This window comes from Curtobacterium sp. UCD-KPL2560 (assembly GCF_001705035.1).
Classification (GTDB): Bacteria; Actinomycetota; Actinomycetes; order Actinomycetales; family Microbacteriaceae; genus Curtobacterium.
Genome location: NZ_MCIG01000021.1, coordinates 1 through 42112 on the forward strand (window position 1 = coordinate 1; position 42112 = coordinate 42112).

Annotated in this window: 37 protein-coding genes, 1 tRNA gene, 1 rRNA gene and 1 pseudogene; 12 read left to right on the forward strand and 28 right to left on the reverse strand. The window is 73.1% G+C overall.

The features are described from left to right. The 16 genes from BEP24_RS07215 to infC all read right to left on the reverse strand — a co-directional run. Nucleotides 1-203, reverse strand: a 16S ribosomal RNA gene (locus tag BEP24_RS07215); the annotation flags it as partial. Nucleotides 204-864: 661 nt separating this feature from the next. After that, a complete protein-coding gene (tyrS, locus tag BEP24_RS07220; protein WP_065961853.1) occupies nt 865-2178 on the reverse strand; it encodes a tyrosine--tRNA ligase in 1314 nt (437 codons plus the stop codon). A 123-nt stretch (nt 2179-2301) separates the two neighbouring features. Further along, the gene (locus tag BEP24_RS07225) at nt 2302-3072 is read right to left on the reverse strand and encodes a DNA-3-methyladenine glycosylase (protein ID WP_253181621.1); all 771 of its coding nucleotides are present in this window, start codon (nt 3070-3072) and stop codon (nt 2302-2304) included. Beyond that, entirely contained in the window at nt 3069-4517 is a 1449-nt protein-coding gene (gene argH, locus BEP24_RS07230; RefSeq protein ID WP_065961854.1) for an argininosuccinate lyase, read from the reverse strand. Before argH ends, BEP24_RS07225 begins: the two co-directional genes overlap by 4 nt. A gap of 146 nt (nt 4518-4663) precedes the next feature. Next, entirely contained in the window at nt 4664-5752 is a 1089-nt protein-coding gene (locus BEP24_RS07235; RefSeq protein WP_065961857.1) for an argininosuccinate synthase domain-containing protein, read from the reverse strand. A 41-nt stretch (nt 5753-5793) separates the two neighbouring features. Then, nucleotides 5794-6771, reverse strand: coding sequence for an ornithine carbamoyltransferase (gene argF / locus BEP24_RS07240; RefSeq protein WP_065961858.1), 978 nt, complete (start codon nt 6769-6771; stop codon nt 5794-5796). After that, nucleotides 6768-7988, reverse strand: a complete 1221-nt coding sequence (locus BEP24_RS07245; RefSeq protein ID WP_065961860.1) for an acetylornithine transaminase — start codon at nt 7986-7988, stop codon at nt 6768-6770. The genes argF and BEP24_RS07245 overlap by 4 nt, the downstream gene beginning before the upstream one ends. Next, nucleotides 7985-9058, reverse strand: coding sequence for an acetylglutamate kinase (gene argB / locus BEP24_RS07250; RefSeq protein ID WP_065961862.1), 1074 nt, complete (start codon nt 9056-9058; stop codon nt 7985-7987). The genes BEP24_RS07245 and argB overlap by 4 nt, the downstream gene beginning before the upstream one ends. Next, complete coding sequence (gene argJ, locus BEP24_RS07255) at nt 9058-10209, reverse strand: bifunctional glutamate N-acetyltransferase/amino-acid acetyltransferase ArgJ (protein ID WP_065961914.1); 1152 nt, start codon at nt 10207-10209, stop codon at nt 9058-9060. The genes argB and argJ overlap by 1 nt, the downstream gene beginning before the upstream one ends. A gap of 80 nt (nt 10210-10289) precedes the next feature. Then, nucleotides 10290-11387, reverse strand: a complete 1098-nt coding sequence (locus BEP24_RS07260; RefSeq protein WP_065961864.1) for an NAGSA dehydrogenase family protein — start codon at nt 11385-11387, stop codon at nt 10290-10292. Nucleotides 11388-11459: 72 nt separating this feature from the next. Continuing rightward, the gene (gene pheT / locus BEP24_RS07265; RefSeq protein WP_065961865.1) at nt 11460-13952 is read right to left on the reverse strand and encodes a phenylalanine--tRNA ligase subunit beta; all 2493 of its coding nucleotides are present in this window, start codon (nt 13950-13952) and stop codon (nt 11460-11462) included. Beyond that, complete coding sequence (pheS, locus tag BEP24_RS07270) at nt 13952-14992, reverse strand: phenylalanine--tRNA ligase subunit alpha (protein WP_065961867.1); 1041 nt, start codon at nt 14990-14992, stop codon at nt 13952-13954. The genes pheT and pheS overlap by 1 nt, the downstream gene beginning before the upstream one ends. Nucleotides 14993-15063: 71 nt before the next feature. After that, on the reverse strand, nt 15064-15951 hold the full coding sequence (locus BEP24_RS07275; RefSeq protein WP_065961868.1) for an RNA methyltransferase: 888 nt from the start codon (nt 15949-15951) through the stop codon (nt 15064-15066). A gap of 133 nt (nt 15952-16084) precedes the next feature. Next, on the reverse strand, nt 16085-16468 hold the full coding sequence (gene rplT / locus BEP24_RS07280; protein WP_065961870.1) for a 50S ribosomal protein L20: 384 nt from the start codon (nt 16466-16468) through the stop codon (nt 16085-16087). Between the two features lie 28 nt (nt 16469-16496). Further along, nucleotides 16497-16691 carry a 50S ribosomal protein L35 gene (gene rpmI, locus BEP24_RS07285; RefSeq protein WP_065961871.1) on the reverse strand — a complete coding sequence of 65 codons (195 nt, stop codon included), beginning with the start codon at nt 16689-16691 and terminating at the stop codon, nt 16497-16499. A 79-nt stretch (nt 16692-16770) separates the two neighbouring features. After that, on the reverse strand, nt 16771-17433 hold the full coding sequence (gene infC, locus BEP24_RS07290) for a translation initiation factor IF-3 (RefSeq protein ID WP_065961872.1): 663 nt from the start codon (nt 17431-17433) through the stop codon (nt 16771-16773). Between the two features lie 295 nt (nt 17434-17728). Between infC and BEP24_RS07295 the strand changes: the two genes are divergently transcribed. Continuing rightward, nucleotides 17729-18082, forward strand: coding sequence for a DUF1844 domain-containing protein (locus tag BEP24_RS07295; protein WP_065961874.1), 354 nt, complete (start codon nt 17729-17731; stop codon nt 18080-18082). A 204-nt stretch (nt 18083-18286) separates the two neighbouring features. On the opposite strand, the gene BEP24_RS07300 is transcribed toward BEP24_RS07295, so the two are convergent. Beyond that, the gene (locus BEP24_RS07300) at nt 18287-19546 is read right to left on the reverse strand and encodes a hypothetical protein (protein WP_065961875.1); all 1260 of its coding nucleotides are present in this window, start codon (nt 19544-19546) and stop codon (nt 18287-18289) included. 275 nt (nt 19547-19821) lie between these two features. Here BEP24_RS07300 and BEP24_RS07305 point away from each other — a divergent pair. Then, nucleotides 19822-21135, forward strand: a pseudogene (locus BEP24_RS07305) (glycoside hydrolase family 2 TIM barrel-domain containing protein); the annotation flags it as partial. Nucleotides 21136-21638: 503 nt separating this feature from the next. Here the strand turns inward: BEP24_RS07305 and BEP24_RS16530 are convergent. Further along, entirely contained in the window at nt 21639-22478 is an 840-nt protein-coding gene (locus tag BEP24_RS16530; RefSeq protein ID WP_071285880.1) for an alpha/beta hydrolase, read from the reverse strand. 134 nt (nt 22479-22612) lie between these two features. Here BEP24_RS16530 and BEP24_RS07310 point away from each other — a divergent pair, with 134 nt between their 5' ends. After that, nucleotides 22613-23848 (forward strand): hypothetical protein, encoded by a 1236-nt coding sequence (locus tag BEP24_RS07310; RefSeq protein WP_171898749.1) that lies wholly within the window; start codon nt 22613-22615, stop codon nt 23846-23848. Between the two features lie 200 nt (nt 23849-24048). On the opposite strand, the gene BEP24_RS07315 is transcribed toward BEP24_RS07310, so the two are convergent. Then, nucleotides 24049-25089 (reverse strand): amidase domain-containing protein, encoded by a 1041-nt coding sequence (locus BEP24_RS07315; protein ID WP_141693388.1) that lies wholly within the window; start codon nt 25087-25089, stop codon nt 24049-24051. 75 nt (nt 25090-25164) lie between these two features. Between BEP24_RS07315 and BEP24_RS07320 the strand changes: the two genes are divergently transcribed. Further along, nucleotides 25165-25548 carry a hypothetical protein gene (locus BEP24_RS07320; protein ID WP_065961880.1) on the forward strand — a complete coding sequence of 128 codons (384 nt, stop codon included), beginning with the start codon at nt 25165-25167 and terminating at the stop codon, nt 25546-25548. 80 nt (nt 25549-25628) lie between these two features. Here the strand turns inward: BEP24_RS07320 and BEP24_RS07325 are convergent. The 4 genes from BEP24_RS07325 to galU all read right to left on the reverse strand — a co-directional run bounded on the left by BEP24_RS07325 (nt 25629) and on the right by galU (nt 28720). Further along, nucleotides 25629-25704 (reverse strand) — tRNA-Ala (locus BEP24_RS07325). A gap of 129 nt (nt 25705-25833) precedes the next feature. After that, nucleotides 25834-26937, reverse strand: a complete 1104-nt coding sequence (locus tag BEP24_RS07330; RefSeq protein WP_065961882.1) for a hypothetical protein — start codon at nt 26935-26937, stop codon at nt 25834-25836. A gap of 140 nt (nt 26938-27077) precedes the next feature. Then, on the reverse strand, nt 27078-27740 hold the full coding sequence (locus BEP24_RS07335; protein ID WP_065961883.1) for a GNAT family protein: 663 nt from the start codon (nt 27738-27740) through the stop codon (nt 27078-27080). 89 nt (nt 27741-27829) lie between these two features. Next, on the reverse strand, nt 27830-28720 hold the full coding sequence (galU, locus tag BEP24_RS07340; protein WP_065961884.1) for a UTP--glucose-1-phosphate uridylyltransferase GalU: 891 nt from the start codon (nt 28718-28720) through the stop codon (nt 27830-27832). 114 nt (nt 28721-28834) lie between these two features. Between galU and BEP24_RS07345 the strand changes: the two genes are divergently transcribed. The 3 genes from BEP24_RS07345 (at nt 28835) to mscL (ending at nt 30365) form a co-directional block, all read left to right on the forward strand. Next, nucleotides 28835-29419, forward strand: coding sequence for a 5-formyltetrahydrofolate cyclo-ligase (locus BEP24_RS07345; protein ID WP_065961886.1), 585 nt, complete (start codon nt 28835-28837; stop codon nt 29417-29419). A 1-nt stretch (nt 29420) separates the two neighbouring features. Then, entirely contained in the window at nt 29421-29789 is a 369-nt protein-coding gene (locus tag BEP24_RS07350) for an FmdB family zinc ribbon protein (RefSeq protein ID WP_065961888.1), read from the forward strand. Between the two features lie 75 nt (nt 29790-29864). Then, entirely contained in the window at nt 29865-30365 is a 501-nt protein-coding gene (mscL, locus tag BEP24_RS07355) for a large conductance mechanosensitive channel protein MscL (RefSeq protein ID WP_065961890.1), read from the forward strand. 277 nt (nt 30366-30642) lie between these two features. On the opposite strand, the gene BEP24_RS07360 is transcribed toward mscL, so the two are convergent. From BEP24_RS07360 to BEP24_RS07370, 3 genes are read right to left on the reverse strand one after another with little or no spacing between them, the layout of a single operon-like run. Continuing rightward, nucleotides 30643-31227 (reverse strand): CDP-alcohol phosphatidyltransferase family protein, encoded by a 585-nt coding sequence (locus tag BEP24_RS07360; protein ID WP_065961892.1) that lies wholly within the window; start codon nt 31225-31227, stop codon nt 30643-30645. 20 nt (nt 31228-31247) lie between these two features. Next, nucleotides 31248-31688 (reverse strand): hypothetical protein, encoded by a 441-nt coding sequence (locus BEP24_RS07365; RefSeq protein WP_065961896.1) that lies wholly within the window; start codon nt 31686-31688, stop codon nt 31248-31250. Next, the gene (locus tag BEP24_RS07370) at nt 31685-35542 is read right to left on the reverse strand and encodes an ATP-binding protein (protein WP_083230179.1); all 3858 of its coding nucleotides are present in this window, start codon (nt 35540-35542) and stop codon (nt 31685-31687) included. The genes BEP24_RS07365 and BEP24_RS07370 overlap by 4 nt, the downstream gene beginning before the upstream one ends. Before the next feature lie 158 nt (nt 35543-35700). Here BEP24_RS07370 and BEP24_RS07375 point away from each other — a divergent pair, with 158 nt between their 5' ends. From BEP24_RS07375 to BEP24_RS07385, 3 genes are read left to right on the forward strand one after another with little or no spacing between them, the layout of a single operon-like run. Beyond that, a complete protein-coding gene (locus tag BEP24_RS07375) occupies nt 35701-36573 on the forward strand; it encodes a CoA ester lyase (protein ID WP_065961900.1) in 873 nt (290 codons plus the stop codon). A 9-nt stretch (nt 36574-36582) separates the two neighbouring features. Continuing rightward, on the forward strand, nt 36583-37089 hold the full coding sequence (locus BEP24_RS07380; protein ID WP_065961902.1) for a DUF6264 family protein: 507 nt from the start codon (nt 36583-36585) through the stop codon (nt 37087-37089). A 43-nt stretch (nt 37090-37132) separates the two neighbouring features. Continuing rightward, entirely contained in the window at nt 37133-38377 is a 1245-nt protein-coding gene (locus BEP24_RS07385; protein WP_065961904.1) for an FAD-dependent oxidoreductase, read from the forward strand. 46 nt (nt 38378-38423) lie between these two features. Here BEP24_RS07385 and BEP24_RS07390 read toward each other — a convergent pair whose 3' ends face one another. Then, nucleotides 38424-39281 (reverse strand): hypothetical protein, encoded by an 858-nt coding sequence (locus BEP24_RS07390; protein WP_065961906.1) that lies wholly within the window; start codon nt 39279-39281, stop codon nt 38424-38426. 311 nt (nt 39282-39592) lie between these two features. Here BEP24_RS07390 and BEP24_RS07395 point away from each other — a divergent pair, with 311 nt between their 5' ends. Next, complete coding sequence (locus BEP24_RS07395; protein ID WP_065961907.1) at nt 39593-40468, forward strand: aldo/keto reductase; 876 nt, start codon at nt 39593-39595, stop codon at nt 40466-40468. Between the two features lie 109 nt (nt 40469-40577). Here BEP24_RS07395 and BEP24_RS07400 read toward each other — a convergent pair whose 3' ends face one another. Continuing rightward, a complete protein-coding gene (locus BEP24_RS07400; RefSeq protein WP_065961909.1) occupies nt 40578-40988 on the reverse strand; it encodes a hypothetical protein in 411 nt (136 codons plus the stop codon). A 110-nt stretch (nt 40989-41098) separates the two neighbouring features. Between BEP24_RS07400 and BEP24_RS07405 the strand changes: the two genes are divergently transcribed. After that, nucleotides 41099-42064, forward strand: a complete 966-nt coding sequence (locus BEP24_RS07405; RefSeq protein WP_065961911.1) for an NAD(P)H-quinone oxidoreductase — start codon at nt 41099-41101, stop codon at nt 42062-42064. Nucleotides 42065-42112: the final 48 nt, after the last annotated feature.

Sequence of the window (42112 nt, forward strand, 5' to 3'; positions counted from 1 at the left end):
ACCACCAGACCATGCGGCCAGTAGTCCTATCCAGTATTAGACGTCGTTTCCAACGCTTATCCCAGAGTCAGGGGCAGGTTACTCACGTGTTACTCACCCGTTCGCCACTAATCACAGAAGCAAGCTCCTGATCATCGTTCGACTTGCATGTGTTAAGCACGCCGCCAGCGTTCGTCCTGAGCCAGGATCAAACTCTCCGTAAAAAAATTACAACCAACACCGAAGTGTCAGCGAGTTGAAACTGACTGTCGACTGTCCACTGGACAATCTTCAATCCAAAAGGAATTGTCTCCGACCCAACCAACCAAAAGGCCGGCCAGGCACGGGGTCAATAAATTGGCATTGACAATGTGCACGCTGTTGAGTTCTCAAGAACCAGACGCACCCACCGCTCGACCCGGTCGAACCGGATTCCGCCAGAGGGGCTTGTGTACTTGGTTGCCACCGGCAACGCGTCGGACCGAGGTCCTGTGGCTCATCCCGTAGGAGAGGGCCGGTGGAATAGTCATCCTAGGCGTCGGAGCGAACGAGTGCAAGACCCGATCTGAACTCCAGTGGAGGATGGCCCCCACTTGAGGCCGGCAGGCTCTGGGCTCTCGCTCCAGCCGCTCCGCCGCACCTTTGGGGTGACGAGAGGAAACTATACGCAGCGTTCGGAGGCCTGGCCAACACCGGCCCCATCCCGGGCGTGTCGCACTGTGCAACACCGGGGGCGCCCGGGACCGCGATCCCGAGCGCCCCCGGACGCGACGACGCCCGGCGCCCCTCGTCGGAGAGCCGGGCGTCCGCAGGAACGCAGTACCTCAGGACCTCAGGACCTCGGGACTGCAGGGCCGCAGGGCCGCAGGGCCGCAGGGCCGCAGGTCAGCCGATCGTCACACCGGCGAGGGTCTTCTTGCCACGGCGGAGCACCACGACACCGGCCGGCAGCGCGAGGGCACCGATGGTCGCGGTCGCATCGGTCGCGCGGACGTTGTTCACCGAGACCCCGCCCTGGTCGATCGCTCGCCGGGCCTCCCCCAGCGACTTCACGAGCCCGGTCTCGACCAGGGCGCGCGCGACGTCGACGTCACCGCCCAGCACGACCGAGCCCGGGAGCTCGGCGATGGCCGACCGTAGGGTGCGGTCGTCGAGTGCGCCGAGGTCGCCGTTGCCGAAGAGCGCGGCCGACGCATCGATCGCCGCCTGTGCCGCATCGGCGCCGTGGACGGTCGTCGTCACGTCGAGCGCGAGCGTCCGCTGCGCTTCGCGACGGAACGGTTCGTCCGCGACGGCCTGCTCCAGGCGCGCGATCTCGTCCCTGGTCAGGAAGGTGAACTCCCGCAGTCGCGCGACGACGTCGGCGTCCGACGTGTTGAGCCAGAACTGGTAGAAGGCGTACGGCGAGGTCATCTCCGGGTCGAGCCAGATCGCGTTGCCCTCGCTCTTGCCGAACTTCGTGCCGTCGGAGTTGGTGATGAGCGGGGTCCCGAAGGCGTGTACCGACGCCCCCTCGGACCGCCGGATCAGCTCGGTCCCGCTCGTCAGGTTGCCCCACTGGTCGGACCCGCCGGTCTGCAGGGTGCAGCCGTACTGCCGGTAGAGCTCGCGGAAGTCCAGCCCCTGCAGGATCTGGTAGCTGAACTCGGTGTAGCTGATCCCGGCGTCGGACTGCAGCCGCGCGGCGACGGCGTCCTTCTTGAGCATGCTGTTGACGCGGAAGTACTTGCCGACCTCCCGCAGGAAGTCGATCGCCGAGAGCGGCGCGGTCCAGTCGAGGTTGTTCACCAGACGGACCGCGTTGTCGCCCTCGGGGCTGAGGAACCGGGACACCTGCCCCTGGAGGCGGGTGACCCACTCGGTCACCGTCTCGCGCGTGTTCAGGGTGCGCTCGGCCGTGGGTCGCGGATCGCCGATGAGACCGGTCGAGCCCCCGACGAGGGCGAGCGGCTTGTGGCCAGCCAGCTGGAGTCGCCGCATGGTGAGCAGCTGCAGCAGGTTGCCGCAGTGCAGGGACGGAGCCGTGGGGTCGAAGCCGCAGTAGTACGTGACCGGCTCGCCGTCGAGGGCCTCCTGGAGTGCCGTCTCGTCGGTGGAGACGTGCACCAGACCGCGCCAGCGCAGTTCGTCCCACACCGAGGCGAAGGTGGGGTCGTTCTGCTGGCGTGTCAGGACATCGTGATCGGTAGCGCTGGACACACCACGATCGTAGCGGCGCCTCCGCGCCGACGGCGCCGGTCGGGAGGCCCGCCCCACCCACCCACGGGTGGATCACCTGGTCCGGCGGGGACTCCGTCGTCCGGAGGGGGACGTCGGCTCGCCTCAGTCGACGGCGCCCTTGTGCCGTCGGTACGACGAGACGGTCGGGTCGCCCGTGAGCCACCAGCGCCACGGGAAGGACGCGCCGCCGGCGGTGCCGCCGACGCCGACGCGCGGTCCCCGCGAGATGCGGCGCACGCCCGGCCGCACGTCCTCGGACAGGAGCTCATCGACCACCGCAGCCGGCGGGGCGGCGGCGAGCCGCGCCTCCAGGCCGGGTGCCAGGGTGAGCACGTACGGGCCGGACCCGTCGAGCAGCGACGTCCCGTCGTCGGTGCCGAGCACCGCGCCGAGTGCCTGGCCGAGGTTGCCGGGGCCCCGTGCGAGTGCGGCGCTCGGCACACCGTCCCCGCGCCGTTCCCGGGCGACGGGTCCACCGTCGACGACCTCCGCGGCACGGAGGAGCGAGCCGGACGAGGTGCCCTCGGCCGCGCTCACCACGTTGACGCAGGTGTGGATGCCGTACGAGCGGTAGGCGTACAGGGTGCCCGGGCCTCCGAACAGGTGGCGGTTGCGCTCGGTCATGCCCCGGTGCCCGTGCGAACCGGGGTCGGTCGGGCCCCAGTACGCCTCGACCTCGGTGATGCGCAGGGTCACGCCCTTGCCGGTGATGGTCGCGCCGAGCAGCCCCGGTGCCGAGGTCGGTGCCGGGAGCTCGAGCAGGGAGCGGAGTGCTGCGGTCGCCGCGGTCCCTCCGGCCGTGGTGTCCGCCGCGTCCTCCCGGCCTTCCGCGCCTTCCGCGCTCGTCGCGCTCATCGCGCTCGTCGCGCTCATCGCGCGAACGGTGCTCCGGCGGCGAGCGTGCGGACGCGGGCGGTGAGCGACGCGAGCTGCTCGGCGACGCGGTCCGGCGCGGTACCGCCGACACCGGCGCGCGAGGACACGCTGCCCTCGATCGTGAGCACGCCGCGCACCGCCGGGGTGAGGTGCTCCGACACGGCGCGGTACTCGTCGTCGGTGGGGGCGTCGAGCTCGATGCCGCGCTCCTCGCAGTACCGGACGAGTGCACCGGAGACCTCGTGCGCGTCGCGGAACGGCACGCCCTCGCGGACGAGCCACTCGGCGACGTCCGTCGCGAGCGAGAAGCCCTGGGGGGCGAGCTCCGCCATCCGGTCGGTGTCGAAGGTCAGCGTCGCGACCATGCCGGTGAACGCGGGCAGCAGGACCTCGAGCTGGGCGACCGAGTCGAAGACCGGCTCCTTGTCCTCCTGCAGGTCGCGGTTGTAGGCGAGCGGCAGGCCCTTCAGGGTGGCGAGCAGGCCGGTCAGGTTGCCGATGAGCCGGCCCGACTTGCCGCGCGCGAGCTCCGCGATGTCCGGGTTCTTCTTCTGCGGCATGATGCTCGAGCCGGTCGAGAACGCGTCGTGGAGGCGGACGAAGCCGAACTCCTTCGTGTTCCAGAGGATGACCTCCTCGGCCAGGCGGGACACGTCGATCCCGACCTGCGCGAGCACGAAGGCGAACTCGGCGACCACGTCGCGAGCAGCGGTCGCGTCGATCGAGTTGTCCGCCGGCCGGGCGAAGCCGAGCTCGTGGGCGATCGCCGCGGGGTCGAGTCCGAGCGAGCTCCCCGCGAGGGCACCGGCACCGTACGGGCTCACGCTCGCCCGGTCCGCCCAGTCGCGGAGGCGCTCGAGGTCGCGGACGAGGGGCCAGGCGTGCGCGAGGAGGTGGTGCGCGAGGAGCACCGGCTGCGCGTGCTGCAGGTGCGTGCGGCCCGGCATGATCGCCGTCGGGTGCTCGCTGGCCTGCTGCGAGATCGCGTCGACGAGGTCGATCACCATGTGGCCGATGCGGCGCGCGTGGTCGAGCATGTGCATCCGGCCGAGGGTCGCGATCTGGTCGTTCCGGCTGCGCCCGGCGCGGAGCTTGCCGCCGAGGGCCGGACCGACGTCGGCGATGAGCAGCCGTTCGAGGGCGCCGTGCACGTCCTCGTCGGACGGGTCGGGCTGGAGGGTGCCGTCGGCGTGCGCCTCGGCCAGGCGGTCGAGCCCGGCGAGCATGCGGTCGAGCTCGTCGACGGTGAGGTACCCCGCACGCTGCAGGGCCCGCGCGTGGGCACGCGACCCGGCGATGTCGTACGGCGCGAGCTGCCAGTCGAAGTGCGTGGACCGCGAGAGTGCCGCGAGCTCGGCGCTCGGGCCGTCGGCGAAGCGGCCGCCCCAGAGGGCGCCGGTGTTGGTGGCGTCGGTCTTGGTGTGCTGGTCAGCGTCGCTCATGTCGTCCTGCGTCGTTCGTGGGTGGCGGATCGTGCGTGGTGCGGTCGGTCGTTCGTGGTGCTGCGGGACGTGCGGGTGGTCGTGCGTCCTGCTGTTGGTCGTGCGGGTGGTCGTGCGTCCTGCTTGTTGTTGGCGGGGGGCGTCGCTCAGTTCGCGCGGTCGCGGCGGGCGGCGGTCCGGCCCGGTCGGGACCAGGCCTCAGCCAGCGTGGGCGGGCCACCGTCTGTCGGACCCGCGAGCTCGTAGTCGTACAGGCTCTGGTCGGACCGGCGCCCGGTGACGGCCGCGGTCCCGCCGTGCAGGCGGAGTCGGACCTCCCCGGAGACGTGCTGCTGGGTGTGCTCGACGAACGCGTCGGCCGCGCGGCGCAGACCCGAGGCCCACCGTCCGTCACCGACGCACGCGGCCCACTCGCGGTCCAGGACCTGCTTGGTCCGCAGCAGGTCGCGCTCGAGGGTCAGGCGTTCGAGGTCGGCGTGGGCCGTCACGAGCGCGGTCGCCCCCGGGGTCTCGGTGACCCGGCGGACCTTCCGGCCGTCGACGAGGTCGGCCACGACGTCGTGCCGGCCGATGCCGTGCCGTCCGGCGAGGGCGTCGAGCTCCTGCAGCAGGCGCACCACGGGGAACCGCTGCCCGTCGAGCGCGACCGGGACGCCGTGCTCGAAGGTGACGAGGACCTCGTCCGGTTCCGCGCCGGGCTCCGGGTCCTGGGTGCGGGCCCAGTCGCCGCCGGCCGGTCCGGCCCACGGGTCGTCGAGGTCCCGCGCGGACACGACGCGACCCCAGAGGTCCTGCTCGCCGGGTGCCACCGGGGCGGCGCCGAGGGACTCGACGCGGAGGTCCGGGTCGAGTGCGCCGACCGTCGCGACCAGGGCCACGTCGTCCGGTGTCGAGGTGGCGTGCGCGACCGACGACGCACCGAGCCGCCGTGCCGTGGACACGAGGTGCGACGCCACGAGCGGCCGACGCAGCCCGGGCACGAGCGCGTGCTGCGCGCAGCTGGCGTTCGCGCGGACCGCCGGGACGACGTACTGCTCGGCGAACTCGGCCTTGGCGTCGACGACGAGGGCGTCGACCGCGCCGGCCGCCCGTGCCCGCTCGCGGACAGCCGCGACCTCGCGCCCGCGGCCACCGACGTCGACCACGAGCGCGACGACCTCGTACCGGGCGAACTGCGCCACGGCGGCGGTCGGGTCGACGCCGGCGGACGCCGCCACGACGATGCGGTCTGCCACGGTGCTCCCTCGGGTGCGGTGTCGGTGCGGTCGGGTGCGGGTCAGACGGCGGGGGCGGTCGCGGTCGCGCCGGTGGCGCTCGCCGGGGCGCCGGTCGCGCTCGCTGCGAGCAGCCAGGCGAGCAGGGCCTTCTGCGCGTGCAGACGGTTCTCCGCCTCGTCCCAGATGATGCTGCGGGGCCCGTCGATGACCTCGGCGGTGACCTCGTACCCGCGGTCGGCCGGCAGGCAGTGCATGAAGACCGCGTCGTCGACGGCGTGCGCCATCATCGCGTCGTCGACGCGGTACCCGGCGAAGGTCTCGAGGCGCGACTGCTTCTCGTCCTCCTTGCCCATCGACACCCACGTGTCGGTGACGACCACGTCGGCGCCGGCCACGGCGGCGACCGGGTCGGTCACGACGAGCACCGAACCGCCCGTCTCGGCGGCACGACGTTCGGCGTCCGCGACCACCTGGGGGGACGGGCTGAACGCCGCCGGGGCCGCCACGCGGACGTGCATGCCCGCGGTCGCCCCGGCGAGCAGGTACGACTGCGCCATGTTGCTCGCGCCGTCACCGACGAACGCCACGGTCTGCCCGGCCAGCTCGCCGCGGTGCTCGCGGATCGTCAGCAGGTCGGCCAGGAGCTGGCACGGGTGGAAGTCGTCGGACAGGGCGTTGACGACGGGCACGCGGGTGTCGGCGGCCATCTCCTCGAGGCCGGACTGGGCGTACGTGCGCCACACGATCGCGGAGACCATGCGCTCGAGCACCCGGGCCGTGTCGGACGGGGTCTCCTTGCCGCCGAGCTGGCTGTTCGCCGTCGTGATGACGAGCGGACTGCCGCCGAGGTCCGAGATGCCGACGTGGAAGGACACCCGGGTGCGGGTGGAGGACTTGTCGAAGATCACGGCGACGGACTGCGGGCCGGCGAGGGGCTTCTCACCCCAGCGGTCGCGCTTCATCTGCTCGGCGAGGTCGAGGATCGCGGACTGCTCGGCCTGCGTGAGGTCGTCGTCGCGGAGGAGGTGGCGGGTCATGCGGTCTGCTCCTGGGCGGCGACTGCCGCGAGGCTCTGGCCGAGGATCGTCACGAACTCGTCGATCTCGGCATCGGACACGATGAGCGGCGGCGCGATGCGCAGGCTCGACTCGTTGGGGGCGTTGATGATGAGGCCCCGCTCGAGCGCCGCGGCGTTCACCGCGGGGCCGACCGGAGCGGAGAGACCGACGCCGATGAGCAGGCCCGTACCGCGGACCTCCTCGACGAGGGGCGATCCGAGGCTCGCGATGCCCGCGCGGATCCGCTCGCCCTTCGTGACCGCGCCGGCCACGAGGTCGGCGCGCTCGATCTCGGCGAGGACGGCGTTCGCCACGCGGGTCCCGAGCGGGTTGCCGCCGAAGGTCGACCCGTGCTGGCCGGCCGAGAACAGCTCCGAGGCCCAGCCGAAGGTCACGAGCGCGCCGATCGGGAAGCCGCCGGCGATGCCCTTGGCGATGGTCACCGCGTCGGGCGTGAAGCCGTGGCCCTGGAACGTGAACCAGTTGCCCGTACGTCCGACGCCGGTCTGGATCTCGTCGAGGACGAACAGCGCGCCGTGCTCCTCGGTCAGCCGACGCGCGGCGAGCAGGAAGCCCTCGGGCAGGTCGACGACGCCGGCCTCGCCCTTGATCGGTTCGACGATGAGGGCGGCCACGGTGTCGTCGATCGCGGCCTCGAGCGCCTCGACGGTCGAGTCGATGTGCTCGACCCCGGGGACCATGGGCAGGAAGTCCTGCTGCAGCGCGGGCTTGCCGGTGAGGGCGAGCGCTCCCATCGTGCGGCCGTGGAAGCCCTGCTTCAGCGCGAGGATGCGGGTCTTGCGGCCGTCCGCCCCGCGGTTGAGCCGCGCGAGCTTGAACGCGGCCTCGTTCGCCTCGGCGCCGGAGTTGCCGAAGTACACGCGGCCGGCCTCACCCGCGCCGGTGATGCGCTTCAGCCGCTCGGCGAGTTCGAGCTGCGGGGGCGTCGCGAAGTAGTTCGAGACGTGCACGAGCTTCGCGGCCTGGTCGGCGACGGCCTCGACGAGTGCGGGGTGGGCGTGCCCGAGGGAGTTCACGGCGATCCCGGCGAGGAAGTCGAGGTACTCGTTGCCCTCGACGTCCCAGACACGGCAGCCCTGGCCACGCTCGAGCATGATCTTCGGCGGGGTCAGGGATCGCATGAGCGACGCCCCGAACCGGTCGTTCCAGGTCTCGGTCTGCGTCTCGGTGCTCACTGCTCGTGCCCTTCCTGTGCGGTGTCCGTGGTGGTCGCGCTCGTGCCGGCTGCCGGGGTGCCGGTGGCGGTGCGTGCTGCGTGTCGCCCCGGGTCCGCGGCGGACTCGGGAACGCGTCGGCCGACCTCGGCGTGGGTGTTCTGGTTCTCGGTCCGACGGCTCGGGTCCGGGATGACCTCGGTGCCGGCACCGCGCAGCGTGAAGACCTCGAGGAGGATCGAGTGCGGGATCCGACCGTCGATGATCGTCGCGCCGCCGACCCCGCCCACCACGGCGTCGAGGCACGCGGTCATCTTCGGGATCATGCCGGACTCGAGGCTCGGCAGGAGTTCCCGGAGTTCGTCGACCGCGATGAGGTCGATGATCGAGTCGCGGTCCGGCCAGTTGCGGTACAGCCCCGGCACGTCGGTCAGCATCATGAGCTTCGCGGCGCCGAGGGCGATCGCGAGCGCACCGGCCGCGGCGTCGGCGTTGACGTTCAGCGCCTGGTCGGGGTGGGCGTCGTCGATCGCGATGCTCGAGACGACGGGGATGCGCCCGGCCTCGATCGCGGCGAGCACGCCCGACGGGTCGACGTGCGTGATGTCACCGACGTGGCCGAGGTCGAAGTGCTCGCCGTCGACGACGACGCCCTTCTTCTCGCCGGTGAAGAGCGAGCCGCCGTCACCGAAGACCCCGACGGCCAGGCCGTCGCCGTGTTCGTTCACGAGGTCGACGATCTCGCGGTTGACCTCGCCGGCGAGCACGTCGCGGACGACCGTGATCGCCTCGGTCGTCGTGACGCGGTACCCGCCGCGGAACTCGGACTCGATGCCCTGTTCCTTGAGCGCCGCGGAGATCTGCGGACCGCCGCCGTGCACGACGACCGGGTGCAGCCCGGCGTACCGCAGGTAGACCATGTCCTCGGCGAACGCGCGCTTGAGGTCGTCGTTCACCATGGCGTTGCCGCCGAACTTCACGACGACGGTCTTGCCCGAGAACCGCTTCAGCCACGGCAGGGACTCGATGAGCGTCGCGGCCTTGACGGCGGCGAGCTCGTGGGCTTCTTCCTTGGTCTGTCCGGTGGTCATCAGCTGGAGTACGCGCTGTTCTCGTGGACGTAGTCGTGCGTCAGGTCGTTCGTCAGGATCGTCGCGGCGTGCGGGCCGACGCCGAGCTCGATGAGCACGTGGCAGTCCCGCGGCGTCAGGTCGACCTCGTCGACGGGCCGGTCCGGCGCGCCGGCGTGGCAGACCCGGACGCCGTTCATCGAGACGTCGACCGCGTACGGGTCGAACGCGGCGTCGGTCGTGCCGATCGCGGCGAGCACGCGGCCCCAGTTCGGGTCGTTGCCGAACACGGCGGCCTTGAAGAGGTTGTTCCGGGCGACGCTGCGCCCGACCGTCACGGCGTCGTCCTCGGACTCGGCGCCCGTGACCTCGATCGTGATGTCGTGGCTCGCACCCTCGGCGTCCTGCTGCAGCTGCCGCGCCAGGTCGGCGCAGACGGCGGTCAGGGCTTCCTGGAAGTCGCCGACCTCGGGCGTCACGCCCGAGGCGCCGGAGGACATCAGGACGACGGTGTCGTTCGTCGACATGCAGCCGTCCGAGTCGACGCGGTCGAAGGTCACGCGGGTCGCCGCGCGGAGCGCCTGGTCGAGCTCGTCGGCGCTCTGCACCGCGTCCGTGGTGATGACGACGAGCATGGTGGCGAGCCCGGGCGCGAGCATGCCGGCGCCCTTCGCCATCCCGCCGACGGTCCAGCCGTCCTCGGTCACCGCGGACTGCTTGGCCCGCGTGTCCGTCGTCATGATCGCCGCGGCCGCGTCGGGACCGCCGTCCGTCGAGAGCGCTGCGGCGGTCAGGTCCACGCCACGCAGCACGCCGTCGCGGAAGGTCTGGTCGCCGCGACCGATCAGCCCGGTCGAGCAGACGACCACGTCGCCCGCACCGACGTCGAGAGCGTCGGCGACGGCCTCGGCGGTCAGGTGCGTGGTCTGGAAGCCGAAGGGGCCGGTGAAGCAGTTCGCGCCGCCCGAGTTGAGGAACACGGCGCGCGCGACGCCGTCGCCGACGACCTGGCGCGACCAGATCACCGGGTGTGCCTGTGCGCGGTTGCTCGTGAACACGGCGGCCACCGCCGACTGCGGCCCGTCGTTCACCACGAGGGCGACGTCGGGGGTGCCGCTCGCCTTGAGGCCGGCGGTCGCACCTGCGGCCCGGAAGCCCGCGGCGGCGGTCACGCCCTGTCCACCAGCGGCTCCTCCGGAGCCCGCACCGGTCTGGAGGCCCGACCCGGCCTGGTCCGATCCGCTCACGTCGGTCACGGTGCGACTCCGTCCACGCTCAGGCCCGTCGTCTCGGGGAGACCGAGGGCGATGTTGGCCGACTGCACGGCGGCGCCGGCGGTCCCCTTGGCCAGGTTGTCGAGCGCGGTGATCGCGACGACGCGGCCGGCGGCCTCGTCCACCGCGATGCCCACGAGCGCCGTGTTCGCGCCGATGGTGTCGGCCACCCTGGGGAACTCGCCCGCGGGCAGGAGGTGCACGAACGGCTCGTCGGCGTAGGCGAGCTCCCACGCGACGCGGACGTCACGGGCGCTGACTCCGGGTGAGAGCTTCGCGGTGGTGGTCGCGAGGATGCCGCGGGACATCGGCACGAGCACGGGGGTGAACGAGATCGTGACGTCCCCGGCGCCGGCGGCGACGAGGTTCTGCTGGATCTCGGGGACGTGCCGGTGGGAGCCGCCGACCGCGTAGGCGCTGGCCGACCCCATGATCTCGGCGGCCAGGTAGGTGGTGGCGAGCTTCTTGCCCGCGCCGCTCGGGCCGACGCTGAGCACCGCGACGATGTCGTCGGTCTCGACGAGGCCTGCCTGGACCCCCGGTTGGATCCCGAGGGTGACCGCGGTCACGTTGCAGCCCGGCACGGCGATGCGCTTGGTCGCGGCCAGCTCGGTGCGCTGCCGCCCGGTGACCTGGATGTCGTCGACGTCGTGCCAGGCCTCGGCAGACCCCGGGGCCGGAGCCGCGTGGAGCAGTTCGGGCAGACCGTACGTCCATGCCCCGTGGTACTCGCCGCCGTAGAACGCGTCCCACGCCGCCGGGTCGGTCAGGCGGTGGTCGGCGCCGCAGTCGACGACGAGCGTGTCGGCGTCGAGCTCGGCGGTTATCGCCCCGGACTGCCCGTGCGGCAGCGCCAGGAACACGACGTCGTGGCCGCGGAGGTTCTCGGCCGTCGTCTCGACGAGCGTCAGGTGCGCGAGCGACCGCAGGTGCGGCTGCGTCGCGATCAGGGGCTGTCCGGCGTTCGAGTGCGCGGTCACCGTCCTGACCTCGAACTCGGGGTGGGCGGAGAGCACACGGAGGAGCTCACCACCCGCGTAGCCGGAGGCTCCCGCCACGGCGACGGATACGGACATCGGTTCCACCTTTGATCGGACTGCTCGTCGAGGATTCGGAGGCGGCGGCCCCGGGCGGTGCTGATCGGTGGATCAGTCGCGCAGGGTCGCCCCGAATCGCTCGCCGGCACGTCGGACGGCGCCGTCACGGGCCTCGGAGGCCTCGGCAGCGGTCAGCGTGCGGTCCGTGGCACGGAAACGCAGGGCGAACGTCAGGGACTTCTGTCCCTCGTCCACGCCCGTGCCCCGGTAGTCGTCCACGAGCCGAGCATACTCCAGCAGCTCTCCGGCGCCAGAGCGCACCGTCTCGAGGACGTCACCGGCCGGGACGTCGACGTCGACCACGAGCGACAGGTCCTGCGTCGCCGCCGGGTAGGACACGATGGCCCCGACCGACGCGAGCTCGGGCGCCGCCGAGACGAGTGCGTCGAGGTCGAGTTCGACGACCGCGACGACGCGCGGCAGCACCGCGGCCTCGGTCAGCGCGGGCAGGAGTTCGCCGGCGACACCGACGACCGTGTCCCCGACGAGCAGGGACGCGGCACGACCCGGGTGGAGCGACGGGTGCGCGGTCTGCGTGACCGTGAGCTCGACCCCGACCGCCCACGCGACCGTGCGGGCGACGTCGAGCGCGTCCGCGATGCCGTACGGCTCGGCCGTGACCCCGGGCTGCTTCACGACGCGGTTGCCCGTGAGCAGGGCCGCGACGTGGAACGGCTGCGGCGGCAGGGAGGCGTCGAGCGCCGCGAGCGTGTCGGCGTCGGGCCGGGCGGCCCCGGCCGGGACGGCGTCCGTGCCGAGCTGTTGGCCCGGGGTGGGCAGGAAGACGCGGGAGGTCTCGTACAGGGCGACGTCCACGAGTCCGCGCGAGACGTTTCGACGCGCGGCGTCGACGAGCGCGGGGACGGCGCTCCGACGGAGCAGGTCCTGCTCGCTGTCGAGGGCGTTCGCGAGCCGCACGCTCGGGCCGCCGTCGCCGTCGATGCCCGGGTACGCGTCCTGCGTCGCCCGCGACACGAACGGCGCCGTGACGACCTCGACGAGGCCGGCGGACGCGAGGGCAGCGGCGACCCGACGACGGGCACGCTGGTGCGCGGTCAGACCACGGCCGGGCGGGGCCACGGGCAGCACGCTCGGGATGCGGTCGTACCCGACGATGCGGGCGACCTCCTCGACCAGGGAGACGTCGTCGACGAGGTCGGGACGCCAGGTCGGCGGCGTGACCGTCAGCTGGTCGCCGTCGACCGCGACCGTGGCACCGAGGGCGCGCAGGGTCTCGACGACCTCGGCCTCGGTGTACGGGACGCCGATCAGCTCGCCCGGACGCCCGGTGCGCATCACGACGGCAGCGCGGGGCGTGGTGTCGACGAGCGTCGACCCGAGGGTGTCGGGCGTCCCGCCGGCCAGCTCGACGAGCAGGTCGACGGCACGGTTCGCCGCGGCCTCGGCCACGAGCGGGTCGACGCCGCGCTCGAAGCGCTTCGACGCCTCGCTCGGCAGCTTGTGCCGCCGGGCGGTGCGGGCGATCGACACCTGGTCGAAGCCCGCGGCCTCGATCAGGACGTCGGTCGTCGTGCCGGAGATCTCGGTGCGGGCGCCACCCATGACGCCGGCGAGGCCGACCGGACCCTGGTCGTCGGTGATGACGAGGTCCTCGGCGTCGAGCGTGCGCGTGACGTCGTCGAGGGTGACGAGCTGCTCCCCCGCGGTGGCGCGGCGGACGCCGAGGCCGCCCTGCACCTTCGCGAGGTCGTAGCCGTGCAGCGGCTGGCCGAGCTCGAACATCACGTAGTTCGTGACGTCGACCGGCAGCGAGATGGACCGTACGCCGGCGAGTGCCAGGCGCGACACCATCCACGCCGGTGTCTTCGCGTTCGGGTCGATGCCGCGCACGACGCGGGTCACGAAGGTGTGCGCGCCGACACGACCCCGGATCGGGGCCTGGTCGTCGACCGTCACCCGGAAGCCGTCGCCGGAACGGCGCGTCGCACGCTCGGCGGGGTCGTGGAAGGACGCACCGGTGGCGTGGGCGTACTCGCGGGCGACGCCGCGGATGCTCATCGCGTAGCCGCGGTCCGGCGTGACGTTGATCTCGACCGCGGCGTCGTCGAGGCCGAGCAGCGCGATCGCGTCGGTGCCCACCTCGGGCTCCATGCCGAGATCGGCGAAGCGCAGGATGCCGTCGTGCTCGTCGCCGAGCCCGAGCTCGCGGGCCGAGGCGATCATGCCGTCGGACACGTGCCCGTACGTCTTGCGGGCCGCGATCGGGAAGGGCCCGGGCAGCACGGCGCCGGGCAGCGTCACCACGACGAGGTCGCCCACGTCGAAGTTGTGCGCGCCGCAGACGATGCCGCGCGGTTCGCCGTCGCCGACGTCCACCTGGCACCAGTTGATCGTCTTGCCGTTCTTCTGCGGCTCCGGCTCGCGCTCGAGCACCCGGCCGACCACGATCGGCCCCGTGAGGTCGTTCGTGTGGACGGCTTCTTCCTCGAAGCCCACGGACACGAGGGCCGCGTGGACGTGCTCGAGGGAGACGTCGTCGGGCAGGTCGACGTTCTCGCCGAGCCAACTGATCGGGATGCGCATCAGACCACCGTTCCGAACTGCTGGGAGAAGCGGATGTCGCCCTCGAGGAAGTCACGCATGTCGTTGAGGCCGTTGCGGAACTGCAGCGTCCGCTCGATGCCCATGCCGAACGCGAAGCCCTGGTACTCGTCCGGGTCGATCCCGGCGGCGCGCAGCACGTTGGGGTTCACCATGCCGCAGCCACCCCACTCGACCCAGCGTGCCCCGCCCTTGGCGTTCGGCTGCCAGACGTCCATCTCGGCGCTCGGCTCGGTGAACGGGAAGTAGTTCGGGCGGAGACGGATCTGCGCCTCGGCCCCGAAGACCTGGCGGGCGAAGTGCTCGAGCGTGCCGCGCAGGTGCGCCATCGTCAGGCCCTTGTCGATCGCGATGCCCTCGACCTGGGTGAAGACCGGCAGGTGCGTCGCGTCGAGCTCGTCGGCGCGGTACACCCGCCCCGGGGCGATGACGTACAGCGGGAGCTCGCGGGACAGGAGCGACCGGATCTGCACCGGCGAGGTGTGCGTGCGCATCACCAGGTGCCGGTCGACCGGCTCGACGAAGACCGTGTCGGCCATCGCGCGGGCCGGGTGGTCCTGGTCGAAGTTCAGCGCGTCGAAGTTGAACCACTCGTGCTCGAGTTCGGGGCCCTCGGCGACCTCCCACCCCATGCCGACGAAGATGTCGGCCACGGTCTCGTTGAGCAGCGAGAGCGGGTGGCGCGAGCCGTGCGCCCGACGGCTCGGCAGCGCCGTGACGTCGACGCGCTCGGCCTCGAGCCGGGCGTGTTCCTCGGCCTGCGCCAGGACGGACTCCTGCGCGGCGACCGCCTGGTTCACCTGGCCGCGCGCCTGGCCGACGAGCTTGCCGGCCGCGGCCTTCTGCTCCTTCGGCACGCTGCGCATCGCGGCGTTCATGCGCGCGAGCACGGACTGCTCGCCCGTGTGCTCGGCCCGGGCCTGCTTCAGCTCGGCCACGGACGTCGCGGCGCGGACGGCCGCGAGGGCGTCGTCCACGGCGGCGGCGACGGCCGCTTCGCTGATCTCGAGAGGTTCTGACACGAGGCCCGATCCTACCGGCCGCCGGGATACCGCCGTCCTGTACCGAGCGGTCGGTGGAGGAACCCCGGCGGTCAGACCCCTGTGGAGGAGGAAGCCGCCCGCTGCGCGAACGCGCTCTCGTACAGGCAGACCGAGGCGGCCGTGGCGAGGTTCATCGACTCGGCGCGACCGTAGATCGGCACCTTCACCGCGCGGTCCACGAGCGCCAGGTCCTCGTCGGTGAGCCCGCGGGCCTCGTTGCCGAAGACCCACGCGGTCGGGCCGTCGAGCATGCCGTCGGCGCGCACGTCGGGCAGGTCGTCCCCCGAGACGTCGGCAGCGAGCACGGTGTAGCCGAGGCCCTTCGCACGGGAGACCGCGTCGGCGAGCGTCACGCCGACCGACACCGGCACGTGGAACAGCGAGCCCGTCGTCGAGCGCACGACCTTCGGGTTGTACGGGTCGACGCTGCGGCCCGTGAGCACGACCGCGTCGGCACCGGCGGAGTCGGCGGCGCGGATGATGGTGCCCGCGTTCCCCGGGTCCCGCACCTCCTCGAGGATGGCGACCAGACCGGGCAGGGCGCCCGACGCGGCGGACGCGCCACGGGCCTCCTGGTCGGCACCGGCGTCGCCGGCCGCGGCGCCCGCGCGGTCCGGGAAGACGTCCTTCACCGACGTCGGGAACTGCTGGCAGACCGCGACGACCCCCTGCGGCGTGACCGTGTCGGCCATCGCGTCGAGGACCTGCTCGGTCACGAACCAGGTGTCCACCGGCGCGTCGTCGAGGGCGTACCGTGCCGCCGCCGTCGGCGTCACGTACAGCTCGCGGAGCATCTCCGGGCGGGACGCGATCGCCTCGCGGACGGCCTGCGGGCCCTCGAGCAGGAACAGCCCGGTGTCGGCCCGGACGTCCTTCTTCGCCAGTGCTGCCACGGCCTTGACGCGGCCGGCCTTGGGGTTCTCGAGGAGATCGCTCACACCGAGAGTCTAGGAACCCCCACGCGGTCACGGCGACGCCCAGGCCACCTCCGGGACGGGGACACCCCGGCGCGGACACGACGACGCCCCCGTCCCACGGAGGGGACGGGGGCGTCGGCAGCAGTCGGTCGGACTACGCAGCCTTGGGGGCCGAGGTGTCGGCCGGCAGGGCGTTCTTGGCGGTCTCGACGAGCGCCGCGAAGGTCTCGGGGTTGTTCACCGCGAGGTCCGCGAGGATGCGACGGTCGACCTCGACGCCGGCCAGGCCGAGGCCCTGGATGAGGCGGTTGTAGGTCAGGCCGTTCGCACGGGACGCAGCGTTGATGCGCTGGATCCAGAGGCGACGGAACTCGCCCTTCTTGGCGTGACGGTCGCGGTACGCGTAGACGAGGGAGTGGGTGACCTGCTCCTTGGCCTTGCGGTACAGACGCGAACGCTGGCCGCGGTAGCCCTCGGCGCGCTCGAGGATGACGCGGCGCTTCTTGGCGGCGTTGACCGCTCTCTTTACTCGTGCCATTGCAGTGTTCCTTTACGAATCCGGGGGCTCAGTGGCCGAGGAGCTTCTTGACGTTCTTGGCGTCGGCCTTCGACAGGACCTGGTCCTCGTTGAGGCGTGCCTTGCGCTTGGCAGACTTGACCTCGAGGTTGTGACGCATACCGGCCTGCTGCTTCATGATCTTGCCGCTGCCGGTGACCTTGAAGCGCTTCTTCGACCCGGAGTGGGTCTTCTGCTTGGGCATGGTGGTGCCTTTCCGTGGGGTGGGATGGGGGCCGCGCCGTTGCGGTCGGGAGGACTGCGCGGGATCGGTCCGGGAGGACCTATTCGGCGGGAGCGGCTGCCGGTGCGGTCTCGGTGTCCGACTCGTCGGACTCCTTGCCCTTCGCGGCGTGCTCCGTGGCGCGACGTTCGGCCTTCTGTGCAGCACGCTTGGCGTTCTGCTCGCCCTTGACGTCGGACTTGTTCTTGAGGGGGGCGATGATCATCGTCATGTTGCGGCCGTCCTGGGTCGGACGCGACTCGACGACGCCGAACTCGGCGATCTCCTCGGCGAACTTCTGGAGGAGACGGACACCCTGCTCCGGACGCGACTGCTCGCGACCACGGAAGAGGATCATCGCCTTCACCTTGTCGCCGCCGAGGAGGAAGCCCTCGGCACGCTTGCGCTTGGTCTCGTAGTCGTGCACGTCGATCTTCAGGCGGAACCGGACCTCTTTCAGGTCGGTGTTCACCTGGTTGCGACGGGCTTCCTTGGCCTTCTGCGCAGCCTCGTACTTGAACTTGCCGTAGTCCATGATCTTGGCCACGGGCGGCTTCGAGTTCGGGGCGACCTCGACCAGATCCAGTTCGGCTTCCTGCGCGAGACGCAGGGCCATGGCGATCGGGACAACGCCGACCTGCTCACCCTGGGGGCCGACGAGTCGGACCTCGGGAACGCGGATTCGGTCGTTGGTGCGGGGATCGGTGATGCGGAGCTCCTTCAATCAGGTGGTGGTCGTTCGGGGCTGTTGCCCTGGACGACGGCACGAGAGAGGAGATCTGACGCTCGGATCGGGACCCGTTCGGCAGCCGCCCGACGTCGGACCCGGGAGGTCCGGCCTGTCGCGGTGCGGCACGGTGGTGCTGCACGCCCGACGGAGCGGTTGGGACCCGGTAGCCTGTGGTGCACGGCCGCGGGTGGGAGAGACTCCTCTTCTACGACACCGTTCGACTGCTCCGGAACGAGTTCCGAGGCGCGCGGACAGTGTCTGCCGTCGGCGAGTCTAGCAGAGGAGCACCGTGACCGACACCCCACCCACCGAGGACGCCGGAGCCGCCGAGGCGCGCGACATCGCGGAGGTCCCCGCGGTCGAGCTCATCAACACCGTGGCGGTGCACCTGCTCAGCGCGGCGGCCGTCAAGGTCGGGCTCGCGGACGACCCCGAGTCGCAGACCGACCTGGACGAGGCACGCAAGCTCATCACCGCCCTCGCCGGGCTCGTGACCGGGGCGGCGACGGAGATCGGCGACCAGCACGCCCGCCCGCTCCGCGACGGCCTGCGCTCGGTCCAGCTCGCCTTCCGCGAGGCGTCGAGCATCCCGGACGCACCCGGCAAGGGTCCCGGCGAGAAGTTCACCGGCCCCGTGAACTGACGCGTCCGCCACGGACGACGGACGGGAGGCGCGGTGCCGGCTGGCACCGCGCCTCCCGTCCGTCCGTGGTGCGGACCGCAGGACGCGGGACGGACCGGATCCGGACCTCCCGTCCGCCACGCGGTGCGGACCGCGGAGCGCTGATCGGACCGGACGCGGGCTTCCCAGCCGACCGCCGTGGTTGCAGCGACCGGCGCGTCGACCTCAGTCGGCGCTGCGCGCCGCGAGCCGCGCCACCGCCGCGAGCGGGATCCCGGCCCAGTCCGGGCGGTTCCGCGTCTCGTAGACCACCTCGTACACGGCCTTGTCGAGCTCGAACGCGTCGAGCAGCTCGCGGTGGGTGCGCAGGTCCGCGCCGGTCCCCCGCTGGTAGCCGTCGAGGAACGCCGCACGCGCCTGGCGCGACCACACGCCGGCGTCGACGAACGGCTGGTCGTGGGCGAGTGCCCCGGCGACGTAGTCGAACGAGCGCAGCATGCCCGCGACGTCGCGCAGCGTGACGTCGGGCAGCGTGCGCTCGGCGAGCGGGCGGAGCGGCTCGCCCTCGAAGTCGAGGAACACCCACCCGCGCGGCTCGGGGGCGGCGAGCACCTGCCCGAGGTGCAGGTCGCCGTGGATGCGCTGCAGGTCCGGCCAGTGCGCGGCGCCGGCCCGCTCGTAGACCCTCCGGATCGCCGCGACGTGCGGCTCGATGGTCGGGGCCTCGCGGACCGCGGCGTCGAGCCGGGCGTGCATGGTCGCGAGGGCGGTGGCGCGCCGGTCCTCGTCGGCGGGCTCGGTGGGCAGCGCACCGGCGAGCGTGCGGTGCACCTCGGCCAGGGCCTCGCCGAGCCGTGTGGCGGGTTCCTCCCACGCGGTGCCGTCGCGGGCGTCACGGAGCGCGACCCGCCAGGCGTCGTCGAGACCGGGCAGGAACTCCTGCGCGAAGGCGAGGTGCCCCTCAGCGGTACCGTCGGCCCGACCGGGGTCCGGCCAGGTCGCCCGGAGCGCGCCGTACACCGCCGGGACGCGGTCGCTGCCGGCGGCGGAGAGCGCGAGCTGCGTCGTCACGTCGGGGTTGTCGCCGTGGTGCAGGACGCGGAAGACCTTGACGATGACCTGCGCGCCGTCGGCGGTGTCGCAGATGACCGAGGTGTTCGACTGCTCGCCGGACAGGACGCGGGAGGCCGTGACCTCGCCGATCGGGCGGAGGCTGTCGGGGTCGGCGTCGATCCGGGCCGCCAAGGCCTGCACCCACGCGGTGTCGGTGGTGCCGTCGACGGGCTCGTCGTCGACCGTGCCGCTGACGGGTACCTGGTACAGGACGGGTCCGGTCGGGGCGTCGTCGAGGACGAGCCGCGTGCCGTCGGTCTCGGCCACGGTGCGGAGTGCCGGGGTCCCGCCCTTCGCGGCGTACCAGCGCTGCCGGGCGATCCAGCCCTCGAGCGTGCGGTCGGTGACCTGGACGGGTGCATCGGCGCTCATGCGGTCGAACCTACGCGCGGGGGCTGTGGTGCGTCCCGGCCGGTCGTCACCCGGCCGCCGCGGGTCTTTACAACGATGTAGGTGACGGCGACGATGGAGGCATGAGCTCGCTCGACGGCACCGTCGCCGCCCCCGCACCGTCCCCCGCCGCCCCGTCCTCCGGCGTCCCGTCCGTCGGCGGCCCGTCCGTCGGCGGCCCGTCGTCCGGCGCCCCGCACGGCGCCGCCGGACTGCCGGTCGCGTCCGAGCAGGACGGCACGTACCCCCGCCCGCAGATGCTCCGCCGGCACTGGGCCGACCTCGACGGCACGTGGTCGTTCCGCAACACCGGGGACGACCCCGCGTGGCGGCAGGGCTTCCCGGACGCACGCGACATCACCGTGCCGTTCCCGCCCGAGTCCGTCGCGTCGGGGATCGACGAGCCGGGCTTCCACCCCGTCGTCTGGTACGCCCGACCGCTCACCCGCGCGGACCTCGACGCCGCCGGCTTCCGGGCGGAGGGTGCCGACCGCCTCCTGCTGCACTTCGGCGCCGTCGACCACCGGGCCCGGGTCTGGGTCGACGGACAGTTCGTCGGCGAGCACGAGGGCGGGCACACCCCGTTCGTGTTCGACGTCACCGAGCACCTGGCCGGCGACCCGGACGCCGAGCACCTGCTCGTGGTCCGCGCCGAGGACGACCCGCACGACGCCACGCAGCCGCGCGGCAAGCAGGACTGGCACGAGGACCCGCACGTCATCTGGTACCGGCGCACCACGGGCATCTGGCAGACCGTGTGGCTCGAGGCGGTGCCGACGTGCGCGATCGGCGCGCTGCGGTGGACGAACGTCGACCACGCGACCGTCCGGCTGACCGTGCGGCTCTCCGGCGAGCGCCGGGGCGGCGAGCGGGTGCGGGTCGAGGCACGCTGGGAGGGCGAGGTCCTCGCGGTCGTCGAGACCCTGGTGCCCGACACCGCGCACGAGGTCGACGTCGTCCTGCCGCTCGCCCGGATGACGAACGGGCAGGCCGAGGACGAGCTGACGTGGAGCCCGGAGACCCCTCGGCTCGTCGACGCCACGGTCGCGCTGCTCCCCCGCGACGGCGCGGACCCCCTCGACGCGGTCTCGTCGTACTTCGGTGTCCGCACGGTCGGGATCGACGGCGGCGCCTTCCTGCTCAACGGCCGGTCCTACGACGTGCGGAGCGTGCTCAACCAGGGCTACTGGCCCGAGTCGCACCTGGCCGCCCCCTCGCGGGCGGCGCTGCGTCGCGAGGTCGAGCTCATCAAGGAGCTCGGCTTCACCGCCGCCCGCAACCACCAGAAGATCGAGGACCCGCGGTTCCTGTTCTGGGCGGACCGGCTCGGGCTGCTCGTCTGGGGCGAGGCACCCGGGGCGTACGCGTTCTCCCCGCTCGCGGCGCAGCGGCTCGTGCGCGAGTGGATGGACGCGGTCGAGCGGGACGCCTCGCACCCGTCGATCGTCACCTGGGTGCCCGCGAACGAGAGCTGGGGCGTGCAGCACATCGCGACCGACCCGGCGCAGCAAGCGTACGCCCGAGCCCTCGCCGACGTCACCCGCGCCCTCGACCCCACCCGCCCGGTGGTGTCGAACGACGGGTGGGAGCACGTCGACTCGGACCTGCTGACGGTGCACGACTACGAGGGCGACGGCACCCGGCTCGCCGCCACCTACGCCGACGACGCCGCGCGGACGGCGCTGCTCGGCGGTCGGGGCCCGGCCGACCGACGGATCCTGGTCGGCGGGGCGATCGACCGCGGCCAGCCCGTGATGCTGACGGAGTTCGGCGGCGTCGACTTCCAGCCGGACGCACCGCGGGAGGACGGCTGGGGCTACACCTCGGCGGTCGACGGCGACGACTGGGTCGCCCGGATCACCGCGCTGTACGACGGCGTGCGGGCGAGCAGCTTCCTGGCCGGCTCGTGCTGGACGCAGCTGACGGACACGCTGCAGGAGACGAACGGGCTGCTGCGCGCGGACCGAACGCCCAAGGTGCCGATCGAGCGGATCCGGCGGGCGGTCACGGGCGCCGCAGCCCCGGGCGGCGCGCACCCCCGGGCGGCGCGCACCCGCGGGCGTGCCGCGCCGGACTACTGCGCGAGGAAGCGGAGCACCGCCTCGTTCCACTCGTCGCGGTGCGACGCGAGCACCCCGTGCGGGCCACCCGCGATGAGGTGCGTCTGCGCGTCCGGGATCGCCTCGGCGGTGCGCTTGCCCGATGCCTCGAAGGGCACGATGCCGTCGGCGTCGCCGTGGATGACGAGCGTCGGGACGTCGACCTTCGTCAGGTCGTCACGGAAGTCCGTGGTCGCGAACGCCGTGGTGCAGTCGAGCGTGCCCTTCGGCGAGGCGAGCTCGGCGATCGCCAGGTCGTACGCGCGCTGGTCGGCGGACACGAGGGGCTCGCCGGAGTCCCCCGGCGTGTAGAACATGTCGACGAACTGGTGCAGGAACGCCGGGCGGTCGCCCGTGATGCCGTTCGCGAACCAGTCGGCGAGGTCCTGGTCGACCGCACCGTCCGGGTTGTCGTCCGACTTCCACAGGTACGGCGGCACGGCGCTCGCGAAGACGAGCCTCTTGATCTTCGCCGTCCCGTAGGTCGACACGTAGCGCGCGAGCTCGCCGCCACCCATCGAGAAGCCGATCAGGGTGACGTCCGACAGGCCCAGCTCGGTGATGAGCGTGTCGAGGTCGGCCGCGAAGGTGTCGTAGTCGTAGCCGCCCCACGGCTGCGAGGACTGGCCGAAGCCGCGACGGTCGTACGTGATGACGCGATGGCCGGCCTCGACGAGCGCGGGGACCTGGCCCTCCCACGAGCGGCCGGACAGCGGCCAGCCGTGGATGAGCACGACGGGGTCGCCGGTGCCGAGGTCGTCGTAGTGCAGGTCGATGTCGTGGCCGTTCTCGGCGCCGACGGTGATGGTGGGCACGTGTGCTCCTCGTGTCTCGGTTGTTCCAGGGAGGTGCCCGATGCAACGCGCCGTTCCGGGGAGCCTCCTGGACACGGGCGGCGACCGGACAGGCCACGGGCCGCCCGGGGCGGTGGAGGTGGGAGGATCGGTCGGTGACCGACCTGGCGGAGCCGACCCGAGCCTCCCGGCCGGGTCTGCCGACCCGCGTCCGACGCGTGGTGACGAGCGTCCTGGAGGCGCGCCACAGCGGGTGGACCGCGCCCCTGGCCGTGTGGCTGGCCTCCCGCGTGGTCAGCACGGTCCTGCTCCTCGCCGTCTGGGGCACCGCGACCGCGAACGGCTGGCGGTTCGCGTCGTACCGTCGCGAGGGCACGTTCTGGTCGTTCCTCGGGTCCTGGGACGCGTCGGCCTACCGGACGATCGCCGAGCACGGCTACCCGACGACGCTGCCGACGGACGCCGCGGGGCACGTGCTGCCGAACCCGTGGGCGTTCCTGCCGGTGTTCCCCGCGCTCGCGCGGGCGGTGGAGCCCCTCGTCGGCGGGTCGTTCTGGGTGGCCGGGGTGCTCGTCGCGACGCTCGCCGGGGCGGGCGCGTGCGTCGTGCTGTACCGGCTGGTCGCCGCGGTCGCCGACGGGCGACGGGCCCGATGGGCGACGGCCCTGTTCGCGTTCGGCCCGACCGGGTTCCTGCTGCAGGTCGCCTACGCCGAGAGCACGTTCCTGCTGCTGCTGTTCGGTGCGCTGCTCGCCCTCGTGCGTCGGCGGTACTGGGTCGTGCTGCCGCTCGGGCTGGTGGCGGCGTTCACGAAGCCGGGGGTCCTCGCCCTCGCGGTGGCGCTCGCGGTGCACCTGGTCGTGCGGTGGCGGGTGGAACGGCGTGCGCTGCCCGTCCGCGACGTCGTGGCGGTCGTCGTCGCAGGCCTGGTGACCGCGACGGCCGGGCTCGCGTGGCCGTTCGTGGCCTCCGCGGCGACGGGACGGCCGGACGCGTACCTCGAGACCGAGCTGTCGTGGTGGGTCGGGTTCGTCGGGCGGCAGCACTTCGCGCCGCTGACGCCGTGGTTCACGATGGCGGGGACGTGGCTCGGGCCGGCCGGGATCGTCCTCGTGGTGGTCGTGCTCGCGGGGGCGGTGTGGTTCTGGACCCGCCGGGGCGTCCGTGCGCTCGGGGTCGAGGTCGTGTCGTTCACGGCTGCGTACGCGCTGTACCTCGTCGCGGTGTTCCTGCCGCAGCAGAGCCTGCCGCGGCTCCTGATGCCGACGGCACCGCTGTTCGCGGCCGATGCGTTCACGGGGACGCGGCGGCGGGCGGTGTCGTGGCTCGTGGCGGGGGTGTGCCTGCAGGCGGTCGCGGTCGTGCTGCTGTGGTTCCTCGGGTACCCCTGAGCGCTGCTGGGTCCTGAACGCGTCGTTGCGCGGCCGCGCGCGCGTGGTGTCAGGTGCATCTGCACAACAGAAGGCACCTCGCGCCACGAGATTGCGTGGCGCGAGGTGCTCCCGGTTGTGCGGAGGTCGGCACGGGCGCCGGCCGGCACCGGCGCCGGCCGACCCGACCGGCCGGCCGCCGCCTGCGCCGTTGGCGACGGCTACGCGTCGAAGGTGTGGAACCAGGCGGTGCCGCCCGGGTGCTGCACGGTGATCATCTCGTCGAGGTCGCGGTACGGGCCGTCCTGGTTGTGGCTCGCCGACTTGATGCGCACGGTGCCGTCCGGCTCGGTGAAGACCTCGGACACGATCGTCACGTGGTCGGGCGACCGGTTGGCGTTCCAGTCGTAGAACACGATGTCGCCGACCTTGACCTTGCTCCGCTCGTCGAGCGACCGCCGGGTGAGGCCGAACGTCGCCGCGTTCGCGGTGAGCCACGGGTCCATCGCCGGGCAGTACGTCCACGTGGCCGAGTGCTGCGCGCCACCGGCCCGGTTGTACCAGTCGGAACGCTGCTTCCACCCGCGGGCGATCAGCGTCTGGCTGACGAAGTTCGCGCAGTCGCCGCCGATCGGGTTCATGGTGCCGTACTCGGCGAGGTTGTAGTCCTCCCAGTGCGCCATCGCGTACTCGAGCTGCCGGTCGACGGCGGTGAGGGCCGCGTAGGTCAGCGAGCTCGTGGCGACCGCGGCCGAGGCGTCGGGGACGGCCGCGGCGGTCGGCGTCGGGGTGGCGCTCGCACCGCCCTGCACCGAGCCGGACTGGCCGTCGTTCGCGGCGCTGCCGTTGCCGTCGGACATCCGGTTCGCCGACGGGACCGGGGCGATCGCCTCGGTGAAGAGCGCGACCGGTGCGGCGCCGGCCGTGTACATCGCCTGGTGCGGGGCCGTGAAGGTGACCTTCGTCGCGGTGGCCTCGACGTCGCGCGCGGGGACCCCGCCGACCGTGACCCCGCGGACCGCTGCCAGGCCGGTCCCGGCGACGGTGACGCGGACGCCCCCGGCGAGCGGGACCTGCGCGGGCTGGACGCCCGAGGCGGTGGCCCGGGCCCGTCCGCTGCCGGGCGCGGTCGACGCGGCACCGGACGGGCCGTCGGACGACTCCGCATCGCCCCCGTCCCGCGAGCACGCCGCCACGGCGAGACCGACACCGGCGACGCCGACGAGCGACAAGAGGGAACGACGCGTGAACGAGGAAGTCATGACCTGTCCAGGGTAGGCGACGGTGGGGCAGGATCACTGGCAGCAACCCGCTCACCACCGGAAGGATCAGACACCATGCCCGAGAGCCACGACTTCTTCGTCGCCGCCGACCCCGAGTCCACCCGAGCCCGCGTCCGCGACGCACTCGTCCGCGAGGGCTACTCCGTCGCCGACGGCGACCAGGGCACGCTGCTCGCCACCCGGGGGAGCCTCGGCCTGACGCTGCTCATCGGCGGCCTGGCGAACGACCGCACGTTCCACACCCGCCTCGACGTGCAGGTGATGGTCACGCCCGAGGGCTCGACCGTCGCCCGGCTCATCCGCGGGTCCGGCAAGTCGGCGCTCAAGGGCGGTGCGATCGGGATCGCCCGGGGCAACCGCGCCTTCGAGCAAGCGGCGAACGCCATCCACGCGGAGCTGAGCCAGGCGGGCGTGCTGACGAACAGCGTCGCGAGCTGACCCACGGGTCCGCTCCCGCCCGGACGGCGGACCCGGCAACGACGAAGGCCACCCCGCGGGGTGGCCTTCGTCGTGCTGCTTGGTGGAGCTAAGGGGATTCGAACCCCTGACCTTCTCATTGCGAACGAGACGCGCTACCAACTGCGCCATAGCCCCAAGTGCTCGACCACACTAGCACCACGGAGCGCGCGAACCGAAATCCACACCGCCCGTCCGGGCGTGCCGCGGGACGGCGGGCAGGCCGGGACGGCGGGCAGGTCGGGACGGCAGGGAGGTCCGGACGGCTCAGACCGCGCGACGGCGGCGCATGATCGCGTCGAGGTCGGCCTGCGGCAGCGCGTCCTCGTCGATCACGCCCATGCCCGCCCACCGGCTCGGGGCGGCCGGCGGCTCCGGTGCCGTGGCGGCACCGGTCGCGGCAGTGGGGGTCGCGGTCTGTTCCCCGGACGGCGCACGCAGCCCGAGCCGCTCCGCGAGGCGCCCCTGGTCGTGCGCGGAGAGCGACGCGACGGCCTCCTCGACGTCCGGGCGCATGGGCGACACCCGGGCGAGCGTCGGGTCGGCCTCGGCGGCGCGGATCGCGGCCGCCTCGGCCTCGGCCGCCGCCTTCGCCTCGGCGACGCGCTCACGGAGCCGCGCGGCGAGCTCGGCCGAGGACTCCGGCGAGGGCGCCGGTGCCGCGGGCCGCTCGACGTACAGCGGCTTCGGCACACCGGCCGGCGTCCAGCTGCGGTCGCGCGCGGCCTCGGCGGGTTGCTCGGTGGACAGGGGCGGCGCCGGGTCCGTCCACGTCGACGTCGGACGGGAGGCGCGGCTCACCTTCGCAGCGCCGGCTGCGGCCCGCGCCTTCCGCGCATGGGCGACCTGGTGCAGCTGCGCGAGGACCGCTGCGGACCCGCCCGCGGCGAGCAGCCCGGCGACCCCGAGGAGCCAGAGCGCGGGTGCGGCGACGAACACGACGAGCGCCACGACGACCCCCACGGCACCGAACAGGGTCGCGCCGAGCCGGGAGCGGCGCATCCGCCGGGCGGTCAGCGCGGGGACGGACGACACCCGCTCGAGCTGGGGCTGCTGCTCGGCCAGGCGGCGGGTGATCTCCCGCTGCCGGGCGGCCTCGTGCGCCCGGACGATGGCGGCGCGCTTCGCCTCCTCGGACCGGGCGACGCGCTGCGCCTCGGCGAGGGACTTCGCGTTCATCTCGATGCGGACCTCGTCCGGCAGCTCGGCGGTCTGCGCGAGGATGCGGAGGGTCTGCTGCAGTCGGATGGCGTTGCGCTCGGTGGCGAGGTACTGCCGACGGGCCGCCCACGAGGGCATCAGGTAGACGACCCAGAGCACGGCCGCGATGAGCAGGACGATGCCGCCGCCCCAGGAGCCGATACCTGCCATGGGGACACGGTAGGGGTGCGGGTTCCCCCGTCGGGTGATTGCCGGTCGCGTGTTGCGCGAGTCGCGACCGAACCGGCGGTGGTGGGGCGCGCCTCCCGGCCGTCACCGGCACGTCGGGACGGGTCGCGCCCTGCGGAGCGTCAGCCGATGCGGGGTCGCGTGTCCAGCGGCACGGCCGCCTCGTCGCGTGCGGCGAGCGGCACGCTGCCGGCCCCGGCCGGGACGCGTCCGGCGACCCAGCGGTCGAGGACGCCCTCGCGGACCTCCTCGGCGACGAGGGCGAAGCAGAAGTGGTCGCGCCAGTCGCCGTTGATGTGGATGTAGCGCCGACGGAGGCCCTCGTAGCGGAAGCCGAGCTTCTCGACGACCCGCAGGCTCGGCGCGTTCTCCGGACGGATGCAGATCTCGATCCGGTGGATCCCGACGACCCGGAAGCAGTGGTCGACCGCGAGCGCGACCGCGATCGGGGTGACGTTGTGGCCCGCGGCGCCCTCGACGACCCAGTAGCCGATCGAGGCACTGGCGAGCGAGCCGTAGCTGATTCCGGAGACGTTGAGCTGCCCGACGAAGCGACCGTCGAGCTCCATCGCGAACGGCAGCCCGAGGCCGGCGCGGGCGTTGGCCTGCAGCGCGCGGATGCTGCCGCGGACGTCGGTCGCGACGTGGCCGGAGGGGTTCGTGGCCTCCCACGTGCGGAGCCACGAGCGGTTCGACGCGAGCGCGACGTCGAGGTCGCGGGTGTCACGGAGGCGGAGGGGCCGGATGGTGACCCGCCCGTGGGACAGGGTCGGGATCGTCGTCATCGCTGTGGTTCCTCCGGTGCCCGGTGGTCGGCCGGGCGGATGCACGAACGGGCCCGGGGAGTCCCCGGACCCGTTCGCGACGGGGTCGGTTATTCGCCCGCGTTGAACTCCTTGAGCCACGCCTTGAGGTCGGGGCCGAGGTCATCGCGGTCCGAGGCGAGCTGCACGATCGCCTTGATGTAGTCGAGTTTGTCACCGGTGTCGTACCGACGTCCACGGAAGACGACGCCGTACACGCCACCCGTCCATTCCTCGGCGCCCGCCATCTTCATGAGCGCGTCGGTGAGCTGGATCTCGCCGCCCTTGCCCGGCTCCTGCTTCTCGAGGACGTCGAAGACCTCGGGGCGGATGACGTAGCGGCCGATGATGGCCAGGTTCGAGGGCGCCTCGCCCTGCGGCGGCTTCTCGACGAGGCCGGTGATCTTCACGACGTCGTCGGTGTCGGTCTCCTCGACCGTGGCGATGCCGTACATGTGGGTCTGTGCCGCGGGGACCTCGAGGAGCGCGACGACCGTGGCGTTCTTCTGGCCCTGGACCTCGATCATGCGCTGGAGCAGCGGGTCACGCGCGTCGATGATGTCGTCACCGAGGAGCACGGCGAACGGCTCGCGGCCGACGTGCATCTTCGCGCGGAGCACCGCGTGGCCGAGGCCCAGCGGGTCTCCCTGGCGGACGTAGTGCATGTCGGCGAGGTCGGTCGACTGGTTGACCTTCTGGAGCTTCTCGTGGTCGCCCTTCTTCTTGAGGGTCTCCTCGAGCTCGGCGACGTGGTCGAAGTGGTTCTCGAGCGCGTTCTTGTTGCGGCCGGTGATCATGAGGACGTCGGTGAGACCGGCACCGACGGCCTCCTCGACCACGTACTGGATCGCCGGCTTGTCGACGACCGGCAGCATCTCCTTCGGCATCGCCTTGGTGGCGGGGAGGAAGCGCGTGCCCAGCCCAGCGGCCGGGATCACCGCCTTGGAAATCTGGAAGCCCATGTCCAGGAACCTATCGGACCGGCCCTGATCAGGCATGTCGTCTCATCGGAGGACACGGGATCCCCCGGAGCACGGCGGGAAGCCGCAACCGGAGCGCTCGCTAGACTCACCGCCATGACCGCCGACCTCGGGAACGAGAAGCGTGCCCTGCGAGCCGAGCTCCGGCAGCGCCGGCGCACCCGGACCACGACGGAGCGCGACGCGGAGCGCGCGGCCCTGACGACGACGCTGCAGCGCTTCGTCGAGGAACGCCAGGTCCGTTCGATCGCCCTCTACCTGTCGGCGCCCGACGAGCCCGACGTCCGGCCCTTCCTGACCTGGGCGCACGAGCAGGGCGTCCGGGTCCTGCTGCCGGTCACCCGCGAGGACGGCCTGCTCGACTGGGCGGTCGGCGACGGCGTGACCGAACGCGAGGGCCTGCACGGTATGCCCGAGGTGGTCGGCGAGGTGCTGTCCCCGCTCGCGCTCGGCGACGTGGACGCGATCCTCGCACCGGCCGCGGCGGTCGGCCACGACGGCTGCCGGATGGGCTGGGGCCGGGGCTACTACGACAAGACGCTCGGGTCCATGGCGAACCGGCCGCCCGTCTATGCTGTGATCTTCGACGCGGAGTACCTCGACGAGGTCCCGCGCGAGGCCCACGACGAACCCGTCGACGGCATCATCACGCCGTCGCGCATCATCACCTTCCGGAGCTAGGGTGCCCACCTACTCGTACCGCTGCACCGCCTGCGACAACGCCTTCGACATCAAGCAGTCGTTCTCCGACGCCACCCTCACCGAGTGCCCGGTGTGCGGCGGGCAGCTGCGCAAGGTCTTCTCGCCGGTGGGCGTGACCTTCAACGGCGGTGGCTTCTACCGCACCGACTCGCGCACGACGCCGAAGGAGTCCGGTTCGGCCGGCGGTTCGTCGTCCGGTTCGTCGTCGGAGGCGGGCTCGTCATCGGGTGGCTCGTCGTCCGGCGGCTCGTCGTCCGGCGGCTCGTCGTCGGCCGGCGGCTCGTCGTCGGGCGCGTCGAAGCCGGCGGCGTCCACGTCGTCGAAGCCCGCCGCTCCCGCGGGCTCCTGACCTCGCGGTCTGCTCCTCGGTAGGGTCGCAGGCGTCGCCGACCGGCGGCGGTCCGACCTTCGGAAGGAGAGTCCCGTGAAGGGGTTCAAGGAGTTCCTGCTCCGCGGCAACGTGATCGACCTCGCAGTCGCGGTCGTCATCGGTGCTGCGTTCACCGCCATCGTCACGGCGATCGTCACGAGCCTGATCAACCCGCTCATCGGTGCGGTGTTCAACGCGTCGAGCCTCGACAAGGCGCTCATCGTCGCGATCCCGACGACCTCGGGCGGCAGCGCGAAGCTGCTCTTCGGCGCGATCATCGGCGCCGTGCTCAACTTCGTCATCGTCGCGGCGGTCGTGTACTTCGCGCTCGTCCTGCCGGTGAACCACCTCCGGAAGGCCGCGTTCGAGCGGGTCAAGAACGACCAGGAGCAGACGCCGCAGGACGTCCCGCCGACCGACGTCGAGGTCCTGCTCGAGATCCGCGACCTGCTCCGGTCGCAGAACGGCGGCGCGGTCGGGACGGGTGGCGGTGCGCACATCGCGCCGTCGACCGCTCCCGAGGGCCCGGGGATCAGCGGCACGACGAAGCTGTAGCGCGCGGCGCGGTCGCGGTCGCGGTCGCGGTCGCGCGCGCTCGCGGCCGCGCGCGACCGCTCGCGACCGCTCGCGCTCGCACTTCGCACAACCAGAAGCCGTTCGCACCACGGGAATCCGTGGTGCGAACGGCTTTCCGTTGTGCGCGAGCACGTCGCGCCGGGTCGCGACCCGCGTCGGCAGCGGCGGGACGGTGACGGCGACGGCGACGGGCAGCAGCGGCCCGCGGGCCGTCCCCAGCGGCGCGCACGTCGCGAGCGGCCGGACCGCCGGGCCCTCAGGCCGTGCGGGTCGCCAGGCGGTGCTTCGCGGACAGCGCCCGGACGTACTGCACGCCCGCGACCACGTGCCCGACGGTCCCGGCCCACACGAACACGAGGGCGAGGATCCGCACCCAGTCGTGGTCGGCCGCGAACGACGTCGACGAGAACAGCAGCAGCGGCAGGCCGACGAACAGCAGCGCGGACCGGATCTTGCCCGTCCAGGTCACGTCGAGGTCGGGGTCGCCGCGGAACCACAGCCCGGACAGCAGCGCCAGCACCGCGTCGACGAGGACGATGATCGCGACGCTCGGCCACGGCAGCAGCCCGACGAGCACGAGCGACAGCACGATCGCGATGATCGCCAGCCGGTCGGCGATGGGGTCGAGGGCCTTGCCGAGCTTGGACCCCTGGTCGAACTTGCGGGCGATGAACCCGTCCGCCCAGTCGCTCACCCCGAGGACGACGAGCGTCACGAGCGCCCACCCCGAGTGGTGGGCGACCACGAGCCCGATGAACACGGGGATCAGCAGGAAGCGGACCACCGTGATCAGGTTGGGCCACGTCTGCCAGTCGGGGCGCTCCCGCACGGTGTTCGTCATCGCGTGCCAGGCTACCCGGCTCACCAGTGCGGCGGGACGTCGCGGAGGAGCTGGTCGTCGTTCTCCCCCGCGCGGTGCCGCGGCGGCTCCGGTGCGGGAGCCGGGTCGCTGCCCGGCACCGGCTGGGTGGTGACCCGCCTGCGGGGCCGGGTCGCGCCTCCCGGCCGGCCGTCGACCTGCGGTCCGTCAGCCGCATCCGGGACGGGAGGCGCTGCCTCCGTCGCGTCGTCGGCCTGCGGTCCGCCAGCCGCACCCGGGACGGGAGGCGCGGCTGCGGTCGCGTCGTCGGCTCGCGTCCACGTGCCCACCAGCTGGTCCGTGCCCGGCGTCACCGGGCCCGCGACCCGCGCCGCGCGACGCGACCCGCGCCGCCGCTGCGCGCTGCGCTGCTGCCCGTCGCCGAGCTGCCCGTCGTCGAGCTGCCCGTCGCCGGGTGCTCCGTCGCCGTGCGTCCCGGTCACCGGCGAGCGGGGACCGGCGGGATCGAGATCTCCTGCGTGGCGCCACGGTCGACGCCGAGCACCGACGCCACGGTGTCCGCGACGCGGTCCGGGTCGGAGAACAGCTGGAACGCGTGCACGCGCACGTAGTGCCAGCCGAGACGCCGGAGCACCTCGGGCCGCAGGCGCAGCGTCTCGCGCAGCGAACCGCGGACGAGCGACGCGTCGGTCTCGATCGTGACGCAGACGCCGCCGTGCGCCGCGACGAGCCCGAGCTTGCCGCGGTGCCCGAGCGCGACCGGGATGCCGCGCATCTCGAGGCGTCGGGCCAGGTCGACGAGCAGCGGGTCGGAGTCGTCCGGCACGTACTCGGCGGTGGTGCGTGCCCGGACCTCGGCGAGGATCTCCGCGAGCGCGACGGTGCCGTGGCCCATCCGCTCGGCCTCGATGTCGGACGGCTGGAAGCACGTGACGATCACCATCGAGCGGCGGGCCCGGGTCATCGCGACCGCGAGCAGCCGCTCCCCGCCCGGCTTGCCGAGGGCACCGAAGTCGCGCAGGACCCGCCCGTGCGGGGTGCGGCCGTAGCCGATCGAGAACACGACGCGGTCGCGGCTCTGGGCGACCGACTGCTCGAGCGTCGCGACGATGAACGGTTCGGCGCGGTCGCCGATGACGAACTCGGTGAGGTCCTTGTGCCCCTGCGCCGCGGTCAGGACCGCCTGCTCGACGCGGACCGCGTGCTTCGCGGAGGCCGTGATGACCATGAGCGACTCGGTCGGCCGGGTGCGGGCGTGCTCCATCACGAGCCGGACGACGCGGTCCACCTCGGCGTCGACGCTCTCGACCGCTCCGGACTCGGGGTCCGGCACGGCCTTGCCGTCGCTGACGTAGTCGATCGCGATCGAGCCGTGGCCGAGGAACGACCCGGCCCACGGCAGCGACTCGATGCGACCGCCGTAGAAGCGGCGGTTCACGAGCTCGGCGAGGTCCTCGCCACCGGCACGGTACGACCGGGTCAGGGACAGCGTCGGGAGCAGCGTGGAGAGCTTCGCGAGCGCGGAGTCGGCGTGCAGCGCGTCGAGGGTGCCCTCGTCGACCTGGAGCGCACGGTGGTCGGGGTCGACCGCGATCCGGAACGGCGACGGCGTCTGCGTCACCGGGTCGCCGAACGCGACGGTCTGGCGGGCGCGGCGGACGGCTCCGACGGTCTCGGCGATCGTGACGGCCCCGGCGTCAACCAGGATCACGGTGTCGAACGGCATCGTGTCGGCGATCTCGGCGACCTCGTACGGCGAGGCGAGCCAGACCGGCGCGATCGACCGGGACAGGTGCGGCGCGGAGTCCTGCAGCAGGCGCGACGTGATCGCGCCCTCCTTGAGCTGCGTCTTCAGCGCGGCGGCCTCGTCCGGCCAGTCGACGAGCCCGACCTTCCAGTTCTCGGCGAGCTGCCACGCCAGGCCCTGGGAGACCCCGGCCGCGTGCGCGTCGTCGACGAGCCGGAAGTCGGCCTCGACCCGGTCGAGCATGTCGGTGTTGCCGCCGAGCAGCGCCCGGTCGGACTCGAGCATCGTCTCGAGGGCGGACTGCCACCACGCGAGCTCGAGCTCGGCGGGCACCTGGGTGTCCGGCACGTGGCGGTTGGCGAGGTCGGTGAACAGCGGCTCGAGCTGCAGGTCGCGCAGGGTCTGCATGAGCTCGGTGCGCTCCTGCAGGTTGTGCAGGACGTCGGAGTCCTCGGCCAGGCGCGCGACGGTCGGGACGAGCTCGTCGATCGGCAGGTTGGCCAGCTGGGACTCGCGGGAGGTGCGGCCGAGCGGCTCGTCCAGGCGCGCGAGGTCCTGCACGACGTTCGAGAACAGCACCTGCACGTCGCCGATGCCGGTGGGCACCTCGGGGTTCACGCCGGCGGCGACGTAGCGCTGCCAGAGGACGCGCTGCTGCTGCACACGGGTGAGCGCCTCGTGCAGGTCGGACACGTGCACGCCCGGGCGGACGTACTCGCGGGCGAGCTTCTTGAGCCGGCGGCGGTTCGTCGAGGACATCGGGGCGCCCTCGCCGCGCGGGGCGGTGGCGGCGACGAGCTCGGAGACGGACCGGTCGAACACGACCGGCAGGAAGCGGTCGAGGGTGTCGCGGATCTCGGTGAGCAGGCGGAGGTAGATGCCGAGCTCGTTGATCGTCGTGAACTGCCGCATGTGCGTCGAGGCGACGAGGTCCTGGGCGCGACGGAGCAGCGTCGGCAGTCCCTCGGCGTCGAGGTCCTGCGCGGTGCGGTGCGCACGCTGCGCCCCGTCGCTCGAGCCGAACTTCGCGCCGTACCAGGGCGAGTCGTCGGGGCCGTAGCGGAACTCGCCGAGGTTCGCGGCGCTGACCATCGTCTCGGCGACGCGCGAGCGCCCCTCGACCATGCTCGTCACCGAGGTCGCGGACAACCGGGCGGTCGTCGACGGCGGCACTGGCAGCAGCGACAGTCGGGACAGCTCGACCAGGCAGTCGAGCACCGACACCCGGAACTCCGGGTGCACGCGGGTCAGCGAGCCGCGGTAGTCCTTGAGCACCTTGCGGAGCCGGACCAGGGCGTCGTCGACCTCGCGGAGGTTCGGGCGCGACGCCTTCTCGTTGCGGGCGATCGCGCGGACGACGTCACGGCGGAGCGTCGAGGGCGTGACGGCGACGCCGGGCAGCTGCACCTCGGCGAAGCGTGCGGCGATCCCGCGCAGGGTCGCGCGGCGGGGGCTGACGACGAGGACGCGCTTGTTCGCGGCGACGAGGCCGCCGAGCGCGTTGACGATCGTCTGGGTGCCGCCGGTGCCCGGGAGGGTCTTCACGACGATCGAGTTGCCGGCCGTGATCTGCGCGATCACGTTCTCCTGCTCGTCGTCGGCGTCGAGCAGGAGCGTGTCGGTCTCGGGGCTGCGCTCGTCGGACGGGGTCTGCTCGACCGGGTGGTACGACTGCTCGACCTGCCACTTCGCGCTCGGGTTGCCGGCGAGGGCGTCGAGCACCGGGTGGGACAGGTCGCCCGTGTCCTCGACGAGGCCGTCGGCGACCTGGGCGAACGTCGAGACGACCAGGCGTGCGTGCACCGAGAAGCCCGGGATGTGCGCCGTGAGGCCACGGAGCCGGTCGATCACCGGGTTCGGTGTGAACGAGCCGTCCTGCTGGGCGAGCGCGACGAAGGACTGCGCGTCGAGGATGACGCCGTACTGCTCGTGCAGGGCGTCGGCGAGGCCGGGGTTGAGCACGGGCTCGCCGAGCAGCCGGACCTCGAAGTCACGGCCGTGGCGCCGGATCGCGAGCGGGCGGAGCAGCACCGGGCCGCGGAAGTGCTCGTCGCCGTGCTGCCAGTCGGCCATGCCGATGCCGAGCTTCACGGCGTCGATGCCGCGCACGGTGGCGAGCTCGGTGCCCTTCTCCTCGACGCGGGCCGCCGCGACGCGGGCGGCGCGGAGCGCCACCTCGTCGCGGATGAGGCTCGACAGCAGGGTGGTCTTGCCGGTGATGAACTGCGCGAGACCACCGGGGTGCGTGGTCGACAGCTCGATGCGTGCGCGCGGGTGGTCGCTGAAGTGGATCAGCGGGCTGGTGCCGCCGACCCCGGTCAGCTGCTTCCGCCAGGCGTCCCACGCGGGTTCGGCGGCGTTGCCGGCCTGGAGGCGCGGGTCGCCGAGGCTGATGGCCTGCGGACTCGTGAGCTGCAGCTCCGGTCGCAGGGTGCGGTCCGGTTCGTCCGTCACGGCGGTCTCTTCCTGCTGGTCCCGTCGGTCCCCTGCCGGTCCGCCGCTGCGCGGCTGTCCGCTCGTCGCGCGGTCGTCCCCCGACCGGTCGTCGGTGGCCGCGGCGCCGTCGCGGGCGGGGGCGTCGCCGTCCACGCCGCCCTCGTCGCCCCTCGTCCTGTCCGCTCGCCACACATCGGACACTGTAGGCGGAAGCGACCGGCGCGTCGGCCAACGACCCGGGTTTCGGGGATTCCGGCGGGAGCGCCGGGGTGGTCCGGCGGCGGCATCGCGCGATGTGGTACCAACGGGGCATGGCCATCGACGACCGCACCGCTGAGTCCGCCCCCACGCCGAACCGGCGTCGATCGGTCCCCGCCGAGATCTCCCGCTCGTGGCTGCTCGTGCCCGGGACCGCCGCCGACCGCTTCGAGCGGGCCCAGCGCTCACGTGCCGACCAGATCATCCTCGACGTCGAGGACGCGGTCGATCCGGCCGCGAAGCCCGGCGCCCGCGCGACCGTGGCGTCCTGGCTCGCCGGCGGCGGCGAGGCCTGGGTGCGGATCAACGACGTGACGACGGACTTCTGGGCCGACGACGTCGAGGAGCTCCGCGGTCTCCCGGGTCTGCAGGGCGTGATGCTCGCGAAGACCGAGTCCCCCGCGCAGGTCACCGACACGTGGCACCGCCTCGGCGGCCACACGCCGGTGATCGCGCTCGTCGAGTCGGCGCTCGGGATCGAGGAGGCGACGTCGATCGCCAAGGCCCAGGGCGCGTTCCGTCTGGCCTTCGGTTCCGGCGACTACCGCCGGGACACGGGTGCTTCGGCCGACACCCTCGCGATGGCGTACCCGCGGTCCCGCCTGGTCGTGGCGTCGCGGGTGGGCGACCTGCCCGGCCCGATCGACGGCCCGACGGTCGGTTCGGCGCACGCGATCCTGCGTGAGCAGTCCCAGGTCGCGGTGTCGCTCGGCCTGACCGGCAAGCTCTGCCTCGACACCGAGCAGCTGCCGGTCATCAACGAGGTCATCTCACCGACGCCGACCGACGTCGCCTGGGCGCAGGACTTCCTGGACGACTTCGAGGCGCGCGGCCAGGTCATCCGCGACGGCTCGGACCTGCCGCGGCTCGGCCGGGCGCAGAAGATCCAGCGGCTCGCCAGGGCATTCGGCGTCGAGGCGCGGTAGGACGGTCCCATGACCTGGTCGAACGTCCCCGGCGGTCCGCCGCAGTCCGCTCCCGGTGCCCCGCGTCCCGAGCACGACCGCGACGCCGAGGCACGGCGCACGGCCTGGGAGCGCGGCGGCACGACGCTCTTCCCGGCCGCGAAGATCGCCGACCGGGTGTCGACCGTCCTCCTGCTGGTGTTCGGCGCGGTGATGACCGTCGTCACCGTGGTCGTGGGCGTGATCGGGGTGGCCTCGGCGACGACCTCGTGCGACGCGGCGACGGGGTGCTCGCCCGGTGGGTACCTCGGCGGTGCGGCGATCGCGGCGGGTGGCTCGTTCGTGGTGGGGGTCGCCACGGTCGTCCTCGCGGTCGGGGCCTGGGTGCGCCGACGCTCGTCGTGGTGGATCGCGGCGATCGGCTTCGTGCTCGCGGTGGCCTGCATCGCGTGGGGCGGGGTCGTGTTCGCCGACGCGGCCGACGGTGCCGGGAGCACCGGGACCGCGGGGAACGCGACGGCGTCGGCGCCCGCCTGACCGGCCCGACACGCACGCGCCGCCCGGCGGTAGCCTGCCGCGCATGGTGACCGTGTCGCGCACGACCGTGGCCGTCGTCGGCGGCGGTCCCGCCGGCGTCGTGCTCGGCCTGCTGCTCGCCCGCGGCGGTGTCGACGTGCGCGTGGTCGAGTCGCACGACGACTTCCTCCGCGACTTCCGCGGCGACACCGTGCACGCCTCGACGATCCGCTTGCTCGACGAGCTCGGGCTCGGGGAGCGCTTCCGTGCGCTGCCGCAGACCCGGCTCGACGACCTGTCGCTGCCCCGCCCGGACGGTTCGCGCGTGGTGCTCGGGGAGTTCTCGCGGCTGCGTCCACCGTACGACCACGTCGCGATGGTGCCGCAGTGGGACCTGCTCGACCTGCTCACCACCGCCGCCCGCGAGGAACCGTCGTTCACGATCTCGATGGGCACGGCCGCGAGCGGGCCCATCGTCGAGGACGGGGTCGTCACGGGCGTCCACCTGCAACCGCGCCACGGGGGCGGTCCCGAGGAGCTGCGCGCCGACGTCGTGGTGGCCTGCGACGGACGGAACTCGGTGCTGCGGACCGCCGCCGGGCTCCGCCCGCGGTGCTTCCGCGTGGGGTTCGACACGTGGTGGTTCCGGCTGCCCCGCCGCGCCGGCGACGACGGCGCCGCACTGGTCCCCGCGTTCGACGGCCGTGACGTCCTGCTCGCGTTCCCCCGGCGGGACCACCACCAGGTCGCGTACTTCGCGCCGAAGGGGTCGGACCCGGCGCTGCGTGCCGCCGGGGTGGCGGCGTTCCGAGCGACCGTCGCGCGGCTGCGGCCGGACCTGGCCGACCGGGTGGGCGCGATCCGGTCGATGGACGACGTGCACGTGCTCGACGTGCGGCTCGACCGGCTGCGGCGCTGGTGGTGGCCGGGGCTGCTCTGCATCGGGGACGCCGCGCACGCGATGTCCCCGGCGGGCGGGGTCGGGATCAACCTGGCGGTGCAGGACGCGGTCGCGACCGCCACTGCACTCGTGCCCGCGCTCCGTCGGGGGCTGCACGGACGGGCGCTCGACCCGGTGCTGCGCGCCGTCCAGCGACGCCGGACCCCGCCGACCGTGGCCGTGCAGGCGGCGCAGCGGCTCCTGCACCGGGTCGTGTTCGAGCGTGCCTTCGCCGGGCGGACGGCGGGCGGACCACCGCTCCTGCCCGTCTTCCTCGCCCGCTGGGTGCCACCGGCCCGGTGGGCGTACGCCCGGGCGGTCGCGTTCGGACCGCTGCCGGAGCACGCCCCGCCGTGGGCACGGCGCTGACCGCAGCGGCGTCGGCCGTGGCGCGTGGACGGACCGCGGCGCGCGCCTAGGCCCCGACGGCCCCGTCCTGCCCGGACGACTCGGACGGCGCAGCCGGGAGCGGTTTCTGCCACCGGTCCACGCGGACGGCGATGCGTTCGGAGGGGTCCCCGCTCCACGTGGCGTCGAGCCCGTGGTCCGCGAGCGCAGCGACGACCGCCACGGCGGCGCTCACCCGGCTGTGCTGCCGCAGCGCCGAACGACCGTCGAGCGACTGCTCGGCGAGTGCGACGTGGTCCGGCTCGAGGTCGGGTGCGTGCCGGAAGGCGCCGTACGACAGGTGCAGGGTCGTCGGCGTCTCGGCCAGCCGCTCGGCGTCCTGCTCGTGGAAGAACACGTACGCCCACTCGCGGGACCCGTCCTCCGCGGTCCCGTCGGAGGTGCGGGCGTCCTCGCACGCGGCGATCCCGTCGGCCTGGTCGACCCCGGTCGCCATCGCCGCGACGAACCCCTGCTGCCGGAGGATGTCGAACGCCTCGCGCAGCCGGTCGTACTGGCCGCTGCCCGGTGGGCGGTCCCGCTGGTCGAGCAGGCGCGCGGCCCAGCGTGCCCGGACGACCTGCTCGACCGTGTCGCGCAGCGCGTCGAGGTCGTCGGTGTCGTCCTCGTGCTCCTCGACGACCTGCTCGACGACGTCGTCGAACGACGTGAAGCCCGGCAGGACGAGGGCGTCGACGGACGCGGCGAGCGCCGCCGGGTCGAGGGTGTCCCGGGCTGTCGGAGCGGCCGGGGCGACCGGGGCGGCGGAGGGATCGGTGCCGGCAGCGTCGTCCGACCGGGTCTCGTCGGCCCCCTGCTCCGACCCCGCGCGGGTGGTCCCTGCGGTGTCGGTGTCACGCCGTCGTCGCCACCATCGGAACGCCATGCCGCCGATGCTACCCACGGGTACCGAGCCGGCGACCGGTGCCACCGGCAGCCGGCACCCGGCGGGCGCAGACCGACCTGCGCACCCGAACCGCGCCTCCCGGTCCGACCGGTGCCGGACGCGAGCCGACCGGCGGAGCCGCACCGCGCCTCCCGACCCGACCGGTGCCGGACGCGAGCCGAGCGGCGGAGCCGCACCGCGCCTCCCGACCCGACCGGTGCCGGACGCGAGCCGACCGGCGGACCCGCACCGCGCCTCCCGGCCGTGCGCAGACTGGACGTCCACCGGACGGCCGGGCGCATGCTGGCGGCATGAAGCAACGAGTCATCGGAGACGTGTCGGTCAGCGCGATCGGTCTGGGCGGCATGCCCATGTCCATCGAGGGGCGGCCCGACGAGCGGCAGTCCGTCGCCACCATCCACGCAGCCCTCGAGGCGGGCGTGACGCTCATCGACACGGCCGACGCCTACCACCAGGCGGGCAAGGACGAGGTCGGCCACAACGAGACCCTCATCGCGAAGGCGGTGCACGAGTTCCACGGGGACACCGACGCCGTGCTCATCGCGACGAAGGGCGGACACCTGCGACCCGAGGCCGGGCCGTGGGCTCAGGACGGCCGTCCCGAGTACCTGAAGGAGGCGGCGAAGGCCTCGGCCGCGCGCCTGGGCGTCGACGCCGTCGGGCTGTACCAGTTCCACCGGCCGGACCCCGCGGTGCCGTACGCCGACTCGATCGGGGCGCTCGCGGAGCTCCTCGACGAGGGCGTCATCCGGATGGCCGGCATCTCGAACGCCGACCCGGACCAGATCCGCACCGCGAACGAGGTGCTCGGCGGGCGACTGGCCTCGGTGCAGAACCAGTTCTCGCCGGCGTTCCGCTCGAGCGAGGCGGAGCTGCAGCTCTGCGACGAGCTCGGCATCGCGTTCCTGCCGTGGAGCCCCCTCGGCGGCATCGCCAAGGCCGGCGACCTCGGCACCGCGTTCGAGGAGTTCGCGATCGTCGCGCGGGAGCGGGACGTGTCGCCGCAGGTCGTCGCGCTGGCGTGGGAGCTGCACAAGAGCGACGTGGTCGTCCCGATCCCCGGGGCCTCGCGGCCGCAGTCGATCCTCGACTCGGTCGTCGCGGCGACGATCAAGCTCCGCGACGAGGACGTCGCCCGGCTCGACGCGGCGCAGCGGTCCGCCTGACCCCGGGACGCACACACCGCGACGCCCCGGCTCCGCTCGTGCGGGGTCGGGGCGTCGTGGTGTTCCGGTGCGGCGGTGTCGCGGGCTCGGCTCGCGACCACACCTGCCGTCAGGACGTGCAGGCCTTCTGGAAGTCGCTGCCCGTCGACTGCACCTTCTGGCTCGAGGCGGTGAGCGCCGACACGTCGGCCGACCCCGGGTCCTCGGAGACGTCCTCGATGGCGTCCACCATGTCGCCGTAGGCCTCGCTGAACGCGTCACCCTTCTCCTTGAGGTCGGCGTCCTCGAGCTCGTCGACACCCTGGTCGATCTTGTCGTCGAGCTCCTTGAGCCGGTCGAGCGCTGCACCCGGGTCGGACTGCAGGTCGGCCGCCGACGACTGCACGCCCGATGCGGCGTCCTGCACGGTCTTCGAGAACTCACGGCACTGCTCGGCCTTCGACGGGCCGCCCGCCGAACACCCGGCGAGCAGGACCACGGAGAGTGCTGCGGTGGCGATGGCGATGGTCTTCCTGGACATGCTGTGTCCCCCTGGTTCGTGCCCGCGCTCCCCCCGGTGGGTCGCGGATCGTCCCCGACGGTACATGGCGGACGCACAGGTGGTTCCGTGGTCCGGCGTACGGTCGAGGGATGCACGCGATCACGGCACACGACGGCGGACTCCGACTCGACGAGCACGACGACCCGGTGGCGGGCCCCGGCGAGGTCCTCGTCGCGGTGGCCGCCGCGGGCGTCAACAACGCCGACCTGCAGCAGGTCGCCGGCAACTACCCGCCGCCGCCCGAGGCGTCCGAGGTGCTCGGGCTCGAGGTCTCCGGCACCGTCCGCGCGCTCGGGGACGGCGTCGAGGGGTTCGCCGTTGGCGACCGGGTCTGCGCGCTGCTGTCGGGCGGCGGGTACGCCGAACTCGTCGCGGTGCCGGCGACGCAGGTCCTCCCCGTCCCGGACGGCGTCGACCTCGTCGAGGCGGCCGCCCTGCCCGAGGCCGCGTGCACGGTGTGGTCGAACCTCGGGATGATCGCCGGGCTCCGCGCCGGGCAGACCCTGCTCGTGCACGGCGGCACGGGCGGCATGGGCTCGCACGCCGTCCTGCTGGCGAAGGCCATGGGCGTCCGGGTCGTGGCGACGAGCGGCGGCGAGCGGAAGGTCCGGGCGTCGCAGGAGCTCGGCGCCGACCTCGTGGTCGACCACCGCAGTGAGGACTTCGTCGAGCGGACCCTGGCGTTCACCGAGGGTCGCGGCGTGGACGTCGTCCTCGACGTCGTCGGTGCGGACTACCTGGCGAAGAACCTCGCGGTCCTGGCGCCGAACGGCCACGTCGCGGTGATCGCCGCCGGCAGCGGTTCGACGGGCGAGCTCGACTTCGGCGCGATGATGCGCAAGCGCGCCACGATCAGCGCCACCACCCTGCGGGCACGACCGGCCGACGAGAAGGCCGCGATCGTCGCCGCGGTCCGGGAGCACGTCTGGCCGCTCGTCGCCGACGGCAGCGTGCGCCCGGTGGTGGACAGCACGGTGCCGCTCGCCGAGGCCGCCGAGGCGCACCGCCGCATCCGCGACGGCGAGGTGGTCGGCAAGGTGCTGCTCACGATCTGAGCGAGCCGGGCCGGGCGAGCGGGCCGGGCCGGGCGAGCGGGCCGGGCG

Bases quoted from the DNA above. Each gene is read 5' to 3' on its own strand.
- BEP24_RS07405 (WP_065961911.1), top strand. From the start codon at position 41,099: ATGCACGCGATCACGGCACACGACGGCGGACTCCGACTCGACGAGCAC.
- BEP24_RS07260 (WP_065961864.1), bottom strand. From the start codon at position 11,387: ATGTCCGTATCCGTCGCCGTGGCGGGAGCCTCCGGCTACGCGGGTGGT.
- BEP24_RS07335 (WP_065961883.1), bottom strand. From the start codon at position 27,740: ATGACGACGATCCCGACCCTGTCCCACGGGCGGGTCACCATCCGGCCC.
- BEP24_RS07315 (WP_141693388.1), bottom strand. From the start codon at position 25,089: ATGACTTCCTCGTTCACGCGTCGTTCCCTCTTGTCGCTCGTCGGCGTC.
- rpmI (WP_065961871.1), bottom strand. From the start codon at position 16,691: ATGCCCAAGCAGAAGACCCACTCCGGGTCGAAGAAGCGCTTCAAGGTC.
- BEP24_RS07320 (WP_065961880.1), top strand. From the start codon at position 25,165: ATGCCCGAGAGCCACGACTTCTTCGTCGCCGCCGACCCCGAGTCCACC.
- BEP24_RS07360 (WP_065961892.1), bottom strand. From the start codon at position 31,227: ATGACGAACACCGTGCGGGAGCGCCCCGACTGGCAGACGTGGCCCAAC.
- BEP24_RS07380 (WP_065961902.1), top strand. From the start codon at position 36,583: ATGACCTGGTCGAACGTCCCCGGCGGTCCGCCGCAGTCCGCTCCCGGT.
- BEP24_RS07390 (WP_065961906.1), bottom strand. From the start codon at position 39,281: ATGGCGTTCCGATGGTGGCGACGACGGCGTGACACCGACACCGCAGGG.
- galU (WP_065961884.1), bottom strand. From the start codon at position 28,720: ATGGGCTTCCAGATTTCCAAGGCGGTGATCCCGGCCGCTGGGCTGGGC.
- rplT (WP_065961870.1), bottom strand. From the start codon at position 16,468: ATGGCACGAGTAAAGAGAGCGGTCAACGCCGCCAAGAAGCGCCGCGTC.
- BEP24_RS07330 (WP_065961882.1), bottom strand. From the start codon at position 26,937: ATGGCAGGTATCGGCTCCTGGGGCGGCGGCATCGTCCTGCTCATCGCG.
- BEP24_RS07345 (WP_065961886.1), top strand. From the start codon at position 28,835: ATGACCGCCGACCTCGGGAACGAGAAGCGTGCCCTGCGAGCCGAGCTC.
- BEP24_RS07395 (WP_065961907.1), top strand. From the start codon at position 39,593: ATGAAGCAACGAGTCATCGGAGACGTGTCGGTCAGCGCGATCGGTCTG.
- BEP24_RS07385 (WP_065961904.1), top strand. From the start codon at position 37,133: ATGGTGACCGTGTCGCGCACGACCGTGGCCGTCGTCGGCGGCGGTCCC.
- BEP24_RS07300 (WP_065961875.1), bottom strand. From the start codon at position 19,546: ATGAGCGCCGATGCACCCGTCCAGGTCACCGACCGCACGCTCGAGGGC.
- argB (WP_065961862.1), bottom strand. From the start codon at position 9,058: ATGACCACCGGACAGACCAAGGAAGAAGCCCACGAGCTCGCCGCCGTC.
- argH (WP_065961854.1), bottom strand. From the start codon at position 4,517: ATGAGCGACGCTGACCAGCACACCAAGACCGACGCCACCAACACCGGC.
- BEP24_RS07375 (WP_065961900.1), top strand. From the start codon at position 35,701: ATGGCCATCGACGACCGCACCGCTGAGTCCGCCCCCACGCCGAACCGG.
- BEP24_RS07400 (WP_065961909.1), bottom strand. From the start codon at position 40,988: ATGTCCAGGAAGACCATCGCCATCGCCACCGCAGCACTCTCCGTGGTC.
- pheT (WP_065961865.1), bottom strand. From the start codon at position 13,952: ATGCGCATCCCGATCAGTTGGCTCGGCGAGAACGTCGACCTGCCCGAC.
- BEP24_RS07225 (WP_253181621.1), bottom strand. From the start codon at position 3,072: ATGAGCGCGACGAGCGCGATGAGCGCGACGAGCGCGGAAGGCGCGGAA.
- argF (WP_065961858.1), bottom strand. From the start codon at position 6,771: ATGACCCGCCACCTCCTCCGCGACGACGACCTCACGCAGGCCGAGCAG.